The sequence below is a fragment of the Pseudomonas sp. MYb185 genome, from assembly GCF_002979975.1.
Taxonomy (GTDB): Bacteria; Pseudomonadota; Gammaproteobacteria; order Pseudomonadales; family Pseudomonadaceae; genus Halopseudomonas.
In genome coordinates, this window is sequence record NZ_PCQD01000005.1 from 63,742 (window position 1) to 121,132 (window position 57,391).

Annotated in this window: 51 protein-coding genes, 1 tRNA gene and 1 riboswitch (2 of these 53 running past the window's edge); of the genes, 37 read left to right on the forward strand and 15 right to left on the reverse strand. The window is 61.0% G+C overall.

What is annotated here, in order from left to right:
• From chrA to CQ007_RS09160, 3 genes are all read right to left on the reverse strand, one after another.
• Positions 1–693, reverse strand: the 5' portion of a protein-coding gene (gene chrA, locus CQ007_RS09150) for a chromate efflux transporter (protein WP_105645391.1). It extends 519 nt beyond the left edge of the window; the window shows 693 of its 1,212 coding nt (coding positions 1–693); its start codon is at positions 691–693; its stop codon lies off the left edge, out of view.
• A 28-nt stretch (positions 694–721) separates the two neighbouring features.
• Complete coding sequence (locus CQ007_RS09155) at positions 722–1,252, reverse strand: DUF2058 domain-containing protein (RefSeq protein WP_105645393.1); 531 nt, start codon at positions 1,250–1,252, stop codon at positions 722–724.
• 108 nt (positions 1,253–1,360) lie between these two features.
• A complete protein-coding gene (locus CQ007_RS09160; protein ID WP_105645395.1) occupies positions 1,361–1,537 on the reverse strand; it encodes a DUF2897 family protein in 177 nt (58 codons plus the stop codon).
• Positions 1,538–1,834: 297 nt separating this feature from the next.
• Between CQ007_RS09160 and CQ007_RS09165 the strand changes: the two genes are divergently transcribed.
• From CQ007_RS09165 to CQ007_RS09175, 3 genes are all read left to right on the forward strand, one after another.
• A complete protein-coding gene (locus tag CQ007_RS09165) occupies positions 1,835–2,176 on the forward strand; it encodes a helix-turn-helix domain-containing protein (RefSeq protein ID WP_218278861.1) in 342 nt (113 codons plus the stop codon).
• Positions 2,173–3,474 (forward strand): type II toxin-antitoxin system HipA family toxin, encoded by a 1,302-nt coding sequence (locus CQ007_RS09170; RefSeq protein ID WP_105645399.1) that lies wholly within the window; start codon positions 2,173–2,175, stop codon positions 3,472–3,474. The genes CQ007_RS09165 and CQ007_RS09170 overlap by 4 nt, the downstream gene beginning before the upstream one ends.
• A 101-nt stretch (positions 3,475–3,575) precedes the next feature.
• Positions 3,576–3,652 (forward strand) — tRNA-Asp (locus CQ007_RS09175).
• A 54-nt stretch (positions 3,653–3,706) separates the two neighbouring features.
• On the opposite strand, the gene CQ007_RS09180 is transcribed toward CQ007_RS09175, so the two are convergent.
• Positions 3,707–4,153 carry a DUF411 domain-containing protein gene (locus CQ007_RS09180; protein ID WP_105645401.1) on the reverse strand — a complete coding sequence of 149 codons (447 nt, stop codon included), beginning with the start codon at positions 4,151–4,153 and terminating at the stop codon, positions 3,707–3,709.
• Between the two features lie 32 nt (positions 4,154–4,185).
• Positions 4,186–4,440 carry a heavy-metal-associated domain-containing protein gene (locus tag CQ007_RS09185; RefSeq protein ID WP_105645403.1) on the reverse strand — a complete coding sequence of 85 codons (255 nt, stop codon included), beginning with the start codon at positions 4,438–4,440 and terminating at the stop codon, positions 4,186–4,188.
• Between the two features lie 118 nt (positions 4,441–4,558).
• Here CQ007_RS09185 and CQ007_RS09190 point away from each other — a divergent pair, with 118 nt between their 5' ends.
• From CQ007_RS09190 to CQ007_RS09250, 13 genes are all read left to right on the forward strand, one after another.
• Positions 4,559–6,949: a membrane-bound PQQ-dependent dehydrogenase, glucose/quinate/shikimate family gene (locus CQ007_RS09190; RefSeq protein ID WP_105645405.1), complete on the forward strand. Its 2,391-nt coding sequence runs from the start codon at positions 4,559–4,561 to the stop codon at positions 6,947–6,949.
• A gap of 105 nt (positions 6,950–7,054) precedes the next feature.
• Positions 7,055–7,299, forward strand: a riboswitch (cobalamin riboswitch).
• Positions 7,300–7,416: 117 nt separating this feature from the next.
• A complete protein-coding gene (gene btuB / locus CQ007_RS09195) occupies positions 7,417–9,231 on the forward strand; it encodes a TonB-dependent vitamin B12 receptor (RefSeq protein ID WP_105645407.1) in 1,815 nt (604 codons plus the stop codon).
• Between the two features lie 31 nt (positions 9,232–9,262).
• Positions 9,263–9,838 (forward strand): hypothetical protein, encoded by a 576-nt coding sequence (locus CQ007_RS09200; RefSeq protein WP_105645409.1) that lies wholly within the window; start codon positions 9,263–9,265, stop codon positions 9,836–9,838.
• On the forward strand, positions 9,835–10,446 hold the full coding sequence (cobO, locus tag CQ007_RS09205) for a cob(I)yrinic acid a,c-diamide adenosyltransferase (RefSeq protein ID WP_105645411.1): 612 nt from the start codon (positions 9,835–9,837) through the stop codon (positions 10,444–10,446). Before CQ007_RS09200 ends, cobO begins: the two co-directional genes overlap by 4 nt.
• Complete coding sequence (locus CQ007_RS09210; protein ID WP_105645413.1) at positions 10,443–11,735, forward strand: cobyrinate a,c-diamide synthase; 1,293 nt, start codon at positions 10,443–10,445, stop codon at positions 11,733–11,735. Before cobO ends, CQ007_RS09210 begins: the two co-directional genes overlap by 4 nt.
• Positions 11,732–12,385, forward strand: coding sequence for a 5,6-dimethylbenzimidazole synthase (gene bluB / locus CQ007_RS09215; RefSeq protein WP_105645415.1), 654 nt, complete (start codon positions 11,732–11,734; stop codon positions 12,383–12,385). Before CQ007_RS09210 ends, bluB begins: the two co-directional genes overlap by 4 nt.
• A gap of 21 nt (positions 12,386–12,406) precedes the next feature.
• The gene (gene cbiB / locus CQ007_RS09220; protein WP_105645417.1) at positions 12,407–13,315 is read left to right on the forward strand and encodes an adenosylcobinamide-phosphate synthase CbiB; all 909 of its coding nucleotides are present in this window, start codon (positions 12,407–12,409) and stop codon (positions 13,313–13,315) included.
• Positions 13,308–14,330, forward strand: a complete 1,023-nt coding sequence (gene cobD, locus CQ007_RS09225; RefSeq protein ID WP_105645419.1) for a threonine-phosphate decarboxylase CobD — start codon at positions 13,308–13,310, stop codon at positions 14,328–14,330. The genes cbiB and cobD overlap by 8 nt, the downstream gene beginning before the upstream one ends.
• Positions 14,327–15,784: a cobyric acid synthase gene (locus CQ007_RS09230; RefSeq protein ID WP_105645421.1), complete on the forward strand. Its 1,458-nt coding sequence runs from the start codon at positions 14,327–14,329 to the stop codon at positions 15,782–15,784. Before cobD ends, CQ007_RS09230 begins: the two co-directional genes overlap by 4 nt.
• Positions 15,781–16,311, forward strand: coding sequence for a bifunctional adenosylcobinamide kinase/adenosylcobinamide-phosphate guanylyltransferase (gene cobU / locus CQ007_RS09235; protein ID WP_105645423.1), 531 nt, complete (start codon positions 15,781–15,783; stop codon positions 16,309–16,311). The genes CQ007_RS09230 and cobU overlap by 4 nt, the downstream gene beginning before the upstream one ends.
• A 20-nt stretch (positions 16,312–16,331) precedes the next feature.
• Positions 16,332–17,393: a nicotinate-nucleotide--dimethylbenzimidazole phosphoribosyltransferase gene (cobT, locus tag CQ007_RS09240; protein ID WP_256582271.1), complete on the forward strand. Its 1,062-nt coding sequence runs from the start codon at positions 16,332–16,334 to the stop codon at positions 17,391–17,393.
• Positions 17,387–17,962 carry an alpha-ribazole phosphatase family protein gene (cobC, locus tag CQ007_RS09245; RefSeq protein WP_105645425.1) on the forward strand — a complete coding sequence of 192 codons (576 nt, stop codon included), beginning with the start codon at positions 17,387–17,389 and terminating at the stop codon, positions 17,960–17,962. Before cobT ends, cobC begins: the two co-directional genes overlap by 7 nt.
• Entirely contained in the window at positions 17,950–18,675 is a 726-nt protein-coding gene (locus CQ007_RS09250) for an adenosylcobinamide-GDP ribazoletransferase (RefSeq protein WP_105645427.1), read from the forward strand. Before cobC ends, CQ007_RS09250 begins: the two co-directional genes overlap by 13 nt.
• 1,066 nt (positions 18,676–19,741) lie before the next feature.
• On the opposite strand, the gene CQ007_RS09255 is transcribed toward CQ007_RS09250, so the two are convergent.
• Positions 19,742–20,767, reverse strand: a complete 1,026-nt coding sequence (locus CQ007_RS09255; RefSeq protein ID WP_371919815.1) for an AraC family transcriptional regulator — start codon at positions 20,765–20,767, stop codon at positions 19,742–19,744.
• Positions 20,768–20,923: 156 nt separating this feature from the next.
• Between CQ007_RS09255 and CQ007_RS09260 the strand changes: the two genes are divergently transcribed.
• The 10 genes from CQ007_RS09260 to CQ007_RS09305 all read left to right on the forward strand — a co-directional run bounded on the left by CQ007_RS09260 (position 20,924) and on the right by CQ007_RS09305 (position 34,844).
• Entirely contained in the window at positions 20,924–22,954 is a 2,031-nt protein-coding gene (locus CQ007_RS09260) for an NADPH-dependent 2,4-dienoyl-CoA reductase (protein ID WP_105645431.1), read from the forward strand.
• A 119-nt stretch (positions 22,955–23,073) separates the two neighbouring features.
• Positions 23,074–23,928 (forward strand): hypothetical protein, encoded by an 855-nt coding sequence (locus CQ007_RS09265; RefSeq protein WP_146114558.1) that lies wholly within the window; start codon positions 23,074–23,076, stop codon positions 23,926–23,928.
• Positions 23,929–24,053: 125 nt separating this feature from the next.
• Complete coding sequence (locus CQ007_RS09270) at positions 24,054–24,935, forward strand: NAD(+) kinase (RefSeq protein WP_105645435.1); 882 nt, start codon at positions 24,054–24,056, stop codon at positions 24,933–24,935.
• A gap of 5 nt (positions 24,936–24,940) precedes the next feature.
• Positions 24,941–25,897 (forward strand): metallophosphoesterase, encoded by a 957-nt coding sequence (locus CQ007_RS09275; RefSeq protein ID WP_105645437.1) that lies wholly within the window; start codon positions 24,941–24,943, stop codon positions 25,895–25,897.
• A complete protein-coding gene (locus tag CQ007_RS09280) occupies positions 25,894–26,730 on the forward strand; it encodes a rhomboid family intramembrane serine protease (protein ID WP_105645439.1) in 837 nt (278 codons plus the stop codon). Before CQ007_RS09275 ends, CQ007_RS09280 begins: the two co-directional genes overlap by 4 nt.
• Positions 26,731–26,890: 160 nt before the next feature.
• Positions 26,891–27,163 carry a YeaC family protein gene (locus CQ007_RS09285; protein ID WP_105645441.1) on the forward strand — a complete coding sequence of 91 codons (273 nt, stop codon included), beginning with the start codon at positions 26,891–26,893 and terminating at the stop codon, positions 27,161–27,163.
• On the forward strand, positions 27,163–27,996 hold the full coding sequence (locus tag CQ007_RS09290; protein ID WP_105645443.1) for a DUF2797 domain-containing protein: 834 nt from the start codon (positions 27,163–27,165) through the stop codon (positions 27,994–27,996). The genes CQ007_RS09285 and CQ007_RS09290 overlap by 1 nt, the downstream gene beginning before the upstream one ends.
• A gap of 10 nt (positions 27,997–28,006) precedes the next feature.
• Positions 28,007–30,661 (forward strand): aminopeptidase N, encoded by a 2,655-nt coding sequence (gene pepN, locus CQ007_RS09295; RefSeq protein WP_105645445.1) that lies wholly within the window; start codon positions 28,007–28,009, stop codon positions 30,659–30,661.
• 461 nt (positions 30,662–31,122) lie between these two features.
• Positions 31,123–33,501, forward strand: a complete 2,379-nt coding sequence (locus CQ007_RS09300) for an RND family transporter (protein ID WP_105645447.1) — start codon at positions 31,123–31,125, stop codon at positions 33,499–33,501.
• A 161-nt stretch (positions 33,502–33,662) separates the two neighbouring features.
• On the forward strand, positions 33,663–34,844 hold the full coding sequence (locus tag CQ007_RS09305; protein WP_371919816.1) for a WD40/YVTN/BNR-like repeat-containing protein: 1,182 nt from the start codon (positions 33,663–33,665) through the stop codon (positions 34,842–34,844).
• A gap of 89 nt (positions 34,845–34,933) precedes the next feature.
• Here CQ007_RS09305 and CQ007_RS09310 read toward each other — a convergent pair whose 3' ends face one another.
• From CQ007_RS09310 to CQ007_RS09335, 6 genes are read right to left on the reverse strand one after another with little or no spacing between them, the layout of a single operon-like run.
• Positions 34,934–36,592 (reverse strand): BatD family protein, encoded by a 1,659-nt coding sequence (locus CQ007_RS09310; protein ID WP_158256747.1) that lies wholly within the window; start codon positions 36,590–36,592, stop codon positions 34,934–34,936.
• The gene (locus CQ007_RS09315) at positions 36,589–38,379 is read right to left on the reverse strand and encodes a VWA domain-containing protein (RefSeq protein ID WP_105645454.1); all 1,791 of its coding nucleotides are present in this window, start codon (positions 38,377–38,379) and stop codon (positions 36,589–36,591) included. Before CQ007_RS09315 ends, CQ007_RS09310 begins: the two co-directional genes overlap by 4 nt.
• A complete protein-coding gene (locus CQ007_RS09320; protein WP_256582255.1) occupies positions 38,372–39,373 on the reverse strand; it encodes a VWA domain-containing protein in 1,002 nt (333 codons plus the stop codon). The genes CQ007_RS09315 and CQ007_RS09320 overlap by 8 nt, the downstream gene beginning before the upstream one ends.
• Positions 39,360–39,824, reverse strand: a complete 465-nt coding sequence (locus CQ007_RS09325; RefSeq protein ID WP_105645458.1) for a DUF4381 family protein — start codon at positions 39,822–39,824, stop codon at positions 39,360–39,362. The genes CQ007_RS09320 and CQ007_RS09325 overlap by 14 nt, the downstream gene beginning before the upstream one ends.
• Complete coding sequence (locus CQ007_RS09330; RefSeq protein ID WP_105645460.1) at positions 39,824–40,753, reverse strand: DUF58 domain-containing protein; 930 nt, start codon at positions 40,751–40,753, stop codon at positions 39,824–39,826. Before CQ007_RS09330 ends, CQ007_RS09325 begins: the two co-directional genes overlap by 1 nt.
• Before the next feature lie 2 nt (positions 40,754–40,755).
• Positions 40,756–41,715 carry a MoxR family ATPase gene (locus tag CQ007_RS09335; RefSeq protein WP_105645462.1) on the reverse strand — a complete coding sequence of 320 codons (960 nt, stop codon included), beginning with the start codon at positions 41,713–41,715 and terminating at the stop codon, positions 40,756–40,758.
• A 127-nt stretch (positions 41,716–41,842) separates the two neighbouring features.
• On the opposite strand from CQ007_RS09335, the gene CQ007_RS09340 reads away from it, so the two are divergent.
• The 6 genes from CQ007_RS09340 to CQ007_RS18795 all read left to right on the forward strand — a co-directional run bounded on the left by CQ007_RS09340 (position 41,843) and on the right by CQ007_RS18795 (position 50,427).
• Positions 41,843–46,705 (forward strand): NAD-glutamate dehydrogenase, encoded by a 4,863-nt coding sequence (locus CQ007_RS09340; protein ID WP_105645464.1) that lies wholly within the window; start codon positions 41,843–41,845, stop codon positions 46,703–46,705.
• Positions 46,693–46,914: a DUF2835 domain-containing protein gene (locus CQ007_RS09345; RefSeq protein WP_105645466.1), complete on the forward strand. Its 222-nt coding sequence runs from the start codon at positions 46,693–46,695 to the stop codon at positions 46,912–46,914. The genes CQ007_RS09340 and CQ007_RS09345 overlap by 13 nt, the downstream gene beginning before the upstream one ends.
• Before the next feature lie 693 nt (positions 46,915–47,607).
• A complete protein-coding gene (locus CQ007_RS09350) occupies positions 47,608–48,150 on the forward strand; it encodes a HEPN domain-containing protein (protein WP_105645817.1) in 543 nt (180 codons plus the stop codon).
• A gap of 74 nt (positions 48,151–48,224) precedes the next feature.
• Entirely contained in the window at positions 48,225–48,671 is a 447-nt protein-coding gene (locus CQ007_RS09355; protein WP_146114559.1) for a hypothetical protein, read from the forward strand.
• Positions 48,672–49,130: 459 nt separating this feature from the next.
• On the forward strand, positions 49,131–49,979 hold the full coding sequence (locus tag CQ007_RS18790; RefSeq protein WP_146114560.1) for a hypothetical protein: 849 nt from the start codon (positions 49,131–49,133) through the stop codon (positions 49,977–49,979).
• 106 nt (positions 49,980–50,085) lie between these two features.
• Positions 50,086–50,427, forward strand: a complete 342-nt coding sequence (locus tag CQ007_RS18795) for a hypothetical protein (RefSeq protein ID WP_146114561.1) — start codon at positions 50,086–50,088, stop codon at positions 50,425–50,427.
• Positions 50,428–50,464: 37 nt separating this feature from the next.
• Here the strand turns inward: CQ007_RS18795 and CQ007_RS09370 are convergent, their stop codons facing one another.
• On the reverse strand, positions 50,465–51,418 hold the full coding sequence (locus CQ007_RS09370) for an IS110 family transposase (protein ID WP_105645474.1): 954 nt from the start codon (positions 51,416–51,418) through the stop codon (positions 50,465–50,467).
• A 297-nt stretch (positions 51,419–51,715) separates the two neighbouring features.
• Between CQ007_RS09370 and CQ007_RS09375 the strand changes: the two genes are divergently transcribed.
• The 4 genes from CQ007_RS09375 to CQ007_RS09390 all read left to right on the forward strand — a co-directional run bounded on the left by CQ007_RS09375 (position 51,716) and on the right by CQ007_RS09390 (position 54,469).
• The gene (locus CQ007_RS09375; protein WP_105645476.1) at positions 51,716–52,441 is read left to right on the forward strand and encodes a hypothetical protein; all 726 of its coding nucleotides are present in this window, start codon (positions 51,716–51,718) and stop codon (positions 52,439–52,441) included.
• Positions 52,442–52,583: 142 nt separating this feature from the next.
• The gene (locus CQ007_RS09380; RefSeq protein WP_105645478.1) at positions 52,584–53,006 is read left to right on the forward strand and encodes a hypothetical protein; all 423 of its coding nucleotides are present in this window, start codon (positions 52,584–52,586) and stop codon (positions 53,004–53,006) included.
• Between the two features lie 99 nt (positions 53,007–53,105).
• Positions 53,106–53,900, forward strand: a complete 795-nt coding sequence (locus CQ007_RS09385) for a hypothetical protein (protein ID WP_146114562.1) — start codon at positions 53,106–53,108, stop codon at positions 53,898–53,900.
• A gap of 107 nt (positions 53,901–54,007) precedes the next feature.
• On the forward strand, positions 54,008–54,469 hold the full coding sequence (locus tag CQ007_RS09390; protein WP_105645482.1) for a GNAT family N-acetyltransferase: 462 nt from the start codon (positions 54,008–54,010) through the stop codon (positions 54,467–54,469).
• Positions 54,470–54,519: 50 nt separating this feature from the next.
• On the opposite strand, the gene CQ007_RS09395 is transcribed toward CQ007_RS09390, so the two are convergent.
• Together CQ007_RS09395 and CQ007_RS09400 are read right to left on the reverse strand one after the other, a co-directional pair.
• Entirely contained in the window at positions 54,520–55,281 is a 762-nt protein-coding gene (locus CQ007_RS09395; RefSeq protein WP_105645484.1) for a slipin family protein, read from the reverse strand.
• Positions 55,282–55,298: 17 nt separating this feature from the next.
• Positions 55,299–56,702, reverse strand: a complete 1,404-nt coding sequence (locus CQ007_RS09400) for a nodulation protein NfeD (RefSeq protein ID WP_105645486.1) — start codon at positions 56,700–56,702, stop codon at positions 55,299–55,301.
• A 400-nt stretch (positions 56,703–57,102) separates the two neighbouring features.
• Between CQ007_RS09400 and CQ007_RS09405 the strand changes: the two genes are divergently transcribed.
• A protein-coding gene (locus tag CQ007_RS09405) for a VOC family protein (RefSeq protein WP_105645488.1) crosses the window boundary here: on the forward strand, positions 57,103–57,391 show its 5' portion. 131 nt of this gene lie beyond the right edge of the window; 289 of the gene's 420 nt are visible here — the first part of the coding sequence; the start codon lies at positions 57,103–57,105; the stop codon falls past the right edge of the window.

Consider the following 57,391-nt stretch of genomic DNA (forward strand, 5'->3'; position numbering starts at 1 on the left):
CAGTGTCTGGCTCGGCAGCAACGCTGTCAGCAGCGGCAGGCCGAGCAGCAGTATCAGGAACAGCCCCAGTGCCAGGCTGCCGCCGCGTCGGCTGACCCGCACGGGCTGGATGTCCGGTTCGCCGCGACTGCCGGGGCTTATCAGCGCCAGCCCCAGCAGTCCCGCTGCCAGCAAGACCGCAACCTGGATCCACAGCGTGGATACCAGCAGTACCGCCGTTGCGGCGCCAGCCATGATGGTCATGCGCAGCGGGTCGGGACACAGGGTGCGCGCCATACCCCAAACTGCCTGGGCAACTACGGCAACGGCGACCACCTTGAGTCCCTGGAGCGCACCCGAGCCGGGATCGCCATATTGGGTCAGAGTCATGGCGAACAGGATCAGTGCCAGGGCCGAGGGCAGGGTGAAGCCGACCCAGGCCGCCAGGGCGCCAGCATAGCCCGCTCGGGAAAGGCCCAGGGCCAGGCCGACCTGGCTGCTGGCTGGTCCGGGTAGAAACTGACACAGGGCAACCAGATCGGCATAACTGCGTTCTGACAGCCATTGCCGGCGCACCACGAACTCGTCGCGGAAATAGCCCAGGTGGGCGATGGGCCCGCCGAAGGAAGTCAGGCCCAGGCGCAGGAAGATCAGGAATACGAACCAGGGGCTGCGGTCACCGCCAGGGTGCGGGGCAGGGGCGGCCTGGTCCATGCTGGGCTCCATCAGGTCGGGTGAAGGGTTACCACATCAGGTCGTCAGGCACCTTGAAGTCCGCGTAGGGATCGTCCTCATCGGCTTGCTCAGCTTCCACCTTGGCGATGATTACCGGCCAATGCGGTGCGCGCTCGGCTACCTTCTCCGCTACATCGAGGGGGATGAGTTCGAAGTGGCCAGACAGGCGGACAATGCCCAGCTTGCCACGGCTGAGTTTGGCGAATTGTTCGTCGGTGACATAGATCTTCTTGATCTTGTTCTTGGCCACGAACTGATAGGCGGTTTCGCCACCGGTACGATCCAGCTTGGCCTGTTCGATCAATTGCTTGGCCTGGGCCTCGCGTTCGCGGCGGGCGGCTTCTTCCTGGCGCTGCAGGTTCAACTGGCGGTCACGCTCGGCTTTCTCGGCACGTGCCTTCTCCACCGCAGCGGCGGTGTCGTGCACCTTCTCGGGGGTGTTCTTCGCAGCCTTCTTCTTGGCGCGCTGGGCCTGCTTGAGTTTCTTTTCATCGACCAGTCCGGCTTTGAGCAGCTGGGCTTGCAGTGAATTGACCATGCGTTGGGGCTACCTGTTACGGGGCGTGGAATTTGAGAAACGCATTCTAGGGTCTGTTGCCACCTCATCACAACCGCGCCGGTGTCTGTTCCGGTCTGTGACGAGTCTTCACTCGCGTTGCTTCTCCCTTCTTTCCTGTGCTTCCAGTTCGGCCTGGCGCGCTTTGATGCGTTTCATCTGCTCCTTGCCGATCGGCATCCTGTTGGCGGTCTTGCGCAGCATGTACAGGCCGCCAATGACAGTGGCGAGAATGATCAATACAAAGATCCAGCCAGTGAGAGACATCTCCAGATTCCTTTTATATGAGGGTCTTGGTTACAGCATGGTTAACTGCTGGCAGGATGGCAAATCCATCGGGGAGCGGCGCGGCGTATGAGTATTGAATTCTATTCGTCTCTTTAGACGACTTATGGCGTATTCTTGGAATAAATCGTCATATATGACGAGTATTTCATGGGAGGTTGGGTGTTTTCGCTATTGTCGACTATGATTACATATCTGGTTTTTATTTCGTCATATATGGCGAAATAAAAGAGTTTTTGATCACTATTCGACTGGATAGACGAGATGGGTATTCAGGGGATGCTTTCAGATGAGGCGATTCTGGCTGAGTTGGGTAGCCGGATCGCTCGGCAGCGCTTGGACATGGGGTATACCCAGGCCATGCTGGCTGAGCAGGCCGGGGTATCAAAACGTACCCTGGAGCGGCTGGAGGCCGGCGCATCCACCCAGTTGACCAGCTTCATCCGTATTCTGCGGGTGCTGGGACTCCTTCATGGTCTGGACCAGTTGCTCCCCGAGCAGGGACCCAGCCCCATGGCGCTGCTGCGAGGCAAGGGCAAGGTTCCACGGCGGGTGCGCCCCGCGGCGCCGGCCGGCATTCAGCAACCGGATGCAGCATGGCAGTGGGGGGATGAGTCATGACTACCCTGGCCGAGGTACGATTGTGGGGGCGGACTATCGGTGCGGTGTCGCTCGCGGATGGCGAGGAGGTAGCGAGCTTTCAGTACGATCCTGCCTTCGTCACCAGTGACATCCAGCTATCCCCCCTGGTCATGCCCTTGTCCAGTCGGGTCTATCGTTTCCCTGAACTGGCCAGGCAGACTTTCCATGGCTTGCCTGGCCTGCTTGCCGACAGCCTGCCGGACAAGTTCGGCAATTCCTTGATCAACGCCTGGCTGGCGGCGCAGGGGCGGACACCGGAGAGTTTCAATGCGGTGGAGCGGCTTTGCTATACCGGTAGCCGGGGGATGGGGGCGCTGGAGTTCGTACCCATGAGCGGACCGCGCCACCAGCAGTCGGGACGGGTGGATATCGAGGCGCTGGTGGCTCTGGCATCCGATGTATTGGCCAATCGCAATGGCCTTGCGACATCCTTCGCCGATGCCGGGAAGGCTGCGGCACTCAAGGATATTCTGCGTGTGGGTACCTCGGCTGGCGGGGCCAGGGCCAAGGCCGTGATTGCCTGGCATCCGCCTACCAATGAAGTTCGCTCCGGTCAGGTGGCGGCGGGAGAGGGCTTTGAGTACTGGCTGCTCAAGTTCGACGGGGTGGCGGGTAACCGTGACCGGGAGCTGGATGACCCGCAGGGGTACTGTGCGATCGAGTATGCCTATTATCTGATGGCCTGTGCTGCCGGTATCGACATGAGTGAATGCCGCTTGCTGGAGGAGGGTGGCCGCCGGCATTTCATGACGCGGCGTTTCGATCGCACCGAGGACGGTGGCAAGCTGCACATGCAGTCGTTATGCGCGCTGGCGCATTATGATTTCAACCAGGCCGGTGCGCATTCCTACGAGCAGGCGCTGCTGGTGATTCGCCGCCTGGGTCTGCCGATGCAGGCGTTGGAGGAGCAGTTTCGCCGGATGGCCTTCAATATCATCGCCCGCAACCAGGACGATCACGTCAAGAACATCGCCTTTCTGATGGACCGCCGTGGTGCCTGGAGGCTGTCGCCGGCCTTCGACGTTACCTACAGCTACAACCCCCAGGGCGCATGGACGGCGATGCATCAGATGTCGATGAGCGGCAAGCGCGATGGTTTTACCCTGGCAGATTTCAACGCCTGCGGCAAAAGCGCCGGTCTCAAGCGCGGGCGGGCGGAAACCATCGTGGCCGAGGTGCGTGCCAGCGTGGCGCGTTGGCCGGAATTTGCCGAGCGGGCCGGGGTGGCGCCGCAATGGATCGAGCAGGTTGCAGGGCAGTTGCGACTGGCTATATGAGGTGCAATATGGCTTGACTTGGGCGGGTAAACATTTACAATGCGCGCCTGGTTCGATGACAGGCCCGCCACCTCGGTGAATGCCTGCCGTCAGACAGATGCGCAGCGGTAGTTCAGTTGGTTAGAATACCGGCCTGTCACGCCGGGGGTCGCGGGTTCGAGTCCCGTCCGCTGCGCCATATACGAGAAAGCCCCTGATCGAAAGATTCAGGGGCTTTCTGCTTTCTGCGGGGTCAGTTGCCCGGATACTCGGCAACAACCTCCAGATCCCCGCCCTTGGTCAGCCCCACTACCTGATAGGGATCCTGCCGATCACCATACTCCATGCCAGGCGAGCCCATCGGCATTCCCGGCACAGCTATGCCCAGCAGATCCGGGCGCGCCTGCAGGGCGAGGATCTGCTCCGCTGGCACATGACCTTCGACGAACTGGCCGCCGATCACTGCGGTATGGCAGGAGCCCAGGCGTGGCGGCACGCCCAGTTCCTGTTTTACCGTAGCCATGTTCGGCTCGACATGATCATTGACGCTGAAACCATTGCTTTCCAGGTGCTTGATCCAGTCCTTGCAGCAGCCGCAGTTGACGTCGCGGTGGACGTCGATGGTCAGGCTGTCGGCAGCCTGGGCGATGCCGCCGAGCAGCAGGGCGGTCAGCGCGACGAAGCGTAATCTGGCATGCATGATGTGATCCTCTGTTTTGCTATGGGTTGAACTCAGTGACAGCCGCCGCAGCAGGTGGTGTGACCGTCATGGGCCTTGGCCGCGCTGGCGACGGCAGCGGGGTAGCCGGCTTCGTCCAGTGCAGCAATCAACGTCTGGCTGTCAGCCTGCCCGTCGACCTTGACCCGACCGCTGCCGAGATCAACCTCGATGCCATTGACGCCGGCCACCGCGGTCAGTGCTTCGGTAACATGCTTGACGCAGTTGTTGCAGGTCATTTCCTGTACATCCAATTCGATGGAACTCATGGTGGGGTACTCCCTGGAGGTTTGAACTGGGAGCATTTTCAACCCTGACATGGTGGCAAAGTCAATCCGGCTCTGGTGCTGATCGATGTCTATAATGGTGTCAGCGTGGATCAGGCTGATGCGATCCACTTTCAACAATGAACTGAAAGGGGCGACACTCTTGAAAGCGTTCACGGTGATTGTCGGGTTGGCCTGCGCACTGGTCGGGCTGGTGCTGGCTCTGGGTGGTGGCTATCTGGTGACGCTGGGTGGCAGTTGGTATTACCTGCCGGCGGGTGTGGCCATATTGGTTGCCGGGATACTGATTGCAAGAGGACGTACATCCGGAGCCCTGCTGTTCGCCCTGGTTTTCCTGCTATCGGCAGTCTGGGCTATCTGGGATGCGGGTTTCGAATTCTGGCCGCTGGTGTCGCGCCTGTACATGCTGGCGGTGATGGGGCTGGTCATCGCTTTCATCTATCCCTCGATGGTGCGCCGCACTGGCGAACTGCCGGGACGGAGCGCGGTGGTGGTGCCGGTCATCATGCTGGTAGGCGTGGTCGCCACCTTTGCCGCCATGTTCATTCCAATGAACAGCCAGCTGGCCACCCGTGACCCGGTACGCACGCCCCTGGCCGACGGTGTCGAGCAGGCTGACTGGATGCACTGGGGCAACACCACCCATGGTGACCGTTTTGCCGCACTGGATCAGATCACGCCGGAGAATGTCACGCAGTTGGAGGTGGCCTGGACCTTCCGTACCGGGGAGCTGCCGGAAAGCACCGGCTCCGGTGCCGAAGACCAGAATACGCCTCTGCAGGTCGGCGATACCCTGTACTACTGCAATGCCTACGGCAAGGTCTTCGCTCTGGATGTGGACGCTGGTGAGCAGCGCTGGATGTTCGATCCTGAAGGGCACGCTCCGGTCTGGCAGCGTTGCCGTGGCCTGGGCTATTTTGCCGAGGAGGGCGCCAGCACCCTGGCCGGCGAGACCGGCGACAGCCCGGCGGCCAGTTGTCAGCGCCGACTGTTCCTACCCACTGGGGATGCCCGCCTGCTTGCCATCAATGCCGAAACCGGGGAGCTCTGCGCCGATTTCGGTGACAATGGCACCGTCGATCTCAAGGTCGATATGGGCGAGGTGAAGGATGGCTTCTATCAGCAGACCTCCACGCCATTGGTGGCCGGTGAGCTGGTGGTGGTTGGCGGCCGTGTGGCCGACAACTTCTACGTGGGTGAGCCGCCGGGCGTGGTGCGCGCTTATGATGTGCGCAGCGGCGACCTGGTCTGGGCCTGGGATCCGGGCAATCCGGACACCACCCGCCGCCCGCCGGCAGGCGAGACCTATACCCTGGGTACGCCCAACGTCTGGTCGGCAATGTCCTATGATGCCGAGCTGGGGCTGATCTACCTGCCTACCGGCAACACCACTCCGGACTTCTGGGCTGGCCAGCGCACCGAGCTGGATGATCTGTACAGTTCCTCGCTGGTCGCGGTCGAGGCGCAGACTGGACGGGTGCGTTGGCACTATCAGATGACCCACCATGATATCTGGGACTTCGACCTGCCGGCCCAGCCGCTGCTGTACGACATCCCGGACGAGCAGGGCGGTAGTGTGCCGGCAGTGGCCCAGGTGACCAAGCAGGGGGAAATATTCCTGCTCAACCGGGTGACCGGCGAGCCGATTGCCGAGGTGGAAGAGCGGCCGGTGCCCGCCGGTAATCTGGAAGGCGAACGCTACGCGCCAACCCAGCCGTTCTCGGTGGGCATGCCGTCGATCGGTAACGAGACGCTGGTGGAGTCGGATATGTGGGGCGCGACCCTGCTGGACCAGTTGGTGTGTCGTATCCAGTTCGCCGGTATGCGCCATGAGGGTGTATACACCCCGCCGGGCCTGGATCGCGCGTTGCAGTATCCCGGTTCGCTGGGCGGCATGAACTGGGGCAGTGTGGCGGTGGACCCGACTACCAGCTACATGTTCGTCAACGACATGCGTCTGGGGCTGGCCAACTACATGCTGCCGCGTGAGGACATTCCTGCTGACGCCAGTGGGATCGAGATGGGTATCGTACCGATGGAAGGCACACCCTATGGCGCCATGCGTGAACGCTTCCTGTCGCCGCTCGGCATTCCCTGCCAGAAGCCGCCATTCGGCACCATGTCGGCCATCGACCTGAAGACCCGTGAGCTGGTGTGGCAGGTGCCGGTGGGCACGGTGCGCGACACCGGCCCGATGGGTATCAAGATGCGCCTGCCGATTCCGGTGGGCATGCCGACCCTGGGGCCATCGCTGGCCACCGAGACCGGCTTGCTGTTCTTCGCCGGCACTCAGGACTATTACCTGCGGGCCTTCGACAGCTATACCGGCAGGGAAATCTGGAAGTCCCGTCTGCCGGTGGGTAGCCAGGCTGGCCCGATGACCTATGTGTCACCGCACAGCGGCAAGCAGTACATCGTCATCACCGCCGGCGGCGCGCGGGTATCGCCTGACCGTGGCGATTATGTGATCGCCTACGCCCTGCCGGATTGATCGAATTCCGGCTCAACGGGAGACAGGGTTTCCTGGGAGGTACCAGCCCCCAGGAAACCCATGGACACGGTGGTCTGCCGCTTTACTTCCCCAGCGAAAACTCCTAACCTTTCGCCTGCTTCAGGTGTCCACCAGCTCGGCTGGTGGGTGAAACTGGGAAGCCGGTGCGTCTTGATATTTCAGACTATTCCGGCGCTGCCCCCGCAACGGTAAATGAGTGCCAGCCACCTCTAGGTGCGTCCTGGCGGATGATTCAGAGTGACCACTGTGCCTGCACGGGAAGGTCGCATCATCGGATAGGCATTATCCACTCATGAGCCCGGAGACCGGCCTGTCGCATGTCACAGCAGTGCGGCGGGCTCTGTGGGTGTAGCGTTTCATGCTGTGTCTGGAACCGTCTCCCCAACTCCGTTCGCCGACTGCATAACCAGCCATGCCGTACGGGTGAGTACGGCGACGGAGCACCGATGACGTTTGCACGCACCTCCCTGGCGCTGGCCCTGATGGCCACTGCCGGTTTTTCCCATGCCGAATCCCTTTCCCTGGACAACCAGGTCGTTACCGCCACGCGCACCGGACAGTCCCTGGGTGCCAACCTTGGCGCAGTAACACGACTGGACCAGCGCGCCATCCAGCGCCTGCAGCCGACCGATATGCTGGATCTGCTGCGGCGCACCCCATCGCTGAGCATCGTCAACAATGGTGGCGCGGGCAAGTCCAGCACCGTTGGCATTCGCGGCAGCAGCAGTGACCATGTGCTGGTGCTGATCGATGGCGTGCGTATTGGCTCGGTGACCAGTGGAAGTGCTGCGTTGCACAATCTGCCCATCGAGCAGATCGAGCGTATCGAGATCGTGCGTGGACCACGCTCCAGTCTGTATGGCTCCGAAGCCATTGGCGGGGTGATCCAGATCTTCACCAAGCGTGGAGCCGGCGGTGATCCCAAGCCGTGGATGTCGCTCACTGCCGGCAGCCGCAACCATCATGAGGGCAGTGCCGGGGTCTCCGGCGGGATCGGGCAAGGCTGGTACAGCGCGGCGGTGACCAGCCTGTCCACCCGGGGCATCGATGCCCGGCCTGGCAAGGGGGACCCGGATAACGATGGTTACCGTGAACTCTCCGGCAACCTGCGCGCCGGCTATCGCTTCGACAATGGTCTGGAGCTGGAAGGTCATGTGCTGGAATCCCACTCCCATAGCGACTTCGACTCGGGCTACAAGGCTAACAACGACTCGAAGCTGAAAACCCACGGGCTCAATGCCCGCTTCTCACCGCTCGAACCCTGGCGGGTGACGCTGCAGGCGGCGCGCAGCGAGGACAAGAACGACACCTTCAATGGCAGCACCTTCAACAGCCGTTTCGATACCCGGCGCGACAGCCTGGGCTGGCAGAACGATATCGATCTTGCCCCCGGCCATCTGCTGACCCTGGGTTTCGACCACCTGACCGATGAGGTCGGCAGTAGCGTGGCCTACAGGGAGAACCGCCGTACCAACAAGGGCTACTACGCCCAGTATCTGGGACAACATGGCGTGCATGAATGGCAGATGAGCCTGCGTCATGATGACAATGAACAGTTCGGTCGCTACAACACCGGCAGCATTGCCTATGGCCTGAGCCTGACCGACAACCTGCAATGGGTGGCCAGTTACGGCACCGCGTTCAAGGCGCCGACCTTCAACCAGCTGTACTACCCCGGCTTCGGTAACCCGGATATCAAGGAAGAAACCTCGCGCAATATCGAGACTGGACTGCGTGGCGAGCACGACTGGGGTAACTGGGCGGTCAACCTGTTCCGCAATGAAGTGGACGATCTGATTTCCAGCGTAAACCTCGGTGGCGGTATCTATCTGTCGGAGAACATAGACAAGGCGGTGATCAAAGGCGTGGAGCTCGAGATTGCCCGCCATTGGCTGGGTTGGGACTGGAGCAGCAACCTGACTCTGCAGGACCCCGCCAACCGTACCTCTCGCACGGGACAGGGTGATCTGCTGGCCCGCCGGGCCGAGCAGATGTTCAACCTGGATATCGATCGCCGTTTCGGCCGCATTGGCGTCGGTGCCAGCCTGCATGCCGAGGGCCGGCGTTGGGATAACGCGGCCAATACCATCGAGCTGCACGGCTACAACACCGTCGACCTGCGCGCCGAGTACTGGCTCAGCCATGCCTGGCGGCTGCAGGCGCGTATCAGCAACCTGTTCGATACCGATTACGAGACCGCTGCCAGCTACCAGCAGCCGGGTCGTGCCGGCTATCTGACGGTGCGTTATCAACCCTTGTAACAGCAGGACCACATCCACAGGAGGATGACATATGTTGGCACTATCCAAGCGCGGCCAGTTGGCCGTAGGTATCGTTCTGGTGCTGTTGATGGCCATTACCCGGGGCAGCCACTTCAGCACGGTCAACCTGCCCGGCGCATCCTGGGCGGCGTTCTTCCTCGCCGGCGTGCTGCTGCGCCCGCGCTGGGCCTTTCCGTTGCTGTTTCTGCAGGCGGTGTTCATGGATGTCATGACCGTCGGCTGGAGCAATGCCGGGCACCATTGCATGACCATCGCCTACTGGATGCTGCTGCCGGCCTATGGCTCGCTGTGGCTGGGCGGTCGGCTATACGCGGGTTGGCATCGCGAGCAGCCAACCAGTCTGCTGGTGCTGGGCGGGACCATGGCCGCCAGCGCGCTGGTCTGCCAGAGCTTTTCCAGCGGCGGTTTCTACTGGTTGTCGGGGCGTTATCCCGACCCGACCCTGCTCGGCACCATCGAGCGCCTGGCGACCTATTATCCCAAGTACCTTGGCTCGCTGGCCTTCTATGTGGCCATCGCTGCGGCGCTCTATATCGGCTGGCAGCTGCTGGCCCGCCAGCGGGTTGCCGAGGGTGGCAAGGTATGAGCGAGTCCACCGAACGGGATGAGCGCCACCGCCAGCGCATGCAGCGCAAGAAGGCGGTGGTCGATGAGAAGATCGCCCAGGCCCGTGAGGAGCGCGGGCTGCTGCTGGTGCTGACCGGCAACGGCAAGGGCAAGAGCAGTTCCGCCTTCGGCATGGCGGCGCGCGCCCTGGGTCATGACATGCAGATTGGCATCGTCCAGTTCATCAAGGGGGCTGCCAGTACCGGGGAGGAGCATTTCTTCCGGCGTTTCCCGGAACAGGTGCGTTATCACGTGATGGGCGCCGGTTTCACCTGGGAAACCCAGGACCGCCAGGACGATATCGCCAAGGCGCAGGCGGCCTGGGCGGTGGCGGTGGAGCTGATGCGCGATGAGAGTGTGGCGCTGGTGATTCTCGACGAGCTGAATATCGCTCTCAAATATGGTTATGTGCAGCTGGACCAGGTGCTGGCCGATATCGCCGCGCGCCCGCGCCACCAGCATGTGGTGGTGACGGGGCGCGGTGCGCCGCCGGGACTGGTCGAGGCGGCCGATACGGTGACCGAGATGGGCGTGGTCAAGCATGCCTTCAAGGCGGGTATCAAGGCGCAGAAGGGAGTGGAGTTCTGATGAACGCACAATGTCCGGCAATGCTGATCGCCGCGCCTGCCTCGGGGCAGGGCAAGACTACCGTTACCGCCGCACTGGCCCGGCTGCACAGCCGCAACGGCAAGCGGGTGCGGGTGTTCAAGTGCGGGCCGGATTTTCTCGACCCGATGATCCTGCAGCGGGCCAGCGGCCAGCCGGTGTATCAACTGGACCTGTGGATGGTCGGCGAAGAGGAGAGCCGCCGGCTGCTGTGGCAGGCGGCGCAGGAGTCGGACCTGATCCTGATCGAGGGTGTCATGGGACTGTTCGATGGCACGCCCTCGGCGGCGGATCTGTCCCGGCGTTTTGGTGTGCCGATCATGGCGGTGATCGACGGTGCGGCCATGGCCCAGACCTTCGGTGCGCTGGCCCATGGGCTGGCGACCTTCCAGCCGGACCTGCCGTTTGCCGGGGTGCTGGCCAACCGCATTGGCAGCGCCCGGCATGCAGAGATCCTGCGCGACAGCCTGGGCGAGGGGATGGGCTGGTTCGGTGCGCTGCCCAGGGATGCTGCCGTGGAGTTGCCGAGCCGGCATCTGGGGCTGGTGCAGGCCGAAGAGCTGGCGGATCTCGACGCGCGGCTGGACGCTGCCGCCGACGCGCTGGAACAGAGCGCCGATACCCGCTTGCCCGAGCCGGTGAGCTTTGCCGCTGCACCGCAAGCGCTCGTTGAGCCGTTGCTGGCAGGGGTACGGATCGGTGTGGCACGGGACACGGCCTTCGCCTTTATCTACCAGGCCAACCTGGACCTGTTGCGCAGTCTGGGCGCGGAGCTGACTTTCTTCTCGCCACTGGCTGACAGTCAACTGCCGGAGGTGGACAGCCTGTATCTGCCAGGAGGTTATCCTGAGCTGCATCTGGATGCCTTGTCGGGCAACCAGTCGATGCTGGCCGCTATCCGCGCCCATCATGACGACGGCAAGCCGATCCATGCCGAGTGCGGCGGAATGCTCTATCTGTGCCATTCATTGGCAGATATGGCGGGCGCGCGTGGCGAGCTGGTGGGTCTGCTGCCCGCCACGGCGCAGATGCAGGGCCGGCTGGCCGCCCTGGCATTGCAGGAGGTTGCTCTGCCGGAAGGCAGTCTGCGTGGCCATACCTACCACCGCTCCGTGCTGGAGTGCGATCTGGAACCACTGGCACAGGGTGAGTGCCCGAACTACCGGCGCACGGCCGAACGGGTATGGCGTATCGGCCGCTTGACCGCGTCCTATATCCACTTCTACCTGCCAGGCAATCCGGCTGCCGCTGCGGAGCTGTTTCGCCCATGAGCGGGCAGGGCTTTTCCGATGCCGAACGGGCTGGGGTGTACCGGGCCATCCGCGAGCGCCGGGACATGCGCCATTTCAGTGGCGGTGAGGTGGCTCCGGAAGTGCTGAGCCGCTTGCTGCAGGCCGCTCATCAGGCGCCGAGCGTCGGACTGATGCAGCCCTGGCGCTTCATCCGGATTACCCGACCGGCGCTGCGCCGGGATATCGCGCAACTGGTGGAGCAGGAAAGATTGCTCACCGCCGAGGCCTTGGGCGAACGCGGTGACGAATTCATGCAGCTCAAGGTCGAAGGCATCCTCGACTGTGCCGAGCTGTTGGTGGCGGCGTTGCCGGACGGACGCGAGCGGCACGTATTTGGCCGGCGCACGCTGCCGGAAATGGATCTGGCATCGGTTGCCTGCGCCATCCAGAACCTCTGGCTGGCGGCCCGCGCCGAAGGGCTGGGCATGGGCTGGGTGTCACTGTTCGATCCGCAGGCGCTGGGCGCACTGCTGAAGCTGCCGCAAGGCGCCCGCCCGGTGGCCATTCTCTGCCTCGGCCCAGTGGAGGAGTTCTATCCACGCCCGATGCTGGTCGAACAGGGCTGGACCGAGGAACAGCCGCTGGCGGAGCTGGTATTCACCGATGCCTGGGGGCAGCAGGATGACTGAACAGCAGCGCCGGAGACTGCGATGTTGACGGGGCTGCTGATGGCGCTGGCGGTGCTGCTGGATCACTTGTTGGGCGAGCCGCGGCGTGCGCACCCGCTGGTGGCATTCGGGCGAATGGCCGATGTGCTCGAACGTTGGATGAACCGGGGCGAGCGGCGTCAGTTGCGCGGATTGCTGGCCTGGCTGTTGGCGGTGGTGCCGCTGACACTACTGGCCTGGGCGCTGGCCAGCCTGCCGCAGATTGGCTGGCTGCTCTCGATACTGCTGCTGTATCTGGCCATCGGTCTGCGCAGTCTTGGCGAGCATGCCCAGCCCGTGGCCCTGGCGCTGCGGGCCGGTGATCTGTCGCAGGCGCGCCGCCGGGTGAGCTATATGGTCAGCCGGCAGACTGCCGAGCTGGATGCCACTGCCGTCGCTGCCGCGACCACTGAATCGGTACTGGAGAATGGCAGCGATGCGGTCTTCGCCGCGCTGTTCTGGTTCGCCGTGCTGGGTGCGCCGGGCGTGGTGCTGTATCGCCTGGCCAATACCCTGGATGCCATGTGGGGTTATCGCAATGAACGCTTCCAGCGGTTCGGCTGGGCTGCGGCACGGCTGGATGATGCGCTCAACTGGCTGCCGGCCCGGCTGGTGGCCTTGACCTATGCGCTATTGGGTAATACGTACCAGGCCTGGTCCTGCTGGCGTCGGCAGGCGCCGCAGTGGGATAGCCCGAACGCCGGACCGGTCATGGCTGCTGGGGCGGGTGCGCTGAATGTGCGGCTGGGCGGGGCGGCGATCTATCATGGCGAGTTGCATGAGCGTCCGCTACTGGGCGCCGGTCGGCCGGCAGCGGCAGACGATATTGACCGTGCACTGCGTCTGGTACGACAGGGCGTCTGGTTATGGCTGGTGGTGGCTTTGGTCATCGGGTTGGTCTGGCATGCTTGAGCACGGCGGTCGCCTGCTGGAAGCCGCTACCCGGTTCGGCATCCCGCCGCAGCAGTGGCTGGACCTGTCAACCGGGCTGGCTCCCTGGCCCTGGCCACTACCGGCCATTCCGGCCAGCGCCTGGATGCGTCTGCCCGAGCCGGATGATGGTCTGGAGTCCATCGCCTGCGCCTACTACGGTGCGTCCGCGGTACTGCCGGTGGCCGGCTCCCAGGCCGCGATCCAGGCCTTGCCCCGGCTGCGAGCACCCTGCCGGGTAGCGATCATCGGGCCCTGTTATGCCGAGCACCAGCATGCCTGGCAGAGCCAGGGCCATCAGGTGCAATCGCTGACTGCGGAGCAGTTGTCTGCTGTGCTGGATGAGCAGCCGGCCGCGCCGGTATTCGATGTGGTGGTGCTGGTCAATCCGGACAACCCCACCGGTCGCGTGCTGGATCGAGCCACTCTGCTCGATTGGCACGCGCGGCTGTTCGCCAGCGGTGGCTGGCTGGTCATTGACGAAGCCTTTGCCGATGCGCAACCCGCCTGCAGCCTGGCGGACTGTGCCGACCAGGCGGGGTTGATCGTGCTGCGTTCGGTGGGCAAGTTCTTCGGCCTGGCGGGAATACGTCTGGGTTTTGTACTGGCTGAGCCGGCATTGCTGTCCGCGCTGGAGGCCCTGTTGGGGCCCTGGGCGGTGAGCGGGCCGGCGCGTGCCGTGGGACGCTCAATACTGGCGGATAGCTCCCTGCAGCAGGCCTGGCGGCTGCGCTTGCAGGAGGATGCGGTGCGCTTGCAGGAGCTGTTGATCCGCTGTGGGCTGTCCCCGGCGGGTGGCTGCGAGCTGTTCCAGTGGGTGACTGCCATCGATGTGGCCGGGGTGTACCAGCAGATGGTCGAGCGCGGCATTCTGTTGCGTTGGTATCGGCAGCCTGCCGGGCTGCGCATCGGCCTGCCCGCCAACCAGGCGCAATGGCAGCGGCTGGAGCAGGCATTCAGCGACGTGATGCGGACCATGGGGAGCAGTAGAGCATGAGCACCTTGATGATTCAGGGCACGACCTCCGATGCGGGGAAAAGCACGCTGGTGACCGCATTGTGCCGCTGGCTGCGGCGCCGGGGCGTGCGGGTGGTCCCCTTCAAACCGCAGAACATGGCCTTGAATGCGGCGGTGACTGCCGACGGTGGCGAGATCGGCCGCGCCCAGGCGGTGCAGGCCGCCGCCGCGGGGCTGGAGCCGCACACCGACATGAATCCGGTGCTGCTCAAACCCAATACCGATACCGGCTCGCAGGTGATCATCCATGGTCACCCGGTGGGCAATATGAATGCCGTCACCTATCACGCCTACAAGCCGACTGCCATGCAGGCGGTGCTCACCTCCCACACCCGTCTGAGCCGTGACTTTCAGGTGGTGATGGTGGAGGGCGCTGGCTCGCCGGCGGAAATCAACCTGCGTCAGGGTGATATCGCCAACATGGGCTTTGCCGAGGCAGTGGATTGCCCGGTGCTGCTGATCGCCGATATCGACCGCGGCGGCGTGTTTGCCCATCTGGTTGGCACCCTGGAGCTGTTGTCCGCCAGCGAGCGGGCGCGGGTGAAGGGATTCGTCATCAATCGTTTTCGTGGGGACCTGGCCTTGCTGCAGCCGGGGTTGGACTGGCTGGAGCAGCGCACCGGCGTACCGGTGCTGGGTGTGCTGCCCTATGTGCATGACCTGCATCTGGAGGCGGAGGATGCGCTGGATACGCGCCAGGCGGACAGCGCAGCGGAGCAGTTGCGGGTGGTGATCCCGGTACTGCCGCGCATCAGCAACCACACCGATTTCGATCCGCTGCGCCTGCATCCGCAGGTTGATCTGCGCTTCGCCGCACCGGGTCAGCCGTTGCCGCCAGCGGACCTGATCATCCTGCCCGGCTCGAAAAGCGTGCGTGCCGACCTGGCATTCGTGCGTGCCCAGGGCTGGGATGCAACAATCCACCGGCACCTGCGCTACGGTGGCAAACTGTTGGGCATCTGTGGCGGCCTGCAGATGCTCGGCCGGGAGATCAGTGACCCGCTCGGGCTGGAGGGGCCGGCCGGGCGCAGTGCCGGTCTGGGCTTGCTGGATTTTGCCACCCGACTGACGAACGAAAAACGCCTGACCCGGGTCGAGGGCCAACTGCTGGCGGGCGGGGTGCCGGTGCGCGGCTATGAGATCCATGCCGGGGTCAGCAGTGGGCCGGCCCTGTCCGAGCCGCTGATCCGGCTGGATGATGGTAATCTGGATGGCGTGCTGAGCGCCGATGGGCAGATCGCCGGGACCTACCTGCATGGTCTGTTCGAAGCGCCGCAGGCGGCCGCCGCACTGCTTGGCTGGGCCGGCCTGAGCGGAGCCCGGGAGCTGGATTATGCGGGGCTGCGCGAACGGGATATCGAGCGTCTTGCCGACCTGATCGATAAGCATATGAATGCTGATAAACTACTTGCTCTATGCGGGGTAACTAATTGATTGAATTGATACTTGGCGGTGCCAGATCCGGCAAGAGTCGGCTGGCCGAGCAACTGGCCCAGGACGCTGGGCTGGAGGTGATCTATATCGCCACCAGCCAGCCGCTGGATGAGGAAATGCGCGCGCGTATCGCCCATCACCGTCAGCAGCGGCCGGCACACTGGGGGCTGATCGAGGAGCCCCTGGCCCTGGCGCAGGTGTTGCGTGAGCAGGCGGACGCGCGGCGCTGTCTGCTGGTCGACTGTCTGACCCTGTGGCTGACCAATCTGCTGCTGGATGGGGACCCCGAGCGGCTGGGGCGTGAACGTCAGGCACTGCTGGAGGTGCTCGAAGGGCTGCCGGGCCGGGCGATTCTGGTCAGCAATGAAACCGGCCTGGGCGTGGTGCCGATGGGTGAGCTGAGTCGCCGCTATGTGGATGAGGCCGGCTGGCTGCACCAGGCGCTCGCACACTGTTGTGACCGGGTGCAGTTCTGCGTCGCCGGTCTGCCGATGCTACTCAAGGGAACCAGGGAGACAGGCAATTGAGTTTATCTGAACAGAAGATCGTGCCTGCAGACTGGTGGCAGGCGCCGGTAGCGCCGGTGCATCAGCCTGCACGGGAGCAGGCCGCTCAGCGCCAGACCCAGTTGACCAAGCCGCAGGGTGCCCTGGGCCGGCTGGAACAACTGGCGATTCAGTTGGCCGGCTGGCAGGGCACTCCCGTTCCGCAGTTACAGCGGGTATGGATCAGTGTATTTGCCGGCGACCACGGGGTGGCGGTGGAAGGCGTATCCACGGTGCCACAGGCGGTAACCGGGCAGATGCTGCGCAACTTCGCCGCTGGCGGCGCGGCGATCAGCGTCATGGCCCGCCAGTTGGGGGCGACCCTGGATCTGCGTGATCTGGGGTTGGCAGTGCCCATCGAGCCGCTGCCCGGCGTGCATCACCTGAATCTGGCAGCGGGCAGCGCCAATCTGCTGCATGAACCGGCCATGACCAACGCGCTGTGTCAGCAGGCATTGCTGGCCGGTTGCCAGGCGGTAGTCGATGCAGCCGGGCAGGGCGCGCAGCTGTTTATCGCCGGAGAAATGGGAATCGGCAACACCACGCCGGCCTGCGCCATGGCCAGCCTGCTGCTGGACCAGCCGGTCGCCGCGCTGGTCGGCCCCGGCACCGGCCTGAATGCCGAGGGGCTGAGGCACAAGACCGAGGTCATCGAGGCGGCGGTGGGCCTGCATGGTCCGCAGTGCCATAGTGCACTGGACGTGCTGACCCGCCTCGGTGGGCTGGAAATCGCCGCGATTGCCGGTGCCTATCTGGCAGCGGCGCAGCAGGGCATCCCGATGCTGGTGGACGGCTATATCTGTTCCATCGCCGCGCTGTGTGCGGTACGCCTGAACCCGGCCTGCCGCGAGTGGATGCTGTTCGGCCATCGCAGCGCCGAGCCGGGCCACACCGCAGTACTGGCAGCGTTGCAGGCCGATCCCTTGCTGGATCTGGGCATGCGCCTGGGCGAAGGCACCGGTGCGGCGGCCAGTGTACCGCTGCTGCGCATGGCCTGCGCGCTGCACAATGACATGGCCACCTTTGCCGAGGCGGCGGTGGCTGCCGAGCCTGCGGCATGCTGACCCTGGATCTGTTGCGTCATGGCGAGACCGAGCGCGGTGGCGGCTTTCGCGGCAGTCTGGATGATCTGCTGACGCCGGTCGGCTGGCAGCAGATGCGGGAGGCGACGCTGCAGCCGGAGCCCTGGGACGCGATCATCAGTTCCCCCTTGCGCCGCTGTGCCGATTTCGCTTTCGCCCTGGCGCAGCAGTGCAGGTCGCCGCTGGTGCTGGTGGAGGATCTGCGCGAGCTGCATTTCGGCGATTGGGAAGGGCGCCAGGCCAGCGAGTTGATGGTTGAACATGCCGAGGATCTCGGGCGTTTCTGGGCCGATCCCTATCAGTTCTGCCCTCCGGGCGGAGAACAGATGGAGCTCTTCGAGCGGCGGGTGCTGAACGCCATCGACGAGCTGTACCAGCGCCGCGCCGGGGAGCACCTGCTGCTGGTTACCCATGGCGGGGTGATGCGTCTGCTGGCGGCCAGGGCCCGCGGTCTGGCGCGGGAAGGGCTGCTGCAGGTCGAGGTTGGGCATGGCCAGCGGTTACGCCTGCAGGTCAAGGAAGGCGGGGAGCTGCACGAATGCCCTTGCTGATTGCGTTGCAGTTCCTGACCCGGCTACCGGTGCGCCTGCCGCGCTTGCCCACGCCGGAGGAAAGCGGTCGTTCGCTGCTCTGGTATCCGCTGGTGGGGTTGTTGCTGGGGGCTGCACTACTGCTGGGCCACTGGTTGTTGAATGGCGTATCGATAGGCTTGCAGGCGGCACTGCTGCTGACCCTGTGGGTCTGGCTCAGCGGTGGGCTGCATCTGGATGGCCTGGCCGATACCGCCGATGCCTGGGTTGGCGGCTATGGTGATCGTGAGCGCACCCTGGCGATCATGAAAGACCCGACCTGCGGACCTATTGGCGTGATCAGCCTGGTGCTGCTGTTGCTGCTGAAGCTGACCGCGTTGGTGGCACTGTTGCAGGCCGGGCAGTGGGGCGCGCTGTTGCTGGCGCCCTGGCTGGGGCGCTGGGTGTTGCCGTTGCTGCTGTTCAGCACGCCCTACGTGCGTCCCGGTGGGCTGGGTCAGGTGCTGGCCGAGCATATGCCGCGTCGCAGCCTGCCGCTGTTGCTGGGCATCCATGCGCTGGCGATGTTGCTGTTTGGCTGGACGGGGCTGTTGGTACTGGTGGTGGCGCTGCTGGTGCTGCTGGTGGTGCGTCATTACCTGTGTCAGCGCCTCGGCGGCACCACCGGCGATACCGCCGGTGCTCTGGTCGAACTGGTGGAAACCGCGGTGCTGGTGAGTTGCGCCGTGGTCTGAACTTTTTCCGGCAGCGTTCATCTGACTGTAATGCAGGGGCCATAAGGTGACTATGTGACTTCACCCCCTGCAACAGGGAAACGGAGGAAAACAAGATGAACGAGTACGAAGAAGAATTGCTGGAACAGCGTGCGCAGGATTGGGACCACGACGTGGAAGACGCCGAGGAGATGTAGGGAGGCGTCGTCCCTGCTCCGAACGATTCCATGATCCAGGGGAGGTCGAGCGCGACCCGGTCGAGTTCCATCTCCACCAGCGGCGTATCCGCCTAGTCCCCGTGTCGAGATGGAACTCGACACTCCCAGCAAGTCGCAGCTCTCTGGAAGGTCGAGCGCGACCCGGTCGAGTTCCACCTCGACCAGCGGTGTATCTGCCCAGTCCCCGTGTCGAGATGGAACTCGACACTCCCAGCAAGTCGCAGCCCTCTGGAGGGTCGAGTTCCACCTCGACCAGCGGCGTATCCGCCCAGTCCCCGTGTCGAGATGGAACTCGACACTCCGGGCAAGTCGCAGTTCTCTGGAAGGTCGAGCGCGACCCGGTCGAGTTCCACCTCGACCAGCGGCGTATCCGCCCAGTCCCCGTGTCGAGATGGAGCTCGACACTCCGGGCAAGTTGCAGCCCTCTGGAGGGTTGAGTTCCACCTCGACCAGCGGTGTATCCGCCCAGTCCCCGTGTCGAGATGGAACTCGACACTCCCAGCAAGTCGCAGCCCTCTGGAAGGTCGAGTTCCACCTCGACCAGCGGCGTATCTGCCCAGTCCCCGTGTCGAGATGGAACTCGACACTCCCAGCAAGTCGCAGCCCTCTGGAAGGTCGAGTTCCACCTCGACCAGCGGCGTATCTGCCCAGTCCCCGTGTCGAGATGGAACTCGACACTCCCAGCAAGTCGCAGCCCTCTGGAAGGTCGAGTTCCACCTCGACCAGCGGTGTATCCGCCCAGTCTCCTTGTCGAGATGGAGCTCGACACTCCGGGCAAGTTGCAGCCCTCTGGAAGGTCGAGTTCCATCTCGACCAGCGGTGCTGCCCGATACACCGCCATGGAGCTGATGCTCGTCGCTCCCGGTTTGTTAGCGCTGTACAGCCTGTGTCTCCCGACTCTGCCGGCGATATTGTCCCGGCGCCATGCCGGTCCAGCGCTTGAACGCCCGCTGGAATGCCGCGGGTGATGAAAACCCCAACAGAAACGATACTTCCCCCAGGGCTGTTTCCGTATCGCGGATATAGCTGAGCGCCAGATCCCGCCTGATTTCATCGATGATGTCCTGAAACCGCGTATTGTCTTCGATCCGCAGCCGGCGGCGTAATGTCCAGCCGGGCAGCCCCAGTTGGCCGCCCACTTCGTCCAGCGTCGGCAAGCGACTGTGCAACTGTGGCGATACGATCTCCTCGACTCTTTCCCGCAACCGGCGATGCCGGGTCAGCTCCCGCAACTGCTGCTGGCACAGGGCGAGCAGCTGCTCATGGGTGGTTGCGGCACTCTGCACCGGTTGCAGTTCCAGGCTGGCCGGTTCCCACAGCAGCTGGTTGTGTTCCTGTTCGAACAGCACCGGACAGCCGAACAGGTGCTCGTAACGCTCGACATACGCCGGGGCTGGAAACTCGATATGCACTTCACGCAACCGCGCGGCGCCCAGGGTCAGCTGGCGTGCCAGCTGCATGCGCGAGGCCAGTGCCGAGTCGACCACGAACAGGTTGAAGGCGTTGTAGGGACTGATCGAGTAGAAGCGGGTGGCGGGTGTCTGGAAGCTGGAATGGCCGCGGTAGTTCTGGCTCACCAGCCGCTCGAAGCGCACCAGCGTCTCGAATGCAGCGGCCAGCGTCGGCGCGCACTGTGCGGCGGCCCCGGGGAGGCCGAAGTGGCTTGGTTGGCTGTGCAGTCCCATCAGCAGACCCAGATCGGCCCGCCCGCTGAGCTGCATCGCCGCATGCCCCAGGCGCATGAAGCGCGGGATGCTGATGCGCGCCTGCGCCTGGGCCAGCAGCGCTGCGCTGATCCGGTAGCGACGCAGCAGCGGCTCCGGATCATGGCCCAGGCTGTGCAGCGCCGCCTGCAGGCTGTACAGATAGCCGACCGACAGGTCACCCAGCTTCATTGTCATCCCTCCTTCTAATCGGAGTCAGAATGTAACCCAGGGTTATGAAAATGTCATTTGAGGTGATTGAGCGCTGCCGGAGACCAGCCTATTGTCTGCTGCATACCAAAGCCGGACGATGAGCCGGCGGCCTGATGATGATCTTGGAGCACGAGCATGACCGCACAGACACTCTATCCCCATATGCTGGCCCCGCTGGACCTGGGCTTCACCACCCTGCGCAATCGCGTGTTGATGGGGTCCATGCACACCGGCCTGGAAGAACGCCCGCAGGGCTTCGAGCGCATGGCTGCCTTCTTCGCCGAGCGTGCCCGGGGCGGCGTCGGGCTGATCGTGACCGGCGGCTTCGGTCCCAACACCGAGGGCAGTGTGGGCAAGGGCGCGGCCAAGCTGACCACGCCCGAGGAAGCCGAGCAGCACAAGGTGGTGACCCAGGCGGTACACGAGGCGGGTGGCAAGATCTGCCTGCAGATCCTGCACGCCGGGCGTTATGCCTTTACCCCGGAGCAGGTCTCGGCCAGTGCGGTGCGTTCGCCGATCAACCCCTTCACCCCGCAGGAGCTGGATGAAGCAGGCATCGAGAAGCAGATCAGCGATTTCGTCAATTGTGCCGCGCTGGCGCAGCGTGCCGGTTATGACGGCGTCGAGATCATGGGGAGCGAAGGTTACTTCATCAACCAGTTCCTGGTGGCGCGGGTCAACCAGCGCACCGACCGCTGGGGCGGCAGCTACGAGAACCGCATGCGCCTGCCGCTGGAGATCGTGCGCCGGGTGCGCGCGGCGGTGGGTCCCGAGTTCATCATCATCTACCGGCTGTCGATGCTGGATCTGGTGGAGGATGGCAGCAGCTGGGACGAGGTGGTGCTGCTGGCCAGGGAAATCGAAAAGGCCGGGGCGACCATCATCAACACCGGTATCGGCTGGCACGAAGCGCGCATTCCGACCATCGCCACCAAGGTGCCGCGGGCGGCCTTCACCAAGGTGACCGCGCGACTCAAGGGCGAGGTCTCCATCCCGCTGATCACCACCAACCGCATCAATACCCCCGAAGTGGCCGAGCAGGTGCTGGCCGAGGGTGATGCCGACATGGTGTCCATGGCCCGGCCGTTCCTGGCCGACCCGGAGTTCATCAACAAGGCCGCTGCCGGCCGTGCCGATGAGATCAATACCTGCATCGGCTGCAATCAGGCCTGTCTGGATCACACCTTCAGTGGCCGATTGACCAGTTGCCTGGTCAATCCGCGGGCCTGTTATGAAACCGAGCTGAATTACATCCCCACCCGAGAGGTCAAGAAGATCGCCGTGGTGGGTGCTGGTCCGGCGGGTCTGGCTGCTGCCACGGTTGCCGCCCAGCGTGGCCATGAGGTGACCCTGTTCGATGCGGCTGCGGACATCGGCGGCCAGTTCAATGTCGCCAAGCTGATCCCCGGCAAGGAAGAGTTCTACGAAACCCTGCGCTACTTCGCCAAACGTATCGAGGCGACCGGCGTTCAGCTCAAGCTCAATACCCGGGTGGGTGCTGGTGATCTGACTGATTTCGACGAGGTGATCCTGGCCACCGGTATCGTGCCGCGCACGCCGGCCATCCCCGGTGTCGAGCATCCGAAGGTCATTGGTTACCTGGATGCGATCCTGCAGCGCAAGCCGGTAGGGCAGAAGGTCGCGGTGATCGGTGCCGGCGGCATTGGCTTCGATGTGTCCGAGTTCATCTGCCATGCCGGTGAGAGCACCAGTACCAACACCGGATTGTTCTGGAAGGAGTGGGGCATCGACCCCGAGCTGCAGGCCCGGGGTGGTATCGCCGGGGTCGAGCCGCAGCCGCATCCGCCGGCGCGTGAGGTGTATCTGCTGCAGCGCAAGGCCAGCAAGGTCGGTGCCGGGTTGGGCAAGACCACCGGCTGGATCCACCGTGCCGGCCTGGCCAGCAAGCAGGTGAAGATGCTCAATGGGGTCGAGTATCTGCAGATAGACGATCAGGGCCTGCACATCCGCCGGGGTGATGAGATCAGCGTGCTGCCGGTCGATACCATCATTCTCTGCGCCGGGCAGGAGCCGCTGCGCGAGCTGCACGATGGCCTGCTGGCGGCCGGCAAGCCGGTGCACCTGATCGGTGGTGCGGATGTGGCCAGCGAGCTGGATGCCAAGCGCGCCATCGATCAGGGATCGCGACTGGCGGCCGTGCTCTGATCTCTGCCAAGTCTGTCACATCCCGGGTGTGATGTTTTTCTTAAACTGCGCGGGGGCGGATGCAAACGCCCCGAAAAAGGTGCACAGTGGCGGAATCACAAAAACGGATGGGCAGTGGGATGAGTGCGAGAGACCAGGGCAGAATACAGAAGCCGTTGCTGACTGAAGCGGTGATGTTCTTTTCTGAGCATGGTATCTCGCGGGAGATGCTGTTCCCCGAGTTCGAAGCATTGCTCGATGGTCTGGTGGCCGCGCCCGAATGCGCCGACGAGACCATCGAGGCGGTGTTCCTGCAGATCAATCACCGCCTGCATGTCCGCGCGGCGGTGTTTTTCACCATCGATTTCGATATGGACGGCTGTGTCAACCGTCTGTGGAACCTGCCGTTGCGTCAACTGGCGGAGAAGGCCGGGCGAGGCCCCGATATGGGCGGTGGGCCGATTCGGCTGGTCTGTCTCGGTTTCTGCAACAATAACGAATACCGCGCCAGCCTGTGGAAGCCGCAACAGCGTGGCGGCAAGGCGGACCTGAGCCTGATCAAGCAGGCGGTCACCCGCAATACCCTGGGCATTATCGGCGAGGACGAGGAGGCGCAGGCGGTACTGGCCACCGACAACCTGCAGATGGCTGCCGAGGAAGCCTGGTATGGCAATGCCTCGGCTCTGGAAAGCGCTCCCCAGGCGGTGGAGGAGGATCTCGCTGCGCAGATGGAGGCGCTGAGAAAGCTCCATGCCAGCGAAATCGCCGACCATCTGCGCCAGATTGCCGAGTTGCAGAATCGCCTGCGACTGCAGGAGCAGGCGCACCGCCAGCAACTGGAAAGCCTGCGCGGCCAGCATGCCGACCAACTTACGGTGGCCCAGGGTGAACTGCTGGATATCAAGCGCGAACTTGCCGAGCAACAGAAGCTCAACACGCTATTGCGCCGTGAGTTGAGCAAACTGCAGAGCCGCACTCACATGGATAGCGAATAAGCGTCCCAAGCCTGATCCCCTCCCACTGCATTTGCCAGAAGCCGCTCTGCTGCGGATAATTGCTGCTTGTCCGTGCGTCAGCAGCGTTGTGCGGAATTTCTCAAGCCGACTACAGAGAGTGGTGTATGGAGCATTTCCGCAATATCGGGTTGATCGGCCGTCTGGGCAGTGGCCGGGTGGTGGATACCCTGCGTCGTCTCAAGCGTTTTCTGCTGGACAAGGGCCATACCGTGATACTCGAGGATGCCGTGGCCGACCTGCTGCCGGGGCATCAGTTGCAGGTCTGTTCTCGCGCGATGATGGGCGAGATCTGCGATCTGGTGATCGTGGTCGGTGGTGACGGCAGCCTGCTCGGCGCCGCCCGTGCGCTGTGCCGCTACAACGTGCCGGTGCTGGGGGTGAACCGTGGGGGGCTTGGATTTCTCACCGACATTTCCCCGGAGGAACTGGAGCAGCGGGTCGGGGCCGTTCTGGCCGGAGAATACATGGCCGAATCGCGCTTCCTGCTGGATGCCTTTGTCTGTCGTGACGACGAGCAATTGGGCAATAGTGAGGCGCTGAACGATGTGGTGCTGCACCCCGGCAAGTCGGCGCGGATGATAGAGTTCGAGCTGTTCGTCGACGGTCAGTTCGTCTACAGCCAGAAGTCAGACGGCATGATTGTCGCCACCCCGACCGGCTCCACCGCTTACTCGCTGTCGGCCGGCGGGCCGATCATGCATCCCAAGCTGGATGCGGTAGTACTGGTGCCCATGTTCCCGCACACCCTGTCCAGCCGCCCGATCGTGGTCGAGGGCAACAGCGAGATCCGGGTGGTTATCAGTCGGCAGAACGAGATCTACCCCCAGGTCAGCTGCGACGGCCAGGTACATATCGCCTGTGCCCCCGGCGATACCCTGATCATCCGCAAGAAACCGCAGAAACTGCGACTGATCCATCCCCTGGACCATAACTTCTACGCGATCTGCCGCAGCAAACTGGGCTGGAGCAGTCGTCTGACGGAATGACAAACATGGCGCTGGAACAATGGCAGGGCTACGACATCATCGGTGATGTGCATGGTTGTGCGCATACGCTGGAGGCGTTGCTCGAGCGCATGGGTTACGCACGTATCGGCGGCGTATGGCGTCACCCGCAGCGCCAGGCGCTGTTTCTCGGCGACATCATCGATCGCGGTCCGCGCATCCGTGAGGCGCTGCTGCTGGTGCGCGACATGATCGAGGCCGGCAGTGCCCGCTGCATCATGGGCAACCATGAATTCAATGCGCTGGGCTGGATGACGCCGGCCCCGGCCGGCAGTGGCCGGCGTTACGTGCGTGAGCATACCGAGCGCAACCAGCGGCAGATCCAGGCGACGCTCGAACAGTTCAGCGGTCGCGCCGCCGAGTGGGACGAGTTCGTCGACTGGTTCTGGACCCTGCCGCTGTTCCTCGATATGGGGCCGTTCCGTCTGGTGCATGCCTGCTGGGATGATCAACTGATTGAGTCATTCTCCGCGCAGTACCCCGATGCTTGCCCCGATATCGAATTTCTCCAGGCCTCGGTGGAGCGTGACGGTTTTGCCGATCAGGTGTTCGACCGCCTGCTGCGTGGTATCGGTATGCCCCTGCCGCATGGCCTGACCATGACCGGTCGTGACGGCTTTACCCGGGCCATGTTCCGTACCAAGTTCTGGGAGGAGGCGCCGCAGACCTACGGTGATCTGGTGTTCCAGCCCGATGGCCTGCCCGAGCATATTGCCATCCGCCCGCTGACCGACCGGCAGAAGCGTGAGCTGCTGATATATGGCAGCGATCAGCCGTTGCTGTTCGTCGGGCACTACTGGCAGCAGGGCGTGCCGCAACCGCTCCGGAAGAATCTGGCCTGCCTCGACTACAGTGCGGTGAAATACGGCCGCCTGGTGGCCTATCGCTGGAGCGGCGAGCAACGGCTGCTGCGGGAAAACTTTGTCTGGGTGGACGTGAGATGAGCAAGTACCGTGCAATGCATTGCCGGCTGGATGAAGACCTGAGCCAGCTGACCGGCTTTCTTCGCCGCCAGGGCGTACCGCACCGCATCACCGAGGAGCGCGGGCAGCAGGTGGTCTGGACCCGGGATGAAGCCGATGCCGAGCTGGTTCGGGTGCTGTATGCCGAGGGCGTACCGCAGCAGGAGGCCAGACCGCTGACCGCCCGACCTGTCCGCCGGCTGAACTGGAAACAGCTGCTGCGACATGTACCAGTCACCCTGACGGTGCTGGCGATGACCGCCGTGGTGGCGCTGTTGACCGGTATCGGCAGCAATATCTCGGCTATCGTGCTGTTTTCCTTCGTGCCGGTGACCGACACGGGTTATCTGGCCACCGAGCTGGATCTGCAGCAGTGGTGGCGGCTGTTCACTCCGATATTCCTGCATTTCGGCTGGTTGCATCTGGCGTTCAACGCCTTGTGGTACTGGGAGCTGGGCCGGCGTATCGAACTGCGCTCCGGTAGCCTGTGGCTGCTCGGGCTGACGCTGTTGTTCGCCCTGGTATCCAACCTGGCGCAATGGATATTCAGCGGGGCGGTACTGTTCGGCGGGCTGTCCGGGGTGCTGTATGGCCTGCTGGGTTATTGCTGGCTATACCAGATGCTGTCGCCCAATGTGCATTTCGACCTGCCCAAGGGGGTGGTGGTGATGATGCTCGCCTGGCTGGTGCTGTGCCTGTCGGGTGTGGTGACCATGCTCGGCTTCGGCGCCATCGCCAATGCCGCCCATGTTGGCGGCCTGCTGATCGGGTGTGCCTGCGGTGCGATTGCCGGTGGTCTGCAGCGGATGCGCTGAATGTCCGGGCCCGAACAGGTACAATGTCGGCATGACAACACTTAGTCCCACGCTGCTTGGCTCGCAATGACGGTGAGGTGAGGGGAGCCTGCAGTGGCGCTACTTGCCGCGACAGCGAAAGACAGCCTGCAACGACCTATTTATCAGCTCCGGAGAACCCATGAATACCTTTATCGACATGCTGCGCAATATTTCCCCCGAGGTCTATGAGAACCTCAAGCAGGCGATCGAGCTGGGCAAATGGGCCGATGGCCGCAAGCTGACCCAGGAGCAGAAGGAACTGTGCCTGCAGGCGATCATCGCCTGGGAAATGGATAACCTGCCGGAGGAGCAGCGCACCGGCTATATCGGTCAGACCTGCAAGAACCAGGCGAAGGCCCCCACCAACCTTGATGAATCCCTGTTCTCTCCGGCCAAGGGCACCCTGCACTGATGGCGCTGGTCAGCGGCGAGGGCAGTATCCGCAAGATGCTCGGGACTCTGGGCGAACCCGTCCAGTACGCTTTACCCCTTGGAGATCAGCAGGTATCCCTGAATGAACTGCTGGGTCGGTCCATCCGGCTGGAGGCACTGGGGCCTATCCATTGCAGCCATTGCAACCGGCTCACCAAAAAGAGTTACAGCCAGGGATTCTGTTTCCCCTGTATGAAGAAGCTGGCCCAGTGCGATATCTGCATCGTCAGCCCCGAGCGCTGCCACTACGACCAGGGTACCTGCCGCGAGCCGGCCTGGGGCAAGCAGTTCTGCATGACCGACCATATCGTCTACCTGGCCAACTCCTCGGGGCTGAAGGTCGGCATTACCCGGGCCAGCCAGGTGCCGACCCGCTGGATCGACCAGGGTGCCAGCCAGGCGTTGCCGATTCTGCGGGTGGCGACCCGTCAGCAGTCCGGGCTGGTGGAAGACCTGTTGCGCCAGCAGGTGGCGGACAAGACCAACTGGCGGCAGCTGCTGCGCGGTGAGCCGGATCCGATCGACCTGGCGGCCGAACGCGATCGACTGCTGGACGGCGCGCAGGAAGAACTGCAGGCGTTGCAGGCACGCTTCGGTCTGCAGGCGATTCAGCCGTTGCCGGCGGCCGAGGTGCAGGAGATTCGTTATCCGGTACTGGAGTACAGCGCCAAGCCGCAGTCGGCGAATCTGGACAAGGAGCCGGTTCTCGAGGGCACCCTGCTGGGGATCAAGGGTCAATACCTGTTACTGGATACCGCCGTCATCAATATTCGCAAATACACTGCCTACACTATGGCTTTCAGTGTGTCCTGAGGAGTCCAACATGCGTACCGAACAACCCCAGACCATTTACCTCAAGGACTATCAGCAGCCCGACTACCTGATCGATGAGACCCATCTGACCTTCGAGCTGTTCGAGGATCATGCCCTGGTGCACAGTAGGCTGTTCATGCACCGCAACAGTCAGGAGCAGGGCGCGGGGCTGCCGCCGTTGGTACTGCATGGCCAGCAGCTGGAGTTGCGCAGTGTGGCACTGGATGAGCATGCGCTGTCAGCGGCTGACTATCAGCAGGATGAAGACAGCCTGACACTGCAGCCGCAGGCGCCGGAATTCGAGCTGGCGATCACCACCCGCATCGAGCCGCAGAACAATACCGCGCTGGAGGGGCTGTACAAGTCCGGCGGCATGTTCTGCACCCAGTGCGAGGCCGAGGGCTTTCGCAAGATCACCTATTATCTGGACCGCCCGGATGTCATGAGCCGCTTCACCACCACGGTGATGGCCGAGCGCGGGGCTTATCCGGTGCTGCTGTCCAACGGCAACCTGATCGCCAGTGGCGACCATGAAGGCGGACGGCACTGGGCCACCTGGGAAGATCCCTTTCCTAAGCCGGCCTACCTGTTCGCCCTGGTCGCTGGCGACCTGTACCGCATCGATGACAGCTTCACCACCATGAGCGGTCGCGATGTCGAGCTGCGCATCTACGTCGAGCCGGAAAACCGCGAGCAGTGCGCCCATGCGATGGACAGCCTCAAGCGCGCGATGCGCTGGGATGAGCAGGTCTATGGCCGCGAGTACGATCTGGACATCTTCATGATCGTTGCGGTGAACGACTTCAACATGGGGGCGATGGAAAACAAGGGCCTGAACATCTTCAACTCCAGTTGTGTGCTGGCCCACCCCGATACCGCTACCGACATGGCGTTCCAGCGGGTCGAGGCGGTGGTCGCCCATGAGTATTTCCACAACTGGTCGGGCAACCGGGTTACCTGCCGTGACTGGTTCCAGCTATCGCTGAAGGAGGGCCTGACGGTATTCCGCGACGCCGAGTTCAGCGCCGACATGAACTCGCGCACGGTCAAGCGCATCGAGGACGTGACCTTCCTGCGCTCCAATCAGTTCGCCGAGGATGCCGGCCCGATGGCCCACCCGGTACGGCCTGACTCCTTCATCGAAATTTCCAACTTCTATACCCTGACCATCTACGAGAAGGGCGCCGAAGTGGTGCGCATGCTGCACACCCTGCTCGGGCCCGAGGGCTTTCGCAAGGGTACCGATCTGTACTTCGAGCGCCATGACGGTCAGGCGGTGACCTGCGATGATTTCGTTGCCGCGCTGGAAGATGCCAACGGTGTGGACTTCAGCCAGTTCAAGCGCTGGTACAGCCAGGCCGGTACGCCGGTGCTGGAGGTCGACAGCCACTATGATGCGGCCAGCTCGACCTTCCAGCTGCGCTGCCGGCAGAGTTGCCCGGCGACACCCGGCCAGCCGGAAAAGCAGCCCTTCGTGATCCCGTTGCGCATGGCGTTGCTGGATGGCGAGGGTCGGGAAATACCGCTGAAGCTGGCGGGTGAAGGGCAGGGCAGAGGCACGGAAACGGTACTGGCGGTAACCGAGGCCGAGCAGGTGTTCGTCTTCGAGAATGTCAGCGAGCAGCCGCTGCCGTCATTGCTGCGTGGCTTCTCTGCGCCAGTGAAGCTGGTCTACCCCTACAGCCGTGATGACCGGGTGTTCCTGGCCATGCACGACCCGGATGGTTTCAATCGCTGGGAAGCGGCGCAGTCGCTGGCGGTGGACGTGCTGCAGGGCCTGATCCAGATTCACCAGGCGGGCCGACCGCTGCTGCTCGATCAGCGCCTGCTGGAGATGTACCGCAGTGTACTGCTCGATCCTCAGCTGGACCCGGCAATGGTCGCTGAAATCCTGCGGCTGCCGTCCGAGGCCTATCTGATCGAACTGGCCGAGGTCGCCGATGTGGACGCCATTCACCACGTCCGCGAGTGGGCGCGCCTGGAGCTGGCCAAAGCCCTGGTCGAGCCGCTGTGGCTGGTCGTCCAGCGCCTGGGTGCAGAGCCGGGCAGCTACAGTGCCGATGCCGCCGCCATGGCGCGCCGCAGCTTGCGCAACACGGTGCTTGGCTATCTGATGCTGACCGATGCGCCGGCCGCGCTATCGGCCTGCGTGCAGCAGTTCGTCGAGGCTGGCAACATGACCGATCGCCAGGCGGCGCTGGTGGCACTGGTCAATTCGCCCCACGAGCAGCAGAAGCATGCCGCCCTGCAGGAGTTCGCCCAGCGCTGGAGCGACTACCCGCTGGTGATGGACATGTGGTTCAGCATCCAGGCCAGCAGTCCGTTGCCGGGTGGCCTGGAGCGGGTGCAGGGGCTGATGAAGCATCCGGCCTTCAATATCCGCAACCCGAACAAGGTACGGGCACTGATCGGCGCCTTCGCCAACCAGAACCTCGCCAACTTCCACCGTGCTGATGGCGAGGGCTACCGTTTCGTCGCCGAGCGGATCATCGAACTGGACCGCCTGAACCCGCAGATCGCCTCGCGCATGCTCACGCCGCTGACCCGCTGGCGCAAGTTCGATCCGGCTCGTCAGGAACTGATGAGGGCGGAGCTGACGCGCATCCTGGCCTGTGAGGAACTGTCCACCGATGTGTACGAGGTGGTCAGCAAGTCCCTGGCCTGACGTGAACAGAAGGCGTCTTCCCTCCGTTATCCTTCGTTTTCGCGAAGAATGACGGAGGCATACTGCGTTTCGTTTATGATGCATACTTGCGTTTTGTGATAATGGTGCGCCAATTACAAAAGATTACGGATCAGCCATTGGTGGGCAGCAAGATTCCTCCTAATATGAGTCACCCGAATCAATTCGGGATGATCAATAAAAACAACGAGGTTCGTCCATGTGTGATTTTAGAATGGGGCATCTCCGCGTAGTACCGTCCAACAGCAGCCAGCGTCGTGCCATCGACGTTCGTGCCTTCGGTTTTATTTCTCATCCCGCGTTTTTCGGTCGAGCATGCCTTCGGTGATGCGCATTGCATTGCCGGGCATCTTCGAGTCGATCTGTCAGCGGTCGGCAGTCCTTTTCGTGCTTGCCATGGCTGCAGCTCGATAACATAACAATTACAACCCAGGAGAGTCTGGATGGTTCAGAATGATCAGGAAGAAGCTACCTTCATGGAGCGTCTGGTTTTCACCCACCGGTTGACAGTCGTTGTGCTGTTCCTGCTGGTGACGGTGTTCCTTGGTTACCAGGCAACGAAGGTCAGGCCGGATACCAGTTTCGAGAAGATGATCCCCCTCGAACATCCCTATATCGTCAACATGATCGAGCATCAGGACGATCTGGCCAGCCTGGGTAACTCCATTCGTATCGCCGTAGCCATCGAAGATGGCGATATCTTCTCCAGCGAATACATGGAGACGCTCAAGCGTATCAACGATGAGGTGTTCTTCCTGCCGGGTGTGGACCGGGCGGGTCTGCGCTCATTGTGGACGCCCAATGTACGTTGGACCGAAGTGACCGAATACGGCTTCGATGGCGGCCCGGTGGCCAGCCGTCCTTCCTACATGACCGAAGATGATCTCAATGAGCTGCGGGTCAACGTGCTCAAGTCGGGTGAGATCGGTCGTCTGGTGGCGAACAACTTCAAATCCAGCATCATCGAGGTTCCGCTGCAGGAATCCTATCCGAACCCGGAGAACCAGTCCGAGCTGATCCGTCTGGACTACGGCGAATTCTCGACCATGCTGGAAGAGAAGATCCGTAACGAGTTCCAGAACGAGAACCCGAACATCAGTGTTCACATCGTCGGTTTCGCCAAGAAAGTGGGTGACCTGATCGAGGGCCTGATGGCGGTGATGCTGTTCTTCGCCGTGGCGGTAGGCATCACCTTCTGCCTGCTGTACTGGTTCACCTGGTGTATCCGCAGCACCATGGCGGTACTGATCACCACCTTGATCGCAGTAGTCTGGCAGCTGGGCCTGATCCACCTGATCGGCTTCGGGCTGGATCCCTACTCGATGCTGGTACCTTTCCTGATCTTCGCTATCGGTATTTCCCATGGTGTACAGAAGATCAACGGTATCGCCCTGCAATCCAGTGGTGCCGATAACGCCCTGATGGCGGCGCGGCGCACCTTCCGCCAGTTGTTCCTGCCCGGCATGATCGCGATTCTGGCCGATGCGGTGGGCTTCATCGCACTGCTGGTGCTGGATATCGGCGTGATCCACGAGCTGGCCATCGGTGCCTCGGTGGGTGTGGCGGTAATCGTGTTTACCAACCTGATCATGCTGCCGGTAGCGATTTCCTACATGGGCATCAGCAAGCGCGCCATCGAGCGCAGCAAGCGCGATGCGGTACGCGAGCATCCGTTCTGGCGTGCACTGTCCAACGTGGCGCATCCGCGCCTGGCTCCGGTTATGGTTATCCTTGGCCTGGTGGCCGGTGTTGGCAGCTTCCTGTACCAGAAGGCCAACCTGGAGATCGGTGACCTGGATCCGGGTGCACCGGAGCTGCGTGCCGACTCCCGTTACAATCTGGATAACGATTTCATCATCAGCAACTATTCCACCAGCTCCGACATCCTGGTGGTGATGGTCGAAACCCCGCCGGAGATGTGCTCGGCCTTCAATACCATGGAAGCCATCGACCAGTTCGAGTGGCGCATGAACAACGTGCCGGGCGTGCAATCGACGGTATCGCTGGTCACCGTGGGCAAACAGGTGATCATGGGTAACAACGAGGGCAACCTGAAGTGGCAGGCGCTGTCACGCAACCAGGACAACCTGAACAACGCCATCAGCCGCGCGCCGGAAGGCATGTTCAACAGCTCCTGCTCGCTGGCACCTGTGCTGGTCTACCTCAACGATCACAAGGCTGAAACGCTGACCCGTGCTACCGATGAAGTGAAGGCGTTCGCTGCCGAATACGACACCGACACGCTGAAGTTCAAGCTCGCAGCGGGTAACGCCGGTATCGAGGCGGCCACCAACGAGATCATCGCCACGTCCGAGCTGACCATCCTGGTGCTGGTATATCTCTGGGTAGGCGCCATGTGCTGGTTCACCTTCCGCTCCATTCCGGCGACTATCTGTATCGTCATGCCGCTGATCCTGACCTCGATCCTGGGTAATGCGCTGATGGCCTTCCTCGGCATCGGTATGAAGGTCGCGACGCTGCCGGTGATTGCCCTGGGTGTGGGTATCGGTGTGGACTACGGTATCTATATCTACAGTCGCCTGGAGAGTTTCCTGCGCGTGGGCATGCCGTTGCAGGAGGCCTACTACCAGACGCTGCGTTCTACCGGTAAGGCGGTACTGTTCACCGGTCTGTGCCTGGCCATCGGTGTGGCTACCTGGATTTTCTCCGCGATCAAGTTCCAGGCGGATATGGGTCTGATGCTGACCTTCATGTTCATCGTGAACATGTTCGGGGCCATGCTGCTGTTGCCGGCGCTGGCACGCTTCCTGCTCAATCCTGAGAAAATCCGTAACAAGAAGCAGACTTTCATGCAGCATTGATACCGAGGGAAATCGTTCTGGCGTCGACCTCCTAGGTGCGCCAGAACCCCGGTGAATGATTAACCAGAGAGCCCGCCCGCTTGGTGCACTGTGTCAGACCTCGATGGGGTACAGGACACGCCAGCCGGCAGGGCTACCTATAAGAACAAAGGGGACGGATTATGCACGAGCCACATTTCTGGCGCGTTTCATCCTTGAAGCAGGCTGTCGCAGCGCTGCCGGGTAAGGGAATGGGAATATCATTGTCACGCAGGATCGTCATGACCCTGGGCCTGTCAGCCGCGCTGCTGGGTGCTGTACCGATGAGCATGGCGCAACCGGTCAACACCGACAATCTCAAGCCAGCGGTCCTGTCGCTGAAGGCCAGCAAGACATTGCTGCTGGATGTGGAACAGGCTGGCAAGCGGCTGGTTGCGGTCGGCTCCCGCGGCCATATCGTCTACTCGGATGATCTGGGTGAGAGCTGGATCCAGGCGCCAGCGCCGACCCGTCAACTGCTGACAGCGGTGGACTTCGTCGATGACCGCCACGGTTGGGCGGTGGGCCACGATTCGCTGATCTTGCATACTGCCGATGCCGGCGAGACCTGGACAGTGCAGTATCGCGATCCGGAGATCGACGCAGCGGATGAGGATGATGAAGGCTTCGGCTTCCTGGAAAAGCCGCTGATGGATGTCTGGTTCCGTGATGCGCAGACCGGTTTCGCTGTCGGCGCCTACGGGTTGCTGCTGCGTACCGATGACGGTGGCCAGAGCTGGGAAGACGTATCCTTCGATATCGATAACCCGGACGAATTCCATTACAACGCGCTGACCGAAATCAAGGACAGCGGCCTGTTCCTGGTCGGTGAGATGGGCACCATGTATCGCTCGGCTGATTACGGCGAAACCTGGGAAACCCTCGAAGAGATGCCCTATGACGGTTCCTGGTTCGGCGTGGCCAGCACTGGCGAGCCGGGCGGTGTGCTGGCCTGGGGGCTGCGTGGCAACGTGTTCCGCTCCAGCGACTTTGGTGACAGCTGGGAGCAGGTCGAACTGCTGATGCCGAACAATGGTTCGCTGAGCTCGACGCTGTCGGGTGGTCAGTTGTCGGTCGATGGTCGCCTGCTTGTGGTCGGTGTCGGTGGCGTGGTTGCCATCAGCGATGACCACGGTCGCAGCTTCGATGTGAATATCCGCTCCGACCGCGTGGCTCTGGCCACCGCCACCAGCTTGCCGGATGGCAGGGTTCTGCTGGTTGGGCAGCGTGGTGTGATCAAGGCGGACGAGGCTGGCATGTCGGCCCCGGGTAGCTCGGCGCTGACCCTGCCGGAAACCGCAGAAACCGCGGAAACGCTGGAGTAAGCCTGGCGGACGGGCTTGCCAGAGCCCGCCACCTATTCCGACATCACCCCCAATCGCTTGCGGTTGGGGGTGATGTCGTTTCTGGGCACTCACACATCCGGATACAGGCTTTCCGGTTTGCTCACCTGTTCCTGCTCGGCCTCTCGCCGCCGACTCTGGATCACCATGCGCACCGCGCGCCATAGGGGTTTGCCGCGCCAGTTATGGTGGGCGCGACCGAACAGGCAGGCGTTGAGGTCATCAAGAGCCTCTTCCAGCTCCAGATAGTTGTGAGCCAGGCCGATAAGTCCTTCGCTGTCCTGCTGCCTGGCCCAGAGCTCCAGGGCCTTGCGGGCCTCCGCTGGCTGGTTGGTGCGACAGGCTGCCTGCAGGTCCGCCAGCGGATTGCCCTGGGCAGTGTCGTCGAAGTGCTCCTCGACTTCGGGCAACTGATATTCGCCCAGCGCCAGGCGGGTCCGGCGCAGCCAGTACAGACAGTACAACAGCGCCAGGCTCAGCAGGGCGCAGGCCAACTGCCAGGGCCAGAGCAATACGGGGTCGCTGGCAGGGAAGTTGAGCGGTCCGCCGGGGCCAGTGAACTCGCTGCTGCGACTGACATTCAGCATGACGGCATCGAGTGTCGCGGTTTCCAGGCGGTCCTCCCGGGTATTCCACCAGTGCACCACCACCGGCGGCAGGGTATAGGAGCCTTCCTGCAGGGCGACCAGGGCGGCACTGTCATGCCGCACGCCATGCATGCCCTCATCGCTGGCCCGGCTCTGCAGCTGGGGCTGGTCGGCATACTGACGCAGCTCATGATCGACGTCACCGGGCAGGCTCTGCAGCGCAGGTAGCTGGCTGGCATTGAGCCCGTCGGCAGTGAGGATGAGGGTGCGGGTCAGCGGCTCGCCGCTGAGCAGGTCGATACCGGGGTCGGGTTGCCAGGTCTGGCTCAGGTTCAGCGAGGCTGCCGGTATCCAGGGCGCCCCGGAGGGATAGCTGTCCGGCACCGGACGAACCTGCAGGGTGATGCTCGGTGAGCGCACCTGGATCAACCTGCCACTGCGTGCTGAGCGGTTGTTGCCATTCCCGGGTTGCAATGCGGTGGCGCTGAACAACTGCGAGGGGATCTCCAGCTCGCCGCTCTGCTGGGCAAAGATGGCATAGCGCACTTCGATTACACCGTGGCGTACGCCGTTGAGCAGGCGCTCGAAGTGCCGTGCCGGGCCCAGGCTTTCGACCCGGGCATTGGGAATGTCCAGGCCGCTGAGGATGGAGTCGTCGAACAAGGATACCGAGTGATAGATGCGCAGCGTCAGCAGCACCTGCGCCTGGACATAGGGCTGCTCGATATCGACTTCGCTGTCGATGAAGATCGGCGCCAACTGGGCACCGCTGTCAGCGGCGGCCTGGGCGGCGGACAGCACATGCAGGCTGATTGGCTGGCTTTGCAGGCTGCCCAGGCTGACCGGGGGGATGACGATGAAACCGGTCCGCAATGGCATCAGGGTGACCACCCAGCGAGTGACCGGGGTGGTCTTGCCGTCGATCTGGCTCACCAGGCTCAGCTGCCGGGTGCGCTGCAGCTCGAAATGCTCCTCCAGGGGGCTGAGGTCCAGCTCGCTGAGCCGACCGGCAGCCGGCGTCTCCAGGGTCAGCTCCAGGGCTTCACCCTCGACCAGCCGGGTGCGGTCGACGCTGGCTTCCAGTGCGGCCTGGGCCAGTTGGCTGGCCAGTGCCAGCAGGCACACGGCGAGGAGTCGGATCATGGGGTTGTTTCCTGTCGCTGCAGATACTGGTGGAGGAATTTGCGTCGCAGCAGTTCCGCCGGATCGTCGGGAATGTCCCGCAACCATTGTCCCAGCGCCTGCTGTTGTTCCAGGCTGGTGCGTTGCGAAGTGCGATCGGTAGCGCCTGCGCCGTTGCGATCGTCCGTGTCGGGCTGCGTTTGCGGATTGGCGCCGTCATTGCCGCCAGACAGACCCTGGTTGACGCCGCCGGATGGGTCGGCGCCAGCTGGGCTGCCAGCGTCACCGGGGTGCTGTTCCTGTTCCGGAGTGGCCGGTGTGGCTGCGCCAGCGGCGTCCTGGGAGGCCGTGCCGTTAGCCGGGCCCTCGGTATCGGCACTGGCAGCGTCGGCGGCATCGACATTGCCATCGGTCGGCTGCTGGGCCTGCTGCTGGCGCAGTTCCTCCAGCAGTGCCTCGATGGCGTCCCGGTTGTGCCGGGCGGCACGGTGCTCCGGCGCGCGGGTCAGCGTGTGCTCATAAGCCTCCAGAGCTGCCTGGTATTCCCCGGCCATGGCCTGGGCGGTGCCCTGGTTGAAATGATGCTGGGGGTTGTCGGGCTCAAGCCGGGCCAACTCTGCCCAGGCCTCGGCGGCCTGCTGGTACTGACCAGCCTGGTACAGGGCCCAGGCCCGCCAGTCTGGATCGACGAAACGCTCGGCGGCATCGTCGGGACGTTGCTGCTGCAGCAATTGCATGGCCTGCTGATCCGGCCGCTGCCACAGGTCCTTCCAGCTGAAAGCCTGCGCTGCCGGGGAGGGTAGCAGGGCCGCGCACAGCAGCAGGCCGAGCCAGCCACGCCGGGCGCCCAGGGCCGCAAAGGGTAACAGCAGCAGCACCAGCCAATGGCCCTGGTCGAGCAGCAGCCGCTGGGTGTCAGACTCGGCGCTGGCGATGTTGCGCAGGGGCTGCAGCAGATAGTCCAGGTCCCGACTACCGACGCTGATGCCGTGGTAACGTGCGCCGTGCTGGCGTGCCAGCGCAGCCAACTGCTGGCCATTGAGCCGTGGCAGCAGGATGCGGCCCTGGTCATCGCGCATGAAGCCGCCTTCGGCCAGCGGCACCGGGGCACCGGAGGTGGTACCGACACCAAGTATCGCCAACTGGCTGCCGAGCGCCTGGGCATGTTCGACCAGGGCGGCGCGCCCGTCGCTGTCGAGCCCGCTGGTGACCAGCAGTATCTGACTGCTGCTGCGCGGCCGCTGCTCGATCATCTGCCGGGCCAGTGCCAGGGCCTGTCCCACATCCTGGCCCTCGGCCGGCATGATGTCCGGCTCCAGCGCAGCCAGCAGGCTGGTCAGGGTGCCATGGTCGCTGCTCAGCGGGGCGACCCGGTGCGCGCTGCCGGCGAAGGCGACCAGGGCCATCTCGCTGTCGCCATGCTCCTGGATCACATTGCGGATCTTGTACCTGGCCCGTTGCAGCCGGTTCGGCGGCAGGTCGTTGGACAGCATGTTGCGAGACACATCCAGCACTATCACCAGTGCGCCGTCCTGCAGCCGGCGTGACTCGCCACTGGCTTCCAGTACCGGACCGGCCAGGGCGAGTAGCGCGAGGACCCAGGTCACGCCGAGGGCGATGAAGCGCAGCCGGTGATGACCACCGGCGTGCTGCTGCAGCAACCAGTCATGCAGGTGGGCTGGCAGCAGTTGTTCCCAGCCGGAGCGTCGCCAGCCGCGCCGGTACAGCAGCACCAGCAGTACGCCGGCCGGGAGCAGGCCGAGCAGCCATAGCGGCCGGGCGAAGGACAGACCGAACAGCTCAGGCATGCCGGGGGCTCCGCAATACCATGCCGGCCGATAGTGCCAGGCTCAGCAGCAGCGCCAGCCCCAGCGGCCAGGGATACAGTACGATGGCCCGGCGGTTCGGGAGACCGGCGCGCAGTGCGGGTTCCAATTGGTCCAGGCGCTGATAGATGTTCTCCATGTCGGTCTCGTTGCGTGCACGAAAGTATTCGCCGCCGGTCAGTTGGGCGATTTCCCTGAGACTGTCCTCGTCCAGTTCGATGGAGGGGTCGAACTGCAGACCCCAGAAGCTGGCGCTGCTGTCCTGTGTGCCGGTATCGGCACCGACACCGATGGGGAAAATGCGTATCTGATGCTCGGCGGCCAGTTGCGCGGCACGCAGCGGGCTGACATTGCCGGTGGTATTGGCGCCATCGGTGATGAGCACCAGCACCCGGCTTGCCGCGGGTTCCTCGACCAGCCGCTTGATAGCCAGGCCGATGGCATCGCCGATGGCAGTTTCGCGACCGGCCAGGCCGATGAAGCTTTCATCCAGCCATTGGGCGATAGCGCTGCGGTCATGGGTCAACGGCGCCTGCACATAGGCCTGACTACCGAACAGGATCAGCCCCAGGCGATCACCGCGGCGGCGCTCGATGAACTCGCCGAGCAGATGCTTGACCAGGGTCAGGCGGTTGACTTCCTCGCCATCGAGTTGCATATCGCGAAACTCCATGCTGCCGGACAGGTCCAGCGCCAGCATCATGTCCCGGCCACTGGTCGCTGTTGGCAGCGCTTCGCCCAGCCAATGCGGCCGGGCGGCGGCGCACACCAGCAGTACCCAGATCAGCAGGTAGGGCCACTTGCGTCCCGGCGCGCTGTGTCCCGGCGCCAGCTCCCGTATGGCCTGCAGCCGTGTCATGAAGCTGACCTGCAGCGCTGTCGAACGGGTTTCGGCGGCCGGCAGCCATCTGCGGTACAGCCAGGGCAATGGCAGCAACAGGAAGCATAGCGGCCAATGGAACTCAAACATCGTCATACCGTATCCAGCGGCGCAACTCCCTGAGCAGCGCCTCTCGCTGCGCGGCGCTGAGTTGGACCTGGGGCCTATACAGGTCGGCAGCCAGGGGTTGCAGGGCACTGCGTTGCACCTGCGGGTTGCGGCTGCACAGGTAGTCCAGCCAGGCTTCGCCATACAGACGGGTGGCGGCCTCGTCGCCACGCTGTTTGAGTAGTTGCTTGAGCCGGGTATTGACGGCCGCCAGCCATTGGGTATCGGGCAACTGCGTCGGAATATCGGCCAGCACCTGCCAACTGAGCCGGTGGCGCCGCCGCTTGTGCCGGCGGGCCTGGCGCAGCAGCCACGGCAACAGCAGTGCCAGCAGCAACAGGCTGCCGCCGAGCAGCCACCAGCCGGGTGCCGGCGGCCACCAGAGGATCGGGGCTGGCTCCAGCGGTGGGATCAACTGAGCCTGCAGATCGGCGTCCATCAGGAGCGTCTCCGTGCATGCTCGCTGAGCAGCGGGCGCAACTGATCGACTGCATTGCGGCTGGTATCCATCGGTTGCAGGCCGCAGCGCAGGCGGTTGGCCAGCCGCTGCCAGCTCTGCTGGCGGGCCAGGAACTGGCCGGCCCAGGCCTCGCGCAGGGCACTGGCAGTGGTATTCAGGGTCAGGCGCTGCTGCCCCTGGACGAACTCCAGCGCCGGGCTGCTCGGCAGACTGGCCTCCAGCGGATCGAAGATCGGCAGCAATACCAGGTCGTTGTGCGCACCCAGCGCCACCAGCAGCGGTTGGCTCAGCCCGTCGATGGCGGCATGGTCGCACAGCAGATAGAGAATACTGCCGGGGCGGATCACCTCGCGGCTGCGCCGCAGCGCCAGATCCAGTGGTTCGCCGCCGCTTTCATCGGTGGGTGCGCCCAGGGCGTGGTTGCCCTCGAGCAAGCGTCCCAACAGTTGCAGGATCGCCCGGCGACTGCGGCGCGGGCGGATCTCGTGGCATTCCCGGGAGCCGAAAACCATGCCGCCGACCCGGTCGTTGTGCGCCAGTGCCATCCAGGCGATCAGGGCGGCGGCCTCGGCCGCCAGTACCGACTTGAAGCACAGCTGGGTACCGAAGAACAGTCGCTCGCTCTGTTCGCAGATGATGAAGACCGGGCGCTCGCGCTCCTCATTGAAGACCTTGGTGTGCGCCTTGCGGGTACGTGCGGTGACCCGCCAGTCGATATTGCGGATGTCATCGCCGGGCTGATACAGGCGTACCTGATCGAAATCGATACCGCGCCCACGCAAGCGTGACAGCTGGCGGCCTGTCTGCTGTCCGACATGCACCGAGCGGCCGGACAGCGGCAGCGCCTGGCTGTGCCGGCGCATTTCCAGCAGCGACTCCAGGGTGGCGTAGACCGCGGCGTTGTTCATGGTCAGACCACGGCGACGGATTCAACCAGCAGGGTGATCGCCCGGTCGGCATCGATCCCTGCCGCTTCGGCCTCGAAACTGAGAATCAGCCGGTGGCGCAGCACATCATGCACTATCGCCTGCACGTCCTCGGGGCTGACGAAGTCACGACCGGCCAGCCAGGCGTGGGCACGGGCGCAGCGATCCAAGGCGATGGTGCCGCGTGGGCTGGCGCCCATCTCGATCCATTCGGCCAGTTGCGGGTTGTACAGCTCCGGGCGGCGGGTCGCCATGATCAGCTGGATCAGGTATTCCTCCACCGCGTCGGCCATGAACAGCGAGAGCACTTCCTGACGGGCGGCGAGAATCGACGCCTGACTGATGCGCTCGGCAATGCGTGCTTCGAAGCCCTTGGCCTCACCCCGGGCCAGATGCAGGATCTGGCGCTCCAGGGCGGCATCGGGAAAGCCGATGCGCACATGCATGAGGAAACGGTCCAGCTGGGCTTCGGGCAGGGGGTAGGTGCCTTCCTGTTCGATCGGGTTCTGCGTGGCCATGACCATGAACAGCTCGGGTAGCGGCCAGGTTTCGCGGCCGATGCTCACCTGGCGCTCGGCCATGGCTTCGAGCAGCGCCGACTGCACCTTGGCCGGTGCCCGGTTGATCTCGTCGGCCAATACCAGGTGGTGGAAGATCGGCCCTTTCTGGAAACTGAAGGAGGCGGTTTCCGGACGGTAGATCTCGGTGCCGGTGATATCCGCAGGCAGCAGGTCGGGGGTGAACTGGATACGATGGAAGTCCGCATCGATGGCCTCGGACAGGGTCTTGATTGCCTTGGTCTTGGCCAGCCCCGGCGCGCCTTCCACTAGCAGGTGGCCACCGGCGAGCAGACAGATCAGCGTACGGTCGATCAGCTGTTCCTGGCCGAAGATCTGCTGGGCCATGAAGCTCTTGAGTTGCATCAGTGACGCGCGATGGGGCATGGTGCCTCTTCCCTGGTATCTTCCTGCGATAGGAGACTACTTTACCGAAAAGCGCTCAGTCTGGACTAATCTGAAATCAAATCAGAGACAAATTTTCCTGTAGTTCACTCAGTCTGGGAGTGTGTTCATGGCTTTTATCGTCGCCAGCAGCAAGCAGGAGTTTCTGCAGGTCATCCAGCAACGCCTGCAGGAACTGGTCGAGCCGCGGGAGCAGGAGGCCATCGCGGTATTTGCCCGGGATTTCTTCAGTATCACCACCCTGCAGGAGCTGCTGTCCCGCCACGACACCGACCTGCTGGGTAGCGTGCTGTCGGGCTGGCGCATGCTGCAGCAGTTCGCAGGGCACGGCAGCAAGGTGCATGTGTTCAACCCGGATGTGCAGGGCCATGGCTGGCAATCCTCGCATACGGTAGTGCAACTGCTGCACGCCGATGCGCCGTTTCTGGTCGACTCGGTGCGCATCGAGTTGCAGCGCCAGGGCTATGCCATCCATATCCTGCAGAACAGCGTATTCAAGGTCGCCCGCAATGCCGATGGCCAGTTGCAGCGGATCGAGCCGGCTGCCGCTGACGGTCCCGGGCTGCATGGCGAGTCGGTGATGCATATCGAGATCGACCGCTGCCAGTTGCCGGCGGCGCTGAACGAATTGCAGACCGGTTTGCAGCAGGCGTTGAACTATGTCGAGGGAGTGGTCAACGACTTTGCCCCGATGCAGCGCCAGGTGCAGGAACTGATCGGCAGGCTGGCGGGCGCGGATTTCGACTGGTTCGATGTATCCCAGCGCGAGGAGGCGACGGCCTTTCTCGATTGGCTGCTGGATGACAACTTCACCTTTCTCGGGTACGAACGCTTCGCCATCGACCAGGGGCTGCCGGAGGGACGCCTGGGCATGCAGCCGCAGCACAGCCTTGGCGCCGCTGCGCTGGAGCCGCCGGATGAGGATATAGAAGGGCTGCCGCAGGAGGTGCTGGAGTATCTGCGCTGCCCGGTGCTGCTGTCGTTCGCCAAGTCGTCGCGCACCAGCCGTGTGCATCGGCCGGCCTATCCCGACTATGTGTCGATCCGCGAAGTCAATGCTGCCGGGGAGGTGGTGCTGGAGCACCGTTTCTGCGGGCTGTATACCTCCAGGGTATACAGCGCCGATGTCTACAACATTCCCTGGCTGCGGCACAAGGTCGAGGCGGTACGCCAGGACTCGGGATTCGAGCCGCACAGCCATCTGGGCAAGGAGCTGGACCAGGTGCTGCAGGAGCTGCCCCGGGATGACCTGTTCCAGATATCGTCACAGCAACTGAGCGAAACGGCCCTGAGCATAGTGCAGATCCAGGAGCGCAACCTGATCCGCCTGTTCCTGCGTCGTGGCAACTATGGGCGCTTCTATTATTGCCTGGCCTACGTGCCACGGGAGATCTACTCGACCGCCATTCGCCGGCAGATACAACAGGTACTGATGGACAGACTCGAGGCCAGCGACAGCGAGTTCTGGACCTTCTTCTCCGAATCACAGCTGGCCCGCGTGCAGTTCATCCTGCGCGTGGACCCCCGGCGCAACCTGGAAATCGACCACGTGAAACTGGAAAGGGATGTGATACAGGCCTGCCGCAGCTGGCATGACGACTTCAGCGCACAGCTGCAGGACACCCTGGGCGAGGCCACTGCCACCGAGGTGCTGGTGCAGTTCGGCGATGGCTTCCCGGTGGGCTACAGCGACCGCTACAACCCGGCTACCGGGGTGGCGGACCTGCAGCACCTGTTGCAGCTGGATGAAGGCAACCCGCTGGCGATGAGCTTCTACCAACCGCTCAACGCTAAACCGGATGAGCTGCACTGCAAGCTGTATCACTTTGGCGGGTCACTGCCGCTGTCCGATGTCATGCCGATCCTGGATAACCTCGGTCTGCGTGTACTCGGCGAGTTCCCGTTCCAGATCTGCCGCCAGGATGGGCAGAGCTACTGGGTGCATGATTTCGTGTTCACCAATGCGCTGGCCCCGGAGATGGACATCGGCGATGTCAACGAACTGTTTGGCGAGGCGTTCACCGCCATCTGGAACGGCCAGGCGGAAAACGACAGTTTCAACCGGCTGATCCTGCTGGCTGGCATTCATTGGCGCGAGGCTGCACTGATGCGCGCGCTGGCTCGCTATATCAAGCAGATCCGCATGGGCTTCGAGTTGCCCTATCTCGCCGCAACCCTGGCCACTCATGCGCCGATCGCCCGGGAGCTCGTCAGGCTGTTCAAGACGCGCTTCTTCCTGGCCCGCAAGGCGTCGGCCGGGGAGCTGGAGGAAAAGCTGGAGCAGGCTATCGTCGGCGCGCTGGAGCAGGTCGCGGTGCTCAACGAGGACCGCATCCTGAGGCGCTATCTGGAGCTGATCAAGGCCTGCGTGCGGACCAACTTCTATCAGCATGACGCACAGGGGCAAGCCAAGGACTACATCAGTCTGAAGTTCGATCCGGCCGGCATACCGGAACTGCCGCTGCCGAGGCCCATGTACGAAATATTCGTCTATTCGCCGCGGGTCGAGGGCGTGCACCTGCGCGGTGGCAAGGTGGCGCGAGGCGGGCTGCGCTGGTCCGATCGCGAGGAGGACTACCGCACCGAAGTGCTCGGCCTGGTCAAGGCCCAGCAGGTCAAGAATGCGGTGATCGTACCGGTCGGCGCCAAGGGCGGCTTCGTGCCGCGGCGACTACCGCAGGGGGCCGGACGCGACGCGATACAGCAGGAGGCGATTGCCTGCTACCGGGTCTTCATTCAGGGGCTGCTGGATATCACCGACAACCTGATCGAAGGCCAGGTGGTTCCGCCCGAGCAGGTCATCCGCCATGATGGCGACGATTTTTATCTGGTGGTGGCGGCGGACAAGGGCACTGCCAGCTTCTCCGATATCGCCAACGGCATCGCCGCCGATTACGGTTTCTGGCTGGGCGACGCCTTCGCCTCCGGCGGCTCGGTCGGCTACGATCACAAGGCCATGGGGATCACCGCCCGGGGCGCATGGATCTCGGTGCAGCGGCACTTCCACGAACTGGGCATCAACGTCCAGGAAGATCCGGTCAGCGCTATCGGTATCGGTGACATGAGCGGCGATGTGTTCGGCAACGGCCTGCTGCGCTCGCGTTCAGTGCGGCTGCTGGCGGCCTTCAACCACCAGGATATCTTTATCGATCCGGACCCGGATGCCTCGCGCAGCTTCGAGGAGCGACAGCGCCTGTATGACCTGCCGCGCTCCAGTTGGGCCGATTACAACCCGGAGCTGATTTCCGCGGGTGGCGGCGTGTTCTCCCGCAGTCTCAAACAGATCACGCTGACGCCGCAGATACGTGAGGTATTCGATATCGTCGAGCAGCAGCTGACCCCGGCGGAACTGATCCACCGCCTGCTCAAGGCCCCGGTGGATCTGCTGTGGAATGGTGGCATCGGCACCTATATCAAGGCCTCGACCGAGAGCCATGCCGATGTCGGTGACAAGACCAACGATGCGCTGCGGGTGGATGGCAGGGACTTGCGCTGCAAGGTGATAGGCGAGGGCGGCAACCTCGGCATGACCCAGCTGGGGCGGATCGAATACTGCCTGAATGGCGGCGCCGCCAACACCGACTTCATCGACAATGCCGGTGGTGTGAACTGCTCTGACCATGAGGTCAATATCAAGATCCTGCTCAACGAAGTGGTTGCAGCGGGGGACATGACCGTCAAGCAGCGCAACGCCCTGCTGGCCGAGATGACCGAGGCGGTAGCGGCGCTGGTGCTGGCCAGCAACTACAAGCAGAGTCAGGCCATCAGCCTGGCCCAGGGCCAGGCGGCACGGGCGATGGTCGAATACCAGCGCTTTATCAGCGGCATGGAAGCCAGCGGCAAGCTCAGCCGTAGCCTGGAGTTCCTGCCCGATGACGAGCAACTGGCCGACCGCGCCGGCAAGGGGTTGGGGCTGACCCGGCCGGAGCTGTCGGTGCTGATCTCCTATTCCAAGGCCGACCTCAAGGAGCAACTGGTGGACTCGGCGGTGCCGGAGGATCCCTGGCTGGCACGGGAAATGGCCACCGCCTTCCCGCCCAGACTGGTGCGTGAGCAGACCGCCGCGCTGGCCCACCACCGGCTGCGGCGGGAAATCATCGCCACGCAACTGGCCAACAACCTGGTCAACCACATGGGCATCACCTTCCTGCGCCGGCTGGAACAATCGACCGGTGCCAGCCCCGGGCAGATCGTCGCCGCCTATGTGGTGGCGCGGGATGTGTTCAAGCTGATGGAACAATTCCACAGCATCGAGCAACTGGACCATCAGCTGTCGGCGGCGATCCAGCTGGAACTGATGGACGAACTGATGCGCCTGGCGCGCCGCGCCACCCGCTGGTTTATCCGCCGTCGCGGCAAGGAACTGCAGCCGGCAGCGGAGGTGGAGCATTTCGCACCACAGATCCAGGCGCTGGGAGAGCGCTTCGATGGCATGCTCGAAGGCTCCGTGCATGAGCTATGGCAAACCCGCTTCGACCATTATACTGCCGCCGGCGTACCGGCCCCGATTGCCCGCCTGGTCGCCGGGACCGTGCATTTCTATACCATGCTGGGGATGATCACCGCGGCCGATACCACCGGCCAGCCGGTCGAACGGGTAGCACAGGTGTTCTTCACCCTGGGCAGCGAACTGCAACTGACCTGGTTCGGCTCTCAGATCAATGCCTTGCCGGTCGGCTCGCACTGGCAGGCCCTGGCACGTGAAGCCTACCGGGATGAACTGGAGAACCAACTGGGCAGCATTACCGTAACGGCCTTGCAGATGAGCGAGCCCGAGACCCCGGTGGCAGAACTGGTAAGCACCTGGCTGGAACGCAACCACGCACCGGTGCAGCGCTGGCAGGAACTGCTGAACGAACTGCGCAGCGCCGGGCAGAGCGACTACCCGATGACGGCCGTCGCCATGCGTGAACTGACCGACCTGGCAAACGATGCCCGCCAGACCATACATGGAGAAACATGCAGGAACTGATCATCGACGTCGCAGTGCCCGCCGAACGCTACCTGGCCTGGTACCAAGGCCAGGCTAAGCGGGTCCTGATGCGCAGCCGCGACGGCCGCAGCATCAGCCTGCCGGCACACCACCTGCGGCCTTTCCTGACGCATGAGGGGGTGTATGGGAGTTTTGTGATGCGGTTTACCAGCGACGGGAAGATGGTGTCGCTGGAGCGGTTGGGGTGAGAGGCAGGGCCAGTTGCCAAACGCCAGTCCCCGCTCCCGATTTGGGAATGTCGAGTTCCATCTCGACACCTGCTCCCCGGCCACCCCACTGTTCGAGATGGAACTCGACAGGATCGCCATCGACCTTCCACACATCCGCGTAACCCGGGAGGTTCGAGCACCAGCTCGTACCAAACATTGTCCCCTCAACCGTCATTCTCGGCGAAGGCCGAGAATCCACCGGCCACACAGTAACCGCCGGAGTGGAAACCCAACCGACGACCATTCCTGAGCCTTTCCATATTGATATGGCCCCGTGCCTGCATTATGGTGAACCCAATGCGAAGGAATGCGAGCCCGCCTGCCAGACACGCTACACAGCCCGAATTCCTCCCAGAATGATTGGCATACCTGCCGGCGATATTGCCGGTTGGGTAGGGCGGTAGCGTGTTTCTGCCTGGCATGAGGAATAGGCCGCGAAGCGTGTGGGTTGGGCGAAGGGGCGAGTGATTGTGAGGTGGTTTTGCGGGGGTAGTAATGAATTCGGGAAAAGATGAAGTCAAGCTAATACGGAATGGAGCCTGTCTTTGCTTCTAATTGTTTGATTTTATTATGACTTTGTTTGTTAGGGCTTTCCGGGAAACCGGAGTTATATCGAAGCGTCTGTTATGTATTAGTGCCGCGTGCGGTCTAATCACTGTTAGAGATCACAAGATGTCCCAGGCCAAAATTTCATTTGAGCACGGAATAAAAGATGCAGAGGAGCTTTTGGCTCACTTCGACGCAATTAATTCCAATCCCCCACCTCCTAATGCGGAGGTCTTAAAACGTGCAGGGTTAGTAATGGCGCTTACTGCATGGGAAACCTACGTAGAAGATCGTGTAACCGAGGCAATGAACAAGAGACTTGCTGCTGTTGCAGGAAGCTATGTCGGCGAGTTCATTCAAAAGAAATTGCAGCAAGAACTTAAGCAATTCCACAATCCCACATCAGATAAAACAAAACGCTTATTCCTTGATTATCTCGGCGCCGACGTTACTCAAGGGTGGAACTGGGCAAATAACGACCCAGAAAAAGCCAAAAAATCACTAAACGAGTGGATATCCAAAAGAGGTGATGCTGTACATCGCTCAAAGCCAATAAACAATGGCTCACCTGCGGCCCACCTCATAAAGCGCGATGAACTCGAAAAAGTCATTCGTTTCATCAAAGAGCTGGTGAAAGCCACCGACTCATACTTAGAATGCAATCTCTAACAACTGGTTAAAACCGTTCGCTTCGCTCACTGGGACGGGCTAAAGCCCGCCCCTTAACCAAACGTTAGAGGGGCATGATGAACTACGCACCTTACCGACTTTCCGAGGGGCTTGTTCTGGAAGAATCTGGGAGCTTGTTGCCTTGGTTTAGAAGCTTGGAGCAGCTCGCGGAAAAAGGTGGTAAACCTCTCCCCGAGAAAGGCAAACGCACTCAGCTATTTTGGGAGGCCGACGCCGTATTTGGCGGCATGAACGTATCCGTTCAAGCAATGGAAAGAGGCTTGGGCATTTTCTTCCTCGATCTAAAAAACGGGGAGAAGTTCGAGTCGGAAAAACTTGAATACGAAGCTGTATTGCAGATATTGAAAGCGAAGTTTGGAGAGCCAGCAGAAGCAGGTAGCGATGACTATGGCTATCCTTGGGTGCGTTGGCGGTGGGGCGGGGTCTGCTTGAACCTAGCGCTAGCAGAGCGCTTTATGGATTATGTCGCCTTGTCAGTTTCTAACGGAGTCGTCTCGTAATGCCCTCTAACCATCGCAGGCACGGCGACGGCTTTTCCGTTGCGGCTTCGCCTCCACTACAAAGCCGCGCGTGCTGCGGGCGTTATAAGTCATTGAGAGTTTGTGCATGGGGTTGATTGAAGCAATTATAGTTGGCCTTCAGTTCAAGCGGCTAGAAAGGCCGTTGGTGTTCGTTACTATGCTTTTTGCGCTAGTGTGCTTCGTCGCGCTCGGTATAGTAATTGTTCTTGCGGGTATTGAGCTTCTATCATCAGGCAAGGGTTTGATTCCGGCCCTGGGAGCAATTTTATTGTCGTCCGTATTTTTCGGGCTGTCCGCCGTGTGCGGCCATTTTGTCAAAAAGAGCGTGCAGTAAATGCCTTATAACCATACGCAGCACTACGCCGCCGCAAGCGGCGGCGGGACGCTCGTAAACTCGCGCCCGTGTGCTTAGGCGTTATATGCCAAAAGGTCGAACCTATGGGAAGCCTTAAAGAATCCTATTTAGAGTCAGACGAAGGCCGTCAGGAAAACTTGGCTGACGCTCTCGGCATATCTTGGGATGAGCTTTCGCAACTGGATTATACGGTAACGGAAAATATTTCAAATGAAGGGTTGCTATACGGTTACCTCATAACATTTAGCAGAAACTGCAGCGCAGAAATTCTGTCTAGAATAGCTGGCATTAGCAAGTCTAGAACAATAAGTCTCTCTCCATGGATATTCGAAAGAAGCTATGAAGATCAGTACGCACTCGGTGCGATTGCGCAGAATATAGATCATCGTGCAAGTTTTTCAAATGAAATGGAATCGTCGGCTCGTCTCCAAAGTCTACAAATTGATGATCATGCGACAAGGCAGTTATTACTTCGCCAGACATTTATCTCGATTATTGGCGCGCTTGAAACTTTTCTTTCTGATACTTTTATTTCTAAAACACTTTCATCTGAGCACTACCTTCAACAGTTTGTCAGAAACCATCCGGAGTTCAAACAGCAAAAGATAAGTATCAGTGAGATTTACGATGTGTCAGTAAAAATTAAGGAGCGAGCCAAGACCGTCATGGTCAACACCATTTATCATAAACTACCTACTGTTAGAGAAATGTATGCAGGGACATTCTCAATGGATTTTCCAGATATTTCGAATCTCCAGAAGTATATTCTTGTTCGCCACGATTTGGTTCACCGGAACGGGAAAACCACTGAAGGACGCCTGGTAAATGTCAACGATAAGCTTATTGATGAGCTAAGGAATAACGCGGTAACTTTTGTTGAAGAATTAACGAATAAGTTAGAGAGAGATTTTGACGATGACTTGCCTTTCTAGCTGCTTTACATATAACAATCCGCAGCAATCGCTCCCGTTGGTCGCTGGGACAGCCAAAACGCTGCGCTTATTTGGCCGCCCTTGTGCGGGGCGTTAGACCTAAGCCATGAAAACATCGACATTGTGCAAAGCCCTTTTAAAAGATGTATGCGACGACAATTTATCGTTTTACAGAAGCATGCTTGCCACACAAGATTTGGCCACAGTAAAAGACGATAAGTGGCGGACAATCATTGGTTTAGCCCGGGAACTAGAACCGCACCAACAGGAAATATTTCTATCTTTTGCCCGTTTAGCAGCAGTTGATGCTATCTCAACTCTCTGCGGTGTAATTGACGGCTCAACACAGGTCGGGGGCCAGTTTGTCGCATTCTCGCTCACAGATGAGTCAGGTACAGAGCATTCTGGCTCAATGCAAGATAATTTCCTTTCTGTTGCATACCCATGAACGGTCTAACAAGTGACTGTGGTGTCAACGCCTCAAATTAAGCTGCTATCTCACGCCACGGCTCCTGGTTTTTGACCATGGTATTGAGCATCACGATCATCTTTCGCATGCAGGCAATGAGGGCGACTTTAGGCAGCTTTCCCTGGGCTTTCAGGCGCTCATAGAACTGCTTGAATACCGGGTTGCATTGGATACCTGACATCATGGCCATGAACATCACAGTTCGCACTCTATGACGACCGCCACGGATTCGACGCTTGCCCGTCAACTTGCCGCTATCTCGGTTTATGGGGGCTACACCAACCAGGGCGGCGATCTCTCGCCGGTTAAGGTCACCTAACTCAGGAAGCTCGCTCAGTAAGGTGAACGCCATTACTTTGCCAACGCCGGGCACGCTGGTCAGGATGTCCGTTTTACTCTGCCAGTGATCGACCTTGGCAACTTCCTGCTCGATCTGCCGAGTGATGTTTTTGATCTGGGTTTGCAGGGTTTTGAGCAGACTGTTGATAGAGCTGTGAAGCGATTTTGGCAGGATCTGCAGGCGGTTCTTCTCCATCGTCGACATGTCCATGAGCTGGCTGCGTCTGGCCAATAGGTCTCTGATTTTCTGAGAGGCTTTATCCGGGATGGGCTTGAATTCCGGCTTCAACGTAGCAGCATATTTGGCAATGACCTGCGCGTCGATGCGATCAGTTTTGGCTAACACACCGATGGCCTGGGCATAGCGCCGCACACTGATCGGATTGACCACAATGATGGGTAGACCGGCCTGACTGCAGGCTTGAACCATCGCATGTTCGTGGCGGCCTGTTGCCTCCACTACGATCCGTTCAATGGTGTAGCCCTTGAGTATCTTCACAAGCTCTCGGATATGAGTGGTGCTGTTCGGAATGGTAAAAAACTGTCCGGACGGATGAAGGGCGATATCGAGGTTGGCTTTGCCGACGTCGACACCGATGTTGATCAGAGTTTGGTTTTCTGGAGTGTTCATAATAAGCTGACTCTGCCTTGCTATACGGGCTCGAGGCCCCGATAACTGTTCGAGTTATCGCTTGAGAGTCATGTAGCGCTACACACTTGTTATCGGTCTCTCGAAGGAGGAGCCGAGGTTCAATCGAGCTGCTGCATGAAGCCCCCCGATGGCCGCCGGGGGGTGGGCCTCAATTTACCCAAACACGGCAGAAATTATCCATACAACTGGTTCAAATCGCTCACTGCGCTCGCTGGGACGGGCTAAAGCCCGCCCCTTAACCAAATGTTATACATGCAGCAGAGGTTAAAGTGACGAATGTTATCCATTGAAGAATTTGAACGTATTGGTGCTGCATTTAATGCAACAAACCAACCAGTGATTCTGGACTATATTGCGGTGGTGGCGCTCAGCTGGATGGGGGCTTTCCTCGCGGCATACCTCGTGCAAAAGGCCAAGAACAGAGCAAACTCTGAAGACTTTGATAGGCTGAAATCTGAACTCAAAGAAAATACAAGATTAGTAAAAGAAATTGAGTCGAATTTCTCGGAAAATTTTTGGATAAGGCAGCAGGTTTGGCTCAAGAAGCAGGAGTCATATGAAGTCATTCTCGGGTTGCTGCATGATATTGAAAAATACGTTTATCATCAGGTGACAGATTTTGAGGAATGGCAGTATATAAATAATCGGCACCCCTATTTTGGCTTTTACGCTCACGAAGATGTAGGTAACAAGAAAGCGTGGGAGCGTGACAAGCAAGAGTATGAAGAGAAGAAAAGTAACCCCGAAACTGTTGCAGAATCGGAAGCACTTAAAACTCGATATGACAGAGCTTTGTCAGAGATATTTGATCATATAGATCTGAAAGCGATTTACCTCGATGACCGTGTAGAGGCTGAGATGGAAAAGCTAAAACAGTCGCTTAGCAGAACTGATGCAGAGGAGGATTGGGAAGATCATTTCGATAGGATATCCCTAGACACGATGAGAACCATTGATGAAGTACGCAAAATTTCGCGCGCTGAACTGAAGTTGGATGCATAACAATCGCAGGCACAGCGACGGCTTTTTCATTGCGGCTGCGCCTCCATTACAAAGCCGCGCGTGCTGCGGGCGTTAGGCATGCAGGGAGTCACTTCCATTGAAATCACCTTGGCTTCAATATGAATCAAGATTGGCGAACTGGATGAAGCAGTTTGCGAATGAAAACCTCAAATTCACTAATGGCTTTCAAGCGATTCCGGGATTTCCATCTGATGGCTTTCGTGCCGATGGCCTTCTCACAAATGGCAAGGTCGTTCTGGCACTAGAGGTTGAGGTCAAGCAAACTCACCCTGATACTAATGTCGGCAAATACTGGCTGTTAAATCAATATCAGCCCTATGAAAAAATCGTCCTTTTTCACGTATATACTCCAGAATACAAATCATACCCTTGGCGGTTTCAGCTTGGCGAGTTCTATGCATTAAAAATGTCTCAAGAGTTACCTTTTGAGTATCACTTGCTCGATCAACGCGGGGCTGAAAATACAGACAGCTCATTTGAACTCGTTACAGGTATTTTAGAACAAAGAATTACCAGTGAATTTGGGGCTGTGCCAAATGCCTAACAAACCGCTCAAATTCGTTCCGGCCACAAAAAGCGTGGCTTTCACCGGACTCGCTAACGCTGGCCGTTTAGCGGGGCGTTAGCTACCAAGGACTCTTATATGTTGAAAATATTTTGGGGGATGCGCCAGGCATCAAGAGGAAAGAAATTTGGAAATGAAATAGCTGACTCAATGGCAATAAGCCGTCGCCTGTTCCACTCGGCCATAGAGGAAGGCGGGATGGGAATGCATTTAATTCTTCTAGCATCCATGAAAGATCAAGGGAAGAGCGTCATTGAGGCACGCGAAGCTATGCTTCCTTTCTTGGAAAATGGGCTTCTAGCTTTAGAGCAAAGGTTTGGCCCGCAAGCAGCGATTAACGAAGCTAAGCTTGCAGTTTTCGATTTAAATAACGCAAGTGATGAAGTTGGCATGTTATCTATAAATTCCATGCAGCAGACCAAGTATTATCATAAGCTGCGAGACGAGAAGGCGAAAAATTCATCTGTGCCAACTAGCAATGCTGCGGTATCTATCATGCTGTTTCTACTGCGCACAGCTCGAACTCTCGGTAATAAAGTATGGGTTGACTTGGATCTGGTTACGGAGCAGGCGGGTGTTTCTTTTGGTCAGATTAATATTGAGTGCATGAGCTTGGAAGAGAGCGGGCTCGTTGAATTTGATGTTATGGAAGGGGTTAGAGTTACTGATGAGGGCTTGTATATTGCCCGGAAGCTAAAGGACTGGCTGGAGTGGAGTGAAAAGGATAATCATGAAACTGCCTCTCATGGGAAAGGGCGGGACGATGAAAACAAAACACTCCAAAAGCCAATGTTTAGTTTATGGAATGTTGTGCTGTATCTATTTATGGCATCTGCGATTCTGAAGATGGTAGCTCATTTTGTTCGAGGGTGAAATTGCAGGGTGAGCTTCTAACAAGGCATTGCAGCGGACGAGCCGCTGAATGCGGCGTTAGGCTGCACCCAAATAATAACGACGATTCGCCCAAGAGAAGCAGTGATATGATCCTTGAGTTTAGATGGCACCGATTAGAGTCTTTCTCCGCATTGGAGTTACACAACATTATCAAGGCTCGCGAATCGGTTTTTGTTGTAGAGCAAAATTGTCCCTACCAAGAAACTGACGATATGGACCTTCATGCTTGGCACTTATCTGTCTTCTTGAACGATGAGCTTGCGGCTTATGCAAGGGTTGTTGATCCTGGAGTCAAATACAGCCAGCCTTCTATCGGTCGCGTTATGACCCTTAAGAACTTCCGCGAGCTGAGAATCGGCCGCCAACTAATGAAAGAAACTATAAGATTCACCGAGCTAAAATTTCCTGGCTGCGGGATAAAAATTGGGGCGCAACTTTATTTGCAGAAATTTTACGAATCACTGGGTTTTCAGTCTGTCGGAGAACCATACGATGAGGATGGCATACCTCATGTTGATATGGTTAAAGAGCCCGTCAGTGCAGCCTAGCAATTCACTCAAGCCGACGCCGCTTCGCGGCTTGGCTGCGCCTCAACTCCTCAGGAACCTTGCTCACGGCTCTTGATCAGGTTGTGAATCAGATCTATCGGCAACGGGAAAATGATCGTGGAAGCGTTTTCGGTACTCATATCCGCCAGTGTCTGCAAATAGCGCAGTTGCATCGCTCCAGGCTCACTGGACATGACCCGCGCCGCTTCGACCAGCTTCTCCGAGGCCTGCAACTCACCTTCGGCATGAATCACCTTGGCGCGGCGCTCTCGCTCGGCTTCGGCCTGACGGGCAATGGCGCGCACCATCGATTCGTTAAGATCCACGTGCTTGATCTCAACGTTCGCCACCTTGATGCCCCACTCGTCAGTCTGGGCATCAAGAATCCCCTGAATATCCGAGTTGAGCTTGTCCCGTTCGGAGAGCATTTCGTCCAGGTCGTGCTTGCCGAGCACCGAGCGCAGCGTGGTTTGCGCCAACTGGCTGGTCGCCTCGGCGAAATTCTCGACTCGGATGATTGCCCGCTCCGGGTCAACCACTCGATAGTAGAGAACCGCGTTGACCCGCACGGTCACGTTGTCCTTGGATATGACGTCCTGAGGAGGAATATCCAGCGCAACCACCCGCAGATCTACCCGTACCATCTGCTGGATGCCGGGAAGAATGAGGATCAGGCCGGGGCCCTTGACGCCCTGAAAACGACCGAGAAAGAACACGACCCCGCGCTGGTACTCAGGGAGGATCCGGATGGCTGATGCCAGAATGGCAAGCAGTACAAATAGTGGAGCCAGATAGGGGACAAACTCGAACATGATGGATTCTCCCGACACTATGGGTCGCGTTGGTCATGGGTGGGTTTGAGATGCAACAACAGACCTTCCACTGTCTCGATAAGAACCGCTTGCCCAGCCTGGACAGGCTGATCAGACACGGCGTTCCAGCGTTCACCGCTGACTTGCACGTGGCCGCGGTAGCGCCTTTGCTGCGCGCCTGCCCAGGGTTGAAAGTCGTCGGCAGCGATACCGACGCGGCCTATCATATTGTCGACCCCACTGGCTGCCGGCAGGCGCCGCAGCCGGACAAGTCTGGTCAGGATCCACAGCATGAAGCCAGCAGCGACGGCAGCGACTCCCCCAATCATCGGTAATGACACCTGCTGATGCGCACCGTCCATCAGAATCACTGAGCCGAAAATGAAGGCAACGATCCCGCCAACACCGAGAGTACCGAAGCTGGGCGCGAAGGCCTCAGCCACAATCAATGCCAACCCCAGTATGATCAGTGCCAGCCCGGCGTAGTTGACCGACAGAATCTGGAACGCGAACAGTGCCAGAATAAGACATACGGCGCCGAGAATGCCGGGGAACAATTGTCCGGGGTTCGATAGCTCGAAAATGATCCCGTAAAAACCGATGATCATCAGAAAGAAAGCGATGTTGGGATTGGTGATGACTGACAGCAACCGGGTCCGCCAGTTCGGATCCACCTGCTTGATCGCCAGATTGGCGGTTTCGAGGATCTGATTACCCGACGCCATCACCACGCTACGGCCATCGATCTGTTGCAGCAGATCGGCGACATCAGTAGCGACTACATCCACGACGTTACGCTCCAGCGCTTGCTGCGCGTTCAGGTTGACCGCTTCGCGCACTGCTTCTTCCGCCCAGTCGGCGTTGCGGTCATGGCGTTCAGCCAGGTTGCGGATGTAGGCAACCGAATCCTCCAGTACCTTGCGTTCCATTGCAGTGCTACCTCGCCGGGATTCGCCTTCAGTCTCCTTGGCATCTGAGTCAGGTGCTGGCTCAGGCTTGTCGGTACCCGGCATCGGGCTCATCTGCACGGGAGTAGCCGATCCCAGATGCGTAGCTGGCGCCATTGCAGCAATGTGGCTGCCATACAGGATGTAGGTGCCGGCACTGGCCGCACGAGCACCGGCGGGTGTCACGTAGGTGGCCACTGGTACTGGCGAGGCCAGGATGTCGCGGATGATCATGCGCATGGATTCCATGAGGCCTCCCGGAGTATCCATCCGGATGACCACCACCCCTGCCTGTTCTTCTTCCGCCTGCTCGATACCCCGGGCTACATAGTCCATCGTCGCCGGGCCTATAGGTCCTTCCACGGTAAGCACGATGGCACTGCGTTGGTTCTGCTGGGCCTGCGTGCCGGTAGTCAGACTGGCCAGCAAGAGGAGTACGCTCACGCCGATAAGACTGGCGGCGAAGGCAAGCATGGTGCGGCTGCTAGGGAGGTAAGTAAACACTGGCAGTAGCTCCCCGCTGAGCATTGGCAGGTATTCATTTCAGCCTAGCAGATCATCCGGAATACGCTCGAGAACGACGGGACGCGTATGTGAAATCGTCCTCTGAACATGTGCTTGTTCGCTTCGCTTACTGGATTCGCCAAGGCTATGCTTCTGGTCTGCCTGTTAACTTGATCGTCAGGCTTAGCATATCCGCGCGAAAAGATGCACACGTGCGCCGGCGACGAACTAGCTGCCGCGCGGCGGCGACTGCCGATGAAGCGGATAGAGAAAATATTTTCTCGTTCCTGTCGAAATCGCGACTTCCTGTTCGACTACCAGAAGACCGCGCATTGCTGTCGCTATTTCAGCAACCTGGAGGAAGTGAACAATGTCCCGAATGATTTTCGTGAACCTGCCCGTAATTGACCTCGACGCATCGATGGCGTTCTACAAGTCCATCGGTTTTGAGAATAACCCGCATTTCACTGACGATACGGCTGCTTGCATGGTATGGAGCGAGACGATCAATGTCATGCTGCTCACGCATGCCAAGTGGCGCACTTTTACCAATCGTCCAATTCCACCCACGACATCTAGCGAAGTGATGCTGGCCCTGTCGTGCGACAGTCGCGAGGCCGTCGACGCCATGAACGAGGCGGCTGCCGCAAATGGCGGAA

Coding starts and splice junctions, on each gene's coding strand:
- CQ007_RS09155 (WP_105645393.1), bottom strand. CDS start 1,252: ATGGTCAATTCACTGCAAGCCCAGCTGCTCAAAGCCGGACTGGTCGAT.
- CQ007_RS09160 (WP_105645395.1), bottom strand. CDS start 1,537: ATGTCTCTCACTGGCTGGATCTTTGTATTGATCATTCTCGCCACTGTC.
- CQ007_RS09165 (WP_218278861.1), top strand. CDS start 1,835: ATGCTTTCAGATGAGGCGATTCTGGCTGAGTTGGGTAGCCGGATCGCT.
- CQ007_RS09170 (WP_105645399.1), top strand. CDS start 2,173: ATGACTACCCTGGCCGAGGTACGATTGTGGGGGCGGACTATCGGTGCG.
- CQ007_RS09180 (WP_105645401.1), bottom strand. CDS start 4,153: ATGCATGCCAGATTACGCTTCGTCGCGCTGACCGCCCTGCTGCTCGGC.
- CQ007_RS09185 (WP_105645403.1), bottom strand. CDS start 4,440: ATGAGTTCCATCGAATTGGATGTACAGGAAATGACCTGCAACAACTGC.
- CQ007_RS09190 (WP_105645405.1), top strand. CDS start 4,559: ATGCGATCCACTTTCAACAATGAACTGAAAGGGGCGACACTCTTGAAA.
- btuB (WP_105645407.1), top strand. CDS start 7,417: ATGACGTTTGCACGCACCTCCCTGGCGCTGGCCCTGATGGCCACTGCC.
- CQ007_RS09200 (WP_105645409.1), top strand. CDS start 9,263: ATGTTGGCACTATCCAAGCGCGGCCAGTTGGCCGTAGGTATCGTTCTG.
- cobO (WP_105645411.1), top strand. CDS start 9,835: ATGAGCGAGTCCACCGAACGGGATGAGCGCCACCGCCAGCGCATGCAG.
- bluB (WP_105645415.1), top strand. CDS start 11,732: ATGAGCGGGCAGGGCTTTTCCGATGCCGAACGGGCTGGGGTGTACCGG.
- cbiB (WP_105645417.1), top strand. CDS start 12,407: ATGTTGACGGGGCTGCTGATGGCGCTGGCGGTGCTGCTGGATCACTTG.
- cobD (WP_105645419.1), top strand. CDS start 13,308: ATGCTTGAGCACGGCGGTCGCCTGCTGGAAGCCGCTACCCGGTTCGGC.
- CQ007_RS09230 (WP_105645421.1), top strand. CDS start 14,327: ATGAGCACCTTGATGATTCAGGGCACGACCTCCGATGCGGGGAAAAGC.
- cobC (WP_105645425.1), top strand. CDS start 17,387: ATGCTGACCCTGGATCTGTTGCGTCATGGCGAGACCGAGCGCGGTGGC.
- CQ007_RS09250 (WP_105645427.1), top strand. CDS start 17,950: ATGCCCTTGCTGATTGCGTTGCAGTTCCTGACCCGGCTACCGGTGCGC.
- CQ007_RS09255 (WP_371919815.1), bottom strand. CDS start 20,767: ATGAAGCTGGGTGACCTGTCGGTCGGCTATCTGTACAGCCTGCAGGCG.
- CQ007_RS09260 (WP_105645431.1), top strand. CDS start 20,924: ATGACCGCACAGACACTCTATCCCCATATGCTGGCCCCGCTGGACCTG.
- CQ007_RS09265 (WP_146114558.1), top strand. CDS start 23,074: ATGAGTGCGAGAGACCAGGGCAGAATACAGAAGCCGTTGCTGACTGAA.
- CQ007_RS09270 (WP_105645435.1), top strand. CDS start 24,054: ATGGAGCATTTCCGCAATATCGGGTTGATCGGCCGTCTGGGCAGTGGC.
- CQ007_RS09275 (WP_105645437.1), top strand. CDS start 24,941: ATGGCGCTGGAACAATGGCAGGGCTACGACATCATCGGTGATGTGCAT.
- CQ007_RS09280 (WP_105645439.1), top strand. CDS start 25,894: ATGAGCAAGTACCGTGCAATGCATTGCCGGCTGGATGAAGACCTGAGC.
- CQ007_RS09285 (WP_105645441.1), top strand. CDS start 26,891: ATGAATACCTTTATCGACATGCTGCGCAATATTTCCCCCGAGGTCTAT.
- CQ007_RS09290 (WP_105645443.1), top strand. CDS start 27,163: ATGGCGCTGGTCAGCGGCGAGGGCAGTATCCGCAAGATGCTCGGGACT.
- pepN (WP_105645445.1), top strand. CDS start 28,007: ATGCGTACCGAACAACCCCAGACCATTTACCTCAAGGACTATCAGCAG.
- CQ007_RS09300 (WP_105645447.1), top strand. CDS start 31,123: ATGGTTCAGAATGATCAGGAAGAAGCTACCTTCATGGAGCGTCTGGTT.
- CQ007_RS09305 (WP_371919816.1), top strand. CDS start 33,663: ATGCACGAGCCACATTTCTGGCGCGTTTCATCCTTGAAGCAGGCTGTC.
- CQ007_RS09310 (WP_158256747.1), bottom strand. CDS start 36,592: ATGATCCGACTCCTCGCCGTGTGCCTGCTGGCACTGGCCAGCCAACTG.
- CQ007_RS09315 (WP_105645454.1), bottom strand. CDS start 38,379: ATGCCTGAGCTGTTCGGTCTGTCCTTCGCCCGGCCGCTATGGCTGCTC.
- CQ007_RS09320 (WP_256582255.1), bottom strand. CDS start 39,373: ATGACGATGTTTGAGTTCCATTGGCCGCTATGCTTCCTGTTGCTGCCA.
- CQ007_RS09325 (WP_105645458.1), bottom strand. CDS start 39,824: ATGGACGCCGATCTGCAGGCTCAGTTGATCCCACCGCTGGAGCCAGCC.
- CQ007_RS09330 (WP_105645460.1), bottom strand. CDS start 40,753: ATGAACAACGCCGCGGTCTACGCCACCCTGGAGTCGCTGCTGGAAATG.
- CQ007_RS09335 (WP_105645462.1), bottom strand. CDS start 41,715: ATGCCCCATCGCGCGTCACTGATGCAACTCAAGAGCTTCATGGCCCAG.
- CQ007_RS09340 (WP_105645464.1), top strand. CDS start 41,843: ATGGCTTTTATCGTCGCCAGCAGCAAGCAGGAGTTTCTGCAGGTCATC.
- CQ007_RS09345 (WP_105645466.1), top strand. CDS start 46,693: ATGCAGGAACTGATCATCGACGTCGCAGTGCCCGCCGAACGCTACCTG.
- CQ007_RS09350 (WP_105645817.1), top strand. CDS start 47,608: ATGTCCCAGGCCAAAATTTCATTTGAGCACGGAATAAAAGATGCAGAG.
- CQ007_RS09355 (WP_146114559.1), top strand. CDS start 48,225: ATGATGAACTACGCACCTTACCGACTTTCCGAGGGGCTTGTTCTGGAA.
- CQ007_RS18790 (WP_146114560.1), top strand. CDS start 49,131: ATGGGAAGCCTTAAAGAATCCTATTTAGAGTCAGACGAAGGCCGTCAG.
- CQ007_RS18795 (WP_146114561.1), top strand. CDS start 50,086: ATGAAAACATCGACATTGTGCAAAGCCCTTTTAAAAGATGTATGCGAC.
- CQ007_RS09370 (WP_105645474.1), bottom strand. CDS start 51,418: ATGAACACTCCAGAAAACCAAACTCTGATCAACATCGGTGTCGACGTC.
- CQ007_RS09375 (WP_105645476.1), top strand. CDS start 51,716: ATGTTATCCATTGAAGAATTTGAACGTATTGGTGCTGCATTTAATGCA.
- CQ007_RS09380 (WP_105645478.1), top strand. CDS start 52,584: ATGAAGCAGTTTGCGAATGAAAACCTCAAATTCACTAATGGCTTTCAA.
- CQ007_RS09385 (WP_146114562.1), top strand. CDS start 53,106: ATGTTGAAAATATTTTGGGGGATGCGCCAGGCATCAAGAGGAAAGAAA.
- CQ007_RS09390 (WP_105645482.1), top strand. CDS start 54,008: ATGATCCTTGAGTTTAGATGGCACCGATTAGAGTCTTTCTCCGCATTG.
- CQ007_RS09395 (WP_105645484.1), bottom strand. CDS start 55,281: ATGTTCGAGTTTGTCCCCTATCTGGCTCCACTATTTGTACTGCTTGCC.
- CQ007_RS09400 (WP_105645486.1), bottom strand. CDS start 56,702: ATGCTTGCCTTCGCCGCCAGTCTTATCGGCGTGAGCGTACTCCTCTTG.